The sequence below is a fragment of the Aliiglaciecola litoralis genome (assembly GCF_039523355.1).
Taxonomy (GTDB): domain Bacteria; phylum Pseudomonadota; class Gammaproteobacteria; order Enterobacterales; family Alteromonadaceae; genus Aliiglaciecola; species Aliiglaciecola litoralis.
The window spans coordinates 461,372-519,042 of sequence record NZ_BAAAFD010000002.1 but is presented as its reverse complement, the minus strand read 5'-3'; the positions used below and the strand labels follow the sequence as shown (position 1 = coordinate 519,042).

45 protein-coding genes (2 of these 45 running past the window's edge) are annotated in these 57,671 nt (G+C 43.9%); 28 read left to right on the top strand and 17 right to left on the bottom strand.

The annotated features are described in order from the left end of the window. A protein-coding gene (locus tag ABD036_RS05985; RefSeq protein ID WP_343857536.1) for a GGDEF domain-containing response regulator crosses the window boundary here: on the top strand, positions 1-531 show its 3' portion. 1,164 nt of this gene lie to the left of the window's left edge; the window shows 531 of its 1,695 coding nt (coding positions 1,165-1,695); the start codon falls outside the window, past its left edge; it ends in the stop codon at positions 529-531. Positions 532-667: 136 nt separating this feature from the next. Here the strand turns inward: ABD036_RS05985 and ABD036_RS05980 are convergent, their stop codons facing one another. Beyond that, positions 668-2,476 (bottom strand): protein-disulfide reductase DsbD, encoded by a 1,809-nt coding sequence (locus ABD036_RS05980; RefSeq protein ID WP_343857533.1) that lies wholly within the window; start codon positions 2,474-2,476, stop codon positions 668-670. After that, positions 2,473-2,793 carry a divalent-cation tolerance protein CutA gene (cutA, locus tag ABD036_RS05975; RefSeq protein ID WP_343857530.1) on the bottom strand — a complete coding sequence of 107 codons (321 nt, stop codon included), beginning with the start codon at positions 2,791-2,793 and terminating at the stop codon, positions 2,473-2,475. The genes ABD036_RS05980 and cutA overlap by 4 nt, the downstream gene beginning before the upstream one ends. Positions 2,794-2,974: 181 nt before the next feature. On the opposite strand from cutA, the gene ABD036_RS05970 reads away from it, so the two are divergent. Both ABD036_RS05970 and ABD036_RS05965 read left to right on the top strand, forming a co-directional pair. After that, positions 2,975-3,487, top strand: coding sequence for an FxsA family protein (locus tag ABD036_RS05970; protein WP_343857527.1), 513 nt, complete (start codon positions 2,975-2,977; stop codon positions 3,485-3,487). A 51-nt stretch (positions 3,488-3,538) separates the two neighbouring features. Continuing rightward, complete coding sequence (locus tag ABD036_RS05965) at positions 3,539-4,240, top strand: phosphatase PAP2 family protein (RefSeq protein ID WP_343857525.1); 702 nt, start codon at positions 3,539-3,541, stop codon at positions 4,238-4,240. A gap of 241 nt (positions 4,241-4,481) precedes the next feature. Here the strand turns inward: ABD036_RS05965 and ABD036_RS05960 are convergent, their stop codons facing one another. Then, positions 4,482-5,960 (bottom strand): polysaccharide lyase family 7 protein, encoded by a 1,479-nt coding sequence (locus tag ABD036_RS05960; protein ID WP_343857523.1) that lies wholly within the window; start codon positions 5,958-5,960, stop codon positions 4,482-4,484. Positions 5,961-6,464: 504 nt separating this feature from the next. Between ABD036_RS05960 and ABD036_RS05955 the strand changes: the two genes are divergently transcribed. The 3 genes from ABD036_RS05955 (at position 6,465) to ABD036_RS05945 (ending at position 14,670) form a co-directional block, all read left to right on the top strand. Beyond that, the gene (locus ABD036_RS05955) at positions 6,465-7,475 is read left to right on the top strand and encodes a polysaccharide lyase family 7 protein (RefSeq protein WP_343857520.1); all 1,011 of its coding nucleotides are present in this window, start codon (positions 6,465-6,467) and stop codon (positions 7,473-7,475) included. Between the two features lie 315 nt (positions 7,476-7,790). After that, complete coding sequence (locus tag ABD036_RS05950) at positions 7,791-10,823, top strand: TonB-dependent receptor (protein ID WP_343857517.1); 3,033 nt, start codon at positions 7,791-7,793, stop codon at positions 10,821-10,823. A gap of 181 nt (positions 10,824-11,004) precedes the next feature. Next, on the top strand, positions 11,005-14,670 hold the full coding sequence (locus tag ABD036_RS05945; RefSeq protein WP_343857514.1) for a VCBS domain-containing protein: 3,666 nt from the start codon (positions 11,005-11,007) through the stop codon (positions 14,668-14,670). Positions 14,671-15,075: 405 nt separating this feature from the next. Here the strand turns inward: ABD036_RS05945 and ABD036_RS05940 are convergent, their stop codons facing one another. Further along, a complete protein-coding gene (locus ABD036_RS05940; RefSeq protein WP_343857512.1) occupies positions 15,076-15,270 on the bottom strand; it encodes a CsbD family protein in 195 nt (64 codons plus the stop codon). A 451-nt stretch (positions 15,271-15,721) separates the two neighbouring features. Here ABD036_RS05940 and ABD036_RS05935 point away from each other — a divergent pair, with 451 nt between their 5' ends. Together ABD036_RS05935 and ABD036_RS05930 are read left to right on the top strand one after the other, a co-directional pair. Beyond that, positions 15,722-16,738: a mechanosensitive ion channel family protein gene (locus ABD036_RS05935; protein ID WP_343857509.1), complete on the top strand. Its 1,017-nt coding sequence runs from the start codon at positions 15,722-15,724 to the stop codon at positions 16,736-16,738. Between the two features lie 253 nt (positions 16,739-16,991). Continuing rightward, on the top strand, positions 16,992-17,618 hold the full coding sequence (locus ABD036_RS05930) for a DNA alkylation repair protein (protein ID WP_343857507.1): 627 nt from the start codon (positions 16,992-16,994) through the stop codon (positions 17,616-17,618). A gap of 149 nt (positions 17,619-17,767) precedes the next feature. Here ABD036_RS05930 and ABD036_RS05925 read toward each other — a convergent pair whose 3' ends face one another. Beyond that, the gene (locus ABD036_RS05925) at positions 17,768-18,337 is read right to left on the bottom strand and encodes a DUF502 domain-containing protein (protein ID WP_343857504.1); all 570 of its coding nucleotides are present in this window, start codon (positions 18,335-18,337) and stop codon (positions 17,768-17,770) included. A gap of 83 nt (positions 18,338-18,420) precedes the next feature. Here ABD036_RS05925 and ABD036_RS05920 point away from each other — a divergent pair, with 83 nt between their 5' ends. From ABD036_RS05920 to groL, 3 genes are all read left to right on the top strand, one after another. Then, positions 18,421-18,696, top strand: coding sequence for a peptidylprolyl isomerase (locus ABD036_RS05920; protein WP_343857501.1), 276 nt, complete (start codon positions 18,421-18,423; stop codon positions 18,694-18,696). Between the two features lie 203 nt (positions 18,697-18,899). Further along, positions 18,900-19,190 (top strand): co-chaperone GroES, encoded by a 291-nt coding sequence (locus tag ABD036_RS05915; RefSeq protein ID WP_343857499.1) that lies wholly within the window; start codon positions 18,900-18,902, stop codon positions 19,188-19,190. A gap of 41 nt (positions 19,191-19,231) precedes the next feature. Continuing rightward, positions 19,232-20,884: a chaperonin GroEL gene (gene groL / locus ABD036_RS05910; protein WP_343857497.1), complete on the top strand. Its 1,653-nt coding sequence runs from the start codon at positions 19,232-19,234 to the stop codon at positions 20,882-20,884. 95 nt (positions 20,885-20,979) lie between these two features. Here the strand turns inward: groL and ABD036_RS05905 are convergent, their stop codons facing one another. From ABD036_RS05905 to ABD036_RS05880, 6 genes are all read right to left on the bottom strand, one after another. Then, positions 20,980-21,885 (bottom strand): cation diffusion facilitator family transporter, encoded by a 906-nt coding sequence (locus ABD036_RS05905; protein WP_343857495.1) that lies wholly within the window; start codon positions 21,883-21,885, stop codon positions 20,980-20,982. 182 nt (positions 21,886-22,067) lie between these two features. Further along, positions 22,068-22,349 carry a hypothetical protein gene (locus ABD036_RS05900; protein ID WP_343857493.1) on the bottom strand — a complete coding sequence of 94 codons (282 nt, stop codon included), beginning with the start codon at positions 22,347-22,349 and terminating at the stop codon, positions 22,068-22,070. Further along, entirely contained in the window at positions 22,342-22,779 is a 438-nt protein-coding gene (locus ABD036_RS05895) for a hypothetical protein (RefSeq protein WP_343857490.1), read from the bottom strand. Before ABD036_RS05895 ends, ABD036_RS05900 begins: the two co-directional genes overlap by 8 nt. A 7-nt stretch (positions 22,780-22,786) precedes the next feature. Continuing rightward, on the bottom strand, positions 22,787-23,131 hold the full coding sequence (locus ABD036_RS05890; RefSeq protein WP_343857488.1) for a DUF883 domain-containing protein: 345 nt from the start codon (positions 23,129-23,131) through the stop codon (positions 22,787-22,789). 262 nt (positions 23,132-23,393) lie between these two features. Continuing rightward, positions 23,394-23,813 carry a hypothetical protein gene (locus ABD036_RS05885; RefSeq protein ID WP_343857486.1) on the bottom strand — a complete coding sequence of 140 codons (420 nt, stop codon included), beginning with the start codon at positions 23,811-23,813 and terminating at the stop codon, positions 23,394-23,396. A gap of 99 nt (positions 23,814-23,912) precedes the next feature. After that, positions 23,913-25,517 (bottom strand): HNH endonuclease signature motif containing protein, encoded by a 1,605-nt coding sequence (locus ABD036_RS05880; RefSeq protein WP_343857483.1) that lies wholly within the window; start codon positions 25,515-25,517, stop codon positions 23,913-23,915. Between the two features lie 898 nt (positions 25,518-26,415). Between ABD036_RS05880 and ABD036_RS05875 the strand changes: the two genes are divergently transcribed. The 9 genes from ABD036_RS05875 (at position 26,416) to ABD036_RS05835 (ending at position 39,974) form a co-directional block, all read left to right on the top strand. Beyond that, a complete protein-coding gene (locus ABD036_RS05875) occupies positions 26,416-27,294 on the top strand; it encodes an NAD(P)-dependent oxidoreductase (RefSeq protein ID WP_343857481.1) in 879 nt (292 codons plus the stop codon). 194 nt (positions 27,295-27,488) lie between these two features. Then, positions 27,489-29,750 carry a polysaccharide lyase 6 family protein gene (locus tag ABD036_RS05870; protein ID WP_343857477.1) on the top strand — a complete coding sequence of 754 codons (2,262 nt, stop codon included), beginning with the start codon at positions 27,489-27,491 and terminating at the stop codon, positions 29,748-29,750. 7 nt (positions 29,751-29,757) lie between these two features. Beyond that, positions 29,758-31,971: a heparinase II/III domain-containing protein gene (locus ABD036_RS05865; protein WP_343857475.1), complete on the top strand. Its 2,214-nt coding sequence runs from the start codon at positions 29,758-29,760 to the stop codon at positions 31,969-31,971. An 11-nt stretch (positions 31,972-31,982) separates the two neighbouring features. Further along, positions 31,983-32,327, top strand: a complete 345-nt coding sequence (locus ABD036_RS05860; RefSeq protein ID WP_343857473.1) for a cupin domain-containing protein — start codon at positions 31,983-31,985, stop codon at positions 32,325-32,327. Positions 32,328-32,331: 4 nt separating this feature from the next. Further along, positions 32,332-33,636 carry an MFS transporter gene (locus ABD036_RS05855; RefSeq protein WP_343857471.1) on the top strand — a complete coding sequence of 435 codons (1,305 nt, stop codon included), beginning with the start codon at positions 32,332-32,334 and terminating at the stop codon, positions 33,634-33,636. Positions 33,637-33,716: 80 nt separating this feature from the next. Next, positions 33,717-34,649, top strand: a complete 933-nt coding sequence (locus ABD036_RS05850; protein ID WP_343857470.1) for a sugar kinase — start codon at positions 33,717-33,719, stop codon at positions 34,647-34,649. 84 nt (positions 34,650-34,733) lie between these two features. Next, on the top strand, positions 34,734-35,351 hold the full coding sequence (eda, locus tag ABD036_RS05845; RefSeq protein ID WP_343857467.1) for a bifunctional 4-hydroxy-2-oxoglutarate aldolase/2-dehydro-3-deoxy-phosphogluconate aldolase: 618 nt from the start codon (positions 34,734-34,736) through the stop codon (positions 35,349-35,351). A gap of 499 nt (positions 35,352-35,850) precedes the next feature. Next, on the top strand, positions 35,851-38,793 hold the full coding sequence (locus ABD036_RS05840) for a TonB-dependent receptor (protein WP_343857465.1): 2,943 nt from the start codon (positions 35,851-35,853) through the stop codon (positions 38,791-38,793). Positions 38,794-39,236: 443 nt separating this feature from the next. Continuing rightward, positions 39,237-39,974 (top strand): FadR/GntR family transcriptional regulator, encoded by a 738-nt coding sequence (locus ABD036_RS05835; protein WP_343857463.1) that lies wholly within the window; start codon positions 39,237-39,239, stop codon positions 39,972-39,974. A gap of 92 nt (positions 39,975-40,066) precedes the next feature. Here the strand turns inward: ABD036_RS05835 and ABD036_RS05830 are convergent, their stop codons facing one another. Both ABD036_RS05830 and ABD036_RS05825 read right to left on the bottom strand, forming a co-directional pair. Continuing rightward, entirely contained in the window at positions 40,067-40,777 is a 711-nt protein-coding gene (locus ABD036_RS05830) for a PEP-CTERM sorting domain-containing protein (protein ID WP_343857460.1), read from the bottom strand. A gap of 485 nt (positions 40,778-41,262) precedes the next feature. Continuing rightward, a complete protein-coding gene (locus ABD036_RS05825; protein ID WP_343857457.1) occupies positions 41,263-43,707 on the bottom strand; it encodes an endonuclease in 2,445 nt (814 codons plus the stop codon). 627 nt (positions 43,708-44,334) lie between these two features. On the opposite strand from ABD036_RS05825, the gene ABD036_RS05820 reads away from it, so the two are divergent. Continuing rightward, positions 44,335-45,315 (top strand): alpha/beta hydrolase, encoded by a 981-nt coding sequence (locus tag ABD036_RS05820; RefSeq protein WP_343857455.1) that lies wholly within the window; start codon positions 44,335-44,337, stop codon positions 45,313-45,315. Between the two features lie 166 nt (positions 45,316-45,481). Here ABD036_RS05820 and ABD036_RS05815 read toward each other — a convergent pair whose 3' ends face one another. Continuing rightward, entirely contained in the window at positions 45,482-45,877 is a 396-nt protein-coding gene (locus ABD036_RS05815) for a DUF3718 domain-containing protein (protein ID WP_343857453.1), read from the bottom strand. A 384-nt stretch (positions 45,878-46,261) separates the two neighbouring features. On the opposite strand from ABD036_RS05815, the gene ABD036_RS05810 reads away from it, so the two are divergent. Then, positions 46,262-46,393 (top strand): hypothetical protein, encoded by a 132-nt coding sequence (locus ABD036_RS05810; RefSeq protein WP_343857451.1) that lies wholly within the window; start codon positions 46,262-46,264, stop codon positions 46,391-46,393. Here ABD036_RS05810 and ABD036_RS05805 read toward each other — a convergent pair. Continuing rightward, a complete protein-coding gene (locus tag ABD036_RS05805; protein ID WP_343857450.1) occupies positions 46,388-49,258 on the bottom strand; it encodes a M14 family metallopeptidase in 2,871 nt (956 codons plus the stop codon). The genes ABD036_RS05810 and ABD036_RS05805 overlap by 6 nt on opposite strands. A gap of 285 nt (positions 49,259-49,543) precedes the next feature. On the opposite strand from ABD036_RS05805, the gene ABD036_RS05800 reads away from it, so the two are divergent. Next, positions 49,544-50,548 carry a bifunctional helix-turn-helix transcriptional regulator/GNAT family N-acetyltransferase gene (locus ABD036_RS05800; protein WP_343857449.1) on the top strand — a complete coding sequence of 335 codons (1,005 nt, stop codon included), beginning with the start codon at positions 49,544-49,546 and terminating at the stop codon, positions 50,546-50,548. On the opposite strand, the gene ABD036_RS05795 is transcribed toward ABD036_RS05800, so the two are convergent. Next, entirely contained in the window at positions 50,545-51,300 is a 756-nt protein-coding gene (locus tag ABD036_RS05795) for a phosphatase (RefSeq protein WP_343857446.1), read from the bottom strand. The two genes, ABD036_RS05800 and ABD036_RS05795, sit on opposite strands and share 4 nt — an antisense overlap. A gap of 319 nt (positions 51,301-51,619) precedes the next feature. Between ABD036_RS05795 and ABD036_RS05790 the strand changes: the two genes are divergently transcribed. The 4 genes from ABD036_RS05790 to speA all read left to right on the top strand — a co-directional run bounded on the left by ABD036_RS05790 (position 51,620) and on the right by speA (position 54,914). Then, positions 51,620-52,060 (top strand): nucleoside deaminase, encoded by a 441-nt coding sequence (locus tag ABD036_RS05790; protein ID WP_343857443.1) that lies wholly within the window; start codon positions 51,620-51,622, stop codon positions 52,058-52,060. Between the two features lie 108 nt (positions 52,061-52,168). Further along, a complete protein-coding gene (locus ABD036_RS05785; RefSeq protein ID WP_343857440.1) occupies positions 52,169-52,639 on the top strand; it encodes a hypothetical protein in 471 nt (156 codons plus the stop codon). Further along, the gene (locus ABD036_RS05780; protein ID WP_343857438.1) at positions 52,639-52,857 is read left to right on the top strand and encodes a helix-turn-helix transcriptional regulator; all 219 of its coding nucleotides are present in this window, start codon (positions 52,639-52,641) and stop codon (positions 52,855-52,857) included. Before ABD036_RS05785 ends, ABD036_RS05780 begins: the two co-directional genes overlap by 1 nt. Before the next feature lie 137 nt (positions 52,858-52,994). After that, entirely contained in the window at positions 52,995-54,914 is a 1,920-nt protein-coding gene (speA, locus tag ABD036_RS05775; RefSeq protein ID WP_343857436.1) for a biosynthetic arginine decarboxylase, read from the top strand. A gap of 118 nt (positions 54,915-55,032) precedes the next feature. On the opposite strand, the gene ABD036_RS05770 is transcribed toward speA, so the two are convergent. Next, the gene (locus ABD036_RS05770; protein ID WP_343857434.1) at positions 55,033-56,205 is read right to left on the bottom strand and encodes a serine hydrolase domain-containing protein; all 1,173 of its coding nucleotides are present in this window, start codon (positions 56,203-56,205) and stop codon (positions 55,033-55,035) included. Between the two features lie 138 nt (positions 56,206-56,343). On the opposite strand from ABD036_RS05770, the gene ABD036_RS05765 reads away from it, so the two are divergent. Further along, on the top strand, positions 56,344-57,671 hold the 5' portion of the coding sequence (locus tag ABD036_RS05765; protein ID WP_343858008.1) for a DNA-3-methyladenine glycosylase 2 family protein. It continues 52 nt past the right edge of the window; only the first 1,328 of its 1,380 coding nucleotides appear in the window; the start codon lies at positions 56,344-56,346; the stop codon falls past the right edge of the window.

Sequence of the window (57,671 nt, the reverse complement as noted above, 5' to 3'; positions counted from 1 at the left end):
CAGATAGACAGTCGTATAGTGCGGGGCCAAAAAGTGCGTTATCTAGCCTCACGAGATAGTCTCACAGGGGTATTAAATCATGGCCAAATTATGGAGGCTGCTGGTCAAGTACACCGATTAGCTCGTCGCAATAAGAAACCAATGAATATCGCCATGATTGATATCGATTTGTTTAAAAGGGTCAACGACATACACGGCCACTCCGGTGGTGATAAGGTACTGATCGCCTTGGGCCAACTGTTAATGCAATCAGTGCGTGATACGGATTATGTTGGTCGCTACGGCGGTGAGGAGTTCATGTTAGTCTTTGGTGACAGTGATACTGCTGCTATTGAGGACAGGCTCAACATGATGCGTGAGGCCTTTAATCAAATTATGTTTAACGTTAACGAAGTTTCTTTTAACTGCAGTTTTAGCGCTGGGTTAGCCAGCTCTGAGCATCATGACAAAGTCAGTGATCTCATTGCCAGTGCCGACAAAGCCCTCTATGTAGCCAAAGATCAGGGTCGTAATAAGGTCTGTGTAGATTAGGTGTCGTGTACCACCTGATTCGCTAGCGGCTATGGCGACAAAAATTTACTGTAAGGTCAATAGGTTGAATGGCGAAGTGTTGCAGAAAAGGCGCTCAACCTACCGATAGATAATGAAGTTGAGCGACCGTCTTAGATCAAAAAATAGCATTCACATGGTTAGCAAAAGGCTCCGCACGCATAAATCCAGTCACACGCGCTGACGACAATTCATTACCATCGGTATCAAAAAACATAATGGTCGGTAACCCTAAGATTGCAAAGGCTTCTTGGAACTCAATGTTTGTTGGGGTGTTATCGGTTAAATCGATTTGCATCCAGACAGTATCACTAAGCGCTTGTCTTACTTCAGGATCGGGGAAAGTGTACTTTTCAAACTCTTTACAAGCGACACACCAATCCGCGTATAAGTCGACCATCACGGTTTTTCCTTGGGCATTGGCAGCTGCCAGTTTGGTTTCAAAGTCAGCTAGATTTTTAACCACTAAAAACTCGGGATGTGCCAATTGTTGTTGTGTCGTACCGCCCACACTCGTAGGTGCATAAGCTTGTGTATATTGGTGATAGCCATACAATGCTGACGCGAATAACCCGACAAATATCACCAAGCTACGCACTCCTTTCCAAAGTGTCGTCGGGCTATTTAGGTTCATCACATAGAAATAGGTAAAGGTTGCTAAGCCTAAAGCCACCCATGCCAGCTCCGTCCAAATATTCACAACCATGCGCTCTACAAAGGTTAACGCCACAACCAACATCATGAATCCAAAGGTAACTTTAACGATATTCATCCAGTTACCGGCCTTGGGCAGCAATTTCCCACCTGTGACACCGAACAAAATAAGTGGAATGCCCATCCCGATGCTTAGCGCATATAAAGCGGAGAAGCCCAACCACATATTGCCTTGCTCGGCCAGATATAACAGGATTGCGGTTAACGGAGCTGTGGTACAAGGAGACGCCACTAAACCGGCAATGACACCCATAACAAACACGCCAATGTAACTACCGGCTTTTTGCTGATTGCTCAGGCCGTTTAACTTTTCTTGCCACTTCGATGGCAGTTGTAACTCATATGCGCCGAACATGACTAGTGCGAGTAATACAAACAGCACGATCATCACGCTGAGCACGATAGGATCTTGCAAGTAGGCGGTGAATTGGGCTCCTGCTGAAGCGATAACTAAACCCAAAATGGAGTAGGTGATGGCCATGCCTTGCACAAAGATGAAAGACAAACTGAAGGCTTTGGAGGTGCTGATCGATTTACCTTGACCGATCACAATGCTGGACAATATCGGGTACATGGGGAACACACAAGGAGTGAACGCAAGACCAATACCTATGACTAGAAAAATAAGTAGTTTGAACGCCAAGGCATCATCGCCAGTGAGTTTATCCAACAGCACGAATTGTTCTGACTTGGACGCTGGTGACGGATTGTTGGTGTTCGCCTCGTTTTTAGTGACGGCGCCTTGTACCGCACCTGCTAATACTTCATCCAAATAGATGACATGGGTAGTAGGGGGATAACACAAGCCCGCCTCAGCACAACCTTGGAACTGTAACTTAACCACACCATCCTGTTTGGACCACAAAATTGGATAGGAAAATTCAACTTCATGATAATAGACGGGCTGTGGCTCGTCGAAAAACTCATCTTCTTTAAGCTTGGCTTGCGGGTATTTGGGCGCGCCTATTTCGGCATTTTTAACCGCCGTTTTGAATTGATTTTGATACAGGTAATAATCATCGGCAACGGTAAAGCGAATGATCAACTGATCGTCTTGTTGATCAAAATCAAACTGAAAGGCTTGCTCTACTGGCAAAAACTCCACTTCATCAGCAAATAAATCCGCTAAGGGATCGTTACTTTGTGCCATGCAAGACCATGGAAACGCAATACATACTACAAATAAAAACAATATTAGGTTTTTAAACTTCATTTCAGGCTACTTTTAATCCAATCTAAATAGGTATCGCTACTGGAAACATTATCCAGCACTATCCATTGTGGCACATCATACGGATGTAAACTTAACGCTAACTTATGGGCTAGGTCTAATTTACTTTTTAAGGTTTTAATTGTGAGCTGTATTTCCGCATCAGTTACAACTTCATCATCCCAATGATACACCGAGGTGATGGGTTGAGATATCTGTACGCAGGCCGCCAACTTTAAGTTTACTAACTCGGCCGCAATTTTCTCTGCTTGCTTCTTGGTGGGGCAAGTGGTTAATACGATACATAGTTCTGAAATCATTAATGCGCCTTAATATGCTCTAGCCTTACTTGACCTATATAATAAGAGAAGTCTTTCAAAAAAACGTGTTTTAATCTTTTTTACCAGTATGGATTTCGATACTTGGTGACTCGTAACGCCGATTTGTCTATTGAGTTTTCGCTGATAAGCCCCACAATAGACTTTTAGTAGGGAGCTTATTGTGTTCGGAAAATTATTTATCTTGTTTGCCATTCTACCCATTATTGAAATTGCAATATTGGTGAATGTTGGCGAGCAAATTGGCGGTTGGAATACCGTGGCCATTGTGATCTTAACTGCCTTCATAGGTGCCTTTTTAGTCCGCAGAGAAGGTATTGCAACTTTGATGCAAGCGCAACAAAAAATGCAAACCGGACAGATGCCGGGTCAAGAAATGGCGGAAGGCTTGCTGCTCGTTATTGCTGGTGTGTTGTTGGTCACTCCGGGATTTGTCACTGATGCTATTGGTTTGCTTTTAAGCTTTCCGCTAACACGCCCTTTGATTGCCAAGAGCCTAATGAAACAAATGAACGTGAAAGTTGTTAGCGGACAAAGTCCGTTTCAGCAAGGTGGTTTTGGTTATCAACAGGATGCTCGCGATCGCGCCGATAACGACGATGTGATTGAAGGTGAATATGTCGATAAAGATAAAGAAAAACCGCATTCGCATCGCATTGATGACAAGCCAGATTAGCCATAAATCGTATTTGCAATAATCATACAATCAGTTAAAAAGAACTAAGTTATGGATATCAAACTTTCAAAATTTTTCAACGCCAACTTCATTCGCATGGCATTGTTGTTTACGCTGTTAGTGATTTCCGCTAATGCGTTAGAGGAAGTGATTGACGATGTATTCTTCGATCCCATTGAAGGGGATTATGAATTTGAACAATTTGATTCAAAGGTGTCTGATTTTGTAAGGCAAATAGAGAGCGATAACGTTACGGCTGTTATGAGAGACCTGACCTCGTTAGGCTCCATTAGTGTCGCGACTATTATGGCCCTTGTAGCTGGGTTAATGCTGTTTATTTTCCGTCGGTACTTAAATTTACTATATTTGCTGATTGTTTGTGGAGCAACACCGCTAATTGTCACGACGCTAAAGCTCTTTTTTGGCAGAGAGCGCCCGCCAGAAACAAATTGGTTACTGGATTATATGCCTGGACTCTCTTTTCCGAGTGGGCATTCGTTTACATCCGCCGCCATATATCTTGCAATTGCCTACATTTTAACAGTTGAAGTCAAACGCTGGCCGTTCGAGTTGCTAATATATTCAGTTATGTTGATGGTTATTTTTTTGGTCGGCGTTTCACGCATATATTTGGGTGTGCATTATGCTACCGATGTGATTGCAGGCATATCTTCAGGAATTATATGGGTGATGTTGGTCACGATGGCGTTCGAGTACTACAGCAAGTTTCACAAAGCTGGAAAGCACAATTAACGTTACGCACATCATTTCTGATTGAAACGTCAGTGCAAGGAATGCGAAACTTTGACAGCCCAACAAGTACCAAGCGTCATGACAATTGGTTAGCTGAGAGCGTCGGCAAATGGCACAAACTTACCACTCACTCCCGTTCTTACTGCTAGTAAAAACAACCCCTATCTTCCAATCTTATTGCAACAATATGGTCCAGTTTTAGAGGCGCCAGAATTGCTGTTAAATTGCGCTGGTCATAACGCTATTCACTAGCGCTATAACCGGTGTGACCATTTTTTATTGAATAGAAGGTAGCTTGCGCGAATTCACTAGGGGCACTGGAATTATTCACGTTGTACACACCCACTTTAAAATAGTGATACTGACCATCCTGATCATACCGACTGTCAGACATATCATAATTTGCGACTATGTCCGCTTTGCCTTCACGACTGATGGTGACGGTAAGTAAATTAACGTTAACACTGATGTGATAACTGAATTTTTCATCTAACGAAATACCATCTTCAGGGTTGCTAGCACTATTGCTTCTAGAGCCAATCATCTCTACGTAGGTTTCGATGTTATCGCCATCGCTATCCTTTACTCGGCTTTCATGGGCAAAATAGATAGCGCCTTTACTGTTTCCCGGCAATTTACGGTAGTACAGACGCACCGGTTCGTCGTCATTGGCATGTATTTGACCAATGATAACGCGCCCAATTTGATAATTTTCCCCCGTTGTAGTGACCTGATTGACGGCCAGAGTTACGCGCAGATCACCATCTACACCGCCTGCTTGAGCTTGACTCTGCGCTGACGCACTGGCAAAAACCCAGTTGTTTTTATTCACCCCCTGAGTGCTGAGTGACGTGTCTGCGCGCCTTAACATCTCCCGCAATTCAACCCGCACGTAATTAGTATTGGGCGAAGTTTTAAAACCGTAGCTAGGTGAACGCATAACAATTCCGTTATCCGCTGAAGTAAAAAAGTATTCAGAATTAGTATAACCATCGGCAAGGCTGCGCTCTGAAATTGAGTCTGAGCGCCCGTTATTGTCTTCGTCGGTGGGGACACTTAGATACCAATCAATTAGCTCAATTCCTAGTTCATTGGGGAAGGTATCAGTAAATTCGCCACTTGCAGTGGCACAACTATGCGCTTTCACTTCAACAATGCCGTTGTTGCTATCTAAGTTATTACCAAAGCCTAGAATTTTAATATAACGTGCTTGAGACTCATCCAAACTAACCAATTCAAAGCCGCTATGCTTACCGCTTGACTGTGTCTGCGACAATGCGTCAAGCCAATTAATATTATCGAGCGACGTTTGAACTGCAAAAAGCGCCACTCGCTTTGCTCCTTTAAACCATTTAATGGTCAGTGCCGCTATCGTTTGCGGACTCCCCAGATCCAACGTTAGAAACGTGTTGGTACCATCACTAGACCAACGCGATGACGACGCCGTGTTGTTGTCTGTCGCGTAATCCGGAGCGAAGTCGGCTTCATAGCTGCCATCATCGATCACTGATACGATCGGGTAGACTTGATTGCTGCATTCAGCAGGTGCAGGTGTTTTAGGAGGAGCGATAACCACAGGAGGGGGATTCGAAGCGGGTGCGCTACTACTGCCACCACCACATGCATTGAGCAATAATAGACAAAGCAGCACCATCGCAACTTTGGTGTATCCAAACCGCATAAGGCGACACAGATCACTTGGCATCAATTCTCGGACCAAAGCCGTTCTCCTAAAAAATAAAGATGAAAACGTTCATGAGTATATGCTTGTGCCTAGTCTATTCCAACCACTTTGTATTACCAATTTTTAAGTTCTAGTCATATCAACCACCTTTTTCGAGTGTTCGTTGACTCATAATTGTCGATTTCTGGCTGCGATTCACTTCCTGTTTTGCCCGGTTTATCACTATGAGTGTCACCCAGCCTGCTATACATGTACACACGCGGCCACAACTAAAGCTAAATAATTGGTTGACAGTTTGGCAATGCAATAATACTGTTTCATATCTTTTTTGGTTAGTGCTTAACAAGGTACTGTCCAGATTATCTTGATACGGGTTTAACATAACGCTCGGTATCTGTGACTTTTATGGATTACCGGCGACACACCTCATCGAATCTAAGGTGCACAGAGAATGCCTTACTTAGATAAGTGGGAAGCAATCATTCCAGGATTGATTCATTGGTCTCGTACTTAGTAAATTCGACGGATAGGAATACATTAATGAATATCAAGACGGCCCCCAAATTGCTCATAAGTATTGTTAGTTTAATCGGTGCCTTTACTTCGCCTTTGGCTAGAAGCACTAATGGTGATGATGTGAGGATTGTAATTCCGGAATCACACAGTCAATTGGCTTCGGGCGCATTATTGGGGAATTGGGATTCGCTTGACCCCACTAAAAAACCCGGTGAGAATTTTGATTTGCTCGACTGGAGCTTAACCTTACCAACCGATCTAAATAAGGATCGCAAAGCCGATACTATTTATGAAAAATCTTTGGCCGATGGATTTCAATTAAACCCTTTTTTCTACACGGCTCAAGACGGTGGATTAGTGTTCGCCTGTCCAAATGTAGGCGCTAAGACTTCAAAAAACACTAAATATGCCAGAACGGAATTGCGCGAAATGTTGCGAAGAGGAAATACGCGAATTAAAACTCGCGGCATCACTGAGAATAACTGGGTGTTCGGCGGGGCGCATGGCTCAATGAAACGCAGAGCGGGTGGCATTGAAGGTAGTTTGGAAGCGACTTTGGCCGTCAATCGAGTGTCTACCACCGGTGATGAAAAAATGGTTGGACGGGTTATCGTCGGCCAAATTCATGCAACGGACGATGAACCTATACGTCTGTACTATAGAAAGCTACCTGAGAACACTAAGGGCTCTATTTATTTTGCTCATGAAATAAATGACGGCGATGATATATGGATAAATATGCTTGGCTCTCGTTCTCATACTTTGTCAGATCCTGAAGACGGTATAGCGTTGAACGAAAAGTTCTCCTATAAAATTACGGTGGAAAACGACGTATTGTTCGTCACTCTGATCAGAGAAGGGAAGCCGAATATTACCAAGCACTACGATATGAAAGACAGTGGTTATAGTGCTGGTAATCAATATATGTATTTCAAAGCCGGCGTGTACAACCAAAATAATGGCGGTGCCGAAGGTGATTATGTGCAAGCCACCTTCTATCATATTGTTAACAGTCACAAAGGTTATAAGTTCTAGCGCTTACTACTCGCAGCGTCACAGCAACAAGTCAACGTCCGTTTGAACGTCAGCACTCCCATACAACTCGCGTTTGCCATAGTGTAAAAGCATCTCCCCTACACTTTTTTCACATATTCTACCCCTGAAAAATTGGTTATACGGCTTGGTCAGAACTACCGTTAATGCCAATTGGTAAGAAGGTTGGTAATAAAATAATCAATAATTGGTTGATGTATTGGTTTTGATTGCGTATATTCAACTTACAAACTCGTAACACAAATATAACATGGCATTCGCAATCACATGCTCGCTCAAAACAACGGAGAACTCGATATGTCGTTGATATCAGGGAAACATAGAAACTCATGCAATCAGGAAGAACACTTCAGGCTGACACCTGTGGCAAAATTGGTAAAAGCTGCAGTTATTGTCTCTTTAGCTAGCTCATTTGCATTTTCTGCGACTGCGCAGGAAGTCAGTACTGACAATGTCAACGACGCTATGAACGATGTTGAAGTGATTGACGTTGTTGGTACGCGCAAGACGATCCAAGATCAAATTGCGATAAAACGCGAAGCCACCACGGTCGTTGACGGTTTATCGGCTGAAGATATAGGTGACTTACCTGCACTTTCTATCGGTGAGGCCTTAGAATCCATTACCGGTGCGGCGTCTCATCGCGAAAACGGTGGTGCTACTGAAATTACTATTCGTGGTTTAGGACCTTTTTTAAGTGCAACCCACATTAATGGTCGTGAAGCCACAAATGGCAGTGGTGACCGCTCCGTTAACTTCTCGCAGTTCCCCTCGGAGCTGATGAAAAAGGTGGCAATTTACAAGACTCAAGATGCTTCCATGATCGAAGGTGGTGTTGCGGGTGTCATTACCCTTGAAACGCTTAAGCCATTAGATTTTGGGAAGCAACGTTTTCAAAGTGAACTAAAACTTAACTACAACCCTGATCAAACCAATATTGATAATTCACTGCAAGGGGATTTAGGCTACCGTGGCACTATCAGTTATGTTGATCAATTTGAATTTAGTAACGGTAAAGCGCTTGGTGTGACAGTAGGTGTGCAGCGTCAAGATATCAGCCAGCCTGAAGCCGAGTACCGCAGTTCTAGTCCATCAGGCTCATCTCTTTGGGCATGTTTGAATGACCCAACAAACAGCAATGAAGGTTTTTTCCGTAGTTCAGCTGGCGACTGTGAAGACCAAGTTAACGGTAGTAATAACCAAGGTTACAATACTAGTATCGACCCAGTTACGGGGCGCGCTGAAGATGCAGGTACGCCATACGCGTGGACTGGCTCAAGTCGCAGTTTTCGCCAAAATGAGACCTCTGATGAACGAGATTCTTTGTTCATCGGTTTACAATTTCAGCCATCTGATGCATGGGATATTAATTTTGATGCGCAAATTTCGGATCGTACCCAAGCTGAATCTCGTCATGATTTAGTCTTCTTACAAAAACGTGTGACACCGGGCATCACAGGTGAGAATCTTATTACCAATAACGTGGGTGGTATTCTGCATTGGGAGGGCGAAGAACGAGTTGAATCTGCCGGCGAGCAGTTTTCTCGAGAAGAAAATTATCGAGGCTATGGCTTGAATTTTGAGCACTACGTCAATGACAAACTCACCATCAATGCTGATTTCGGATACTCGCAAACGAAACGTGAAGAATTGCAGATTTCTAACCGAGGCAGAACAGCAAGCCGTCCATTTATCTCTTGGGATATGGGCGAAAACATACCGCACTTTACTGTTACTGATTTCGACGTCACCGATATTTCTAACTTTACGGACAGCCTGCGCACTCGTCTGGATCGGGAAAATAGCCGCGAAAATGAAGTTGTTTCTGCGCGACTCGACTTTGATTATGCATTAAACCACGAACACTTCTCTAGCGTTCAAGGCGGCGTCCGTTTCTCTGAACTGACGTTCCTGCAGTTTGGTGGAAACCAAGGCAATGGTTCACGAAATCAATTTACCTTGAACGAAGCTAATGCCTCTGCAATCGATATATTACAGGGGTGTCAAATTGACTTCCCAGAGACTGATTTTTTATCAAGTGTTTCAGATGGCAACATTATCACGCAGGTTGACAGTGCGGGTACTGTTGTTGCCGGTGGCACCGGCTCTTCTTGGGCAACTTACGACAACGTGTGTTTCTCTCAGGCAGTCGTGGCCTCGCAAAACGGTGAGTTTGGTTATCCAGATGTTGAATATGAGAACCCAGGTACGATAGATGTCACCGAAAAAACCACCGCAGCCTATGTCATGGCGAATTACGACACAGAGATGGGAGGCAAAATTGTTCGAGGTAACTTTGGTTTGCGCGTTGTCGATACCGAGGTGACTTCCGTTGGCTTTAGACAAGGTTTCAATGTGGTTACTAACGAATTAGGCGTCCTTTCATTGGTGCCAAGCGGTACGACTGATCGTCTGGTCAGTGGCGGTGATTACACAGAAATACTACCCAGCTTCAACTTGGTTGTTGACTATAGCGATGACATTCTTTTAAGAGCCGGTATTTATCGTGGCATGTCTCGCGCAGACCCAGGTGACTTGGGATACAGTCGTGACTTCGATGTGGGCGACGATGATGCGCCAATGTCTGTAACGGAGCTACTGGCGGTTAACGGTTCTGGTAACCCAGATACTCAGCCGTTGATGTCTTGGAACTATGACGTTGCCTTTGAGTGGTATCCCAATGAAGACTCAATCGTGGCTGTAAGTCTATATTACAAACAGTTCAACGGTGGCTTCCAGCAACAAACCGTATTAGAGAACTTCACCATTGATGGTGTTGACTATGCCTTGCCGATTACCAATTCAGTTACCACGAATGAAGAAAGCGACATCGTAGGCTTAGAAGCGTCATTAGCTTATCGTTGGGATAGCGGGATTGGCGTTAAAATTGGTTACAACTATGCCGATACGGGTTTCGAATTCGAAGACAGTTTGTATGGTGATACTTTCGTCACTGACTTAGATGGCACAACCACCCAGCTTACCGAAGGCATTATTGAACCTGGTGCAGTACCAGGATTCTCCGAGCACGTATTCAGTGGTCAGCTCTATTACCAAGTAGGCGATTTTGACACTGCACTTATCTACAAGTATCGCAGCGAATATTTCCAACCTTACACAAGTAATGGCACAAGGCTGCGTTTTGTTGACGAAGTGGGTGTTTGGGAAGCGCGTGCTTCTTACAAGATCAACAGCAACATCCGTGTGAAAGTGGAAGCGATAAATCTGTTTAGTGCACCTAAATCACAAGATTTCTTCGTAGAGGGCAATTTGGGTGAAGTCAATGACTACGGCCCCCGTTTGTTTGCGGGTATTAGCCTTAAATACTAACTGAGCCGAGAGCCCAGTAAGTACAGGCAATAAAAGTTACAAAGCCGGCATACGTAAGTTAGCGGTTTTGCATGGAACACATTTTATGGTGCCAAACGTGAGTTTATAAAATAACGCATCTAGCACTCACGTTCGGTAACTAGATAACGAATTAAAAGTGAAACTTTCAGGAGTAGAAAGCATGTTTAGAAAATCACTTATACCCGTCTTCATCGCAACAGCGCTAGTAGGTTGTGGAGATGATGATAAGGCTGAGTTAGAAGGTAATACTCGCGGCAGCGTCCAAATCATCGGTAGCGATTTTGTTGCTGGCGCTTCGCTCTCCGCGATGATTACTGACGCAGACGGCATTGTGGCAGACACGGTTAGCTACGCTTGGTCAACAGGTACGACAGGCTCTACTTACACCATTACTGAAGCTGATGAAGGTACTGTTATTACGGTTTCTGCTAGATATACTGACGAAGCTGGGTTCACCGAAGGGGTGGGTGATGAGACACCTGTTATACGCCCAACGTTGAATGTCTCTGCCAACGTTGTGAAAGGACCCGTCAGCGGTGCAAGCTGTGACTTATCTGAAGTGAATGACAGCGGCGCAGCAATTACTCCTGCACAAGCTACGGCGATTTCTAGCGATACCGGTGCCCTTGCTTTTACCGATGTTCATTTCGAAGGTGTTGGTTTAATCTCTTGTACAGGCGGCACTTACGCTGACGAGTCAACCGGTGAGGTGCTCAGTGCTCCTTTGTTGCGATCGGTGATAAATGTAGTTGAAAATATCACTGATGAGAACGGTGAAGTACAACCGCCACCGACCTATGTCGTCTCTCCTTTAACCGAGATGGCAGTGCAAGCTGCAGGCGCCAATTTGAATGCTTCTGTTGAAATGGCACTGGCTATCAACGCCCGTTTTGGCATTCGTTTCGATACAACACAAGTTCAACCAACGGCAGTAGGTGAGGTTGCTCTTGGCGCGCAAGACGCTGAAAATGCAGACAGATATGGCTCTGTATTAGCACTTTTATCTCAGCTAGATGCTGATGATGCAGACAAAGATATGGCTGCGATTATTGCGGATGTCGCTACTGATTTAACCGATGGATCGTTTTCTGAGGCTAATTTAGCCGTATTTGAAACGGCACAAACTAATTTACAAACAACTTCAAGCGTTGCGGGCGATGTCGACGAATCCTTGCTCGACGTGATTGGCTCGGCGATTGGTTATAACAACGATCCCGTGGCTGCAATTATCGAAGGCACATTAAGCGGTACGATACAAAATACGTCGATTGATCCACTCACAGGCACAGTGACTGTGCTAGATCCAAACTTTGAAGAAGATGCCATTGTTGCTCAAACCGACGTTGCATTAGACTACGGGACTTTTAGTATCAGCGCAGCCGGTAACTGGTCTTATACGGTTGACGTAGACAATGAAACCGTTGCTAATCTTGAGGTGGGCAATTCAGTCAACGATATCATTACTATCACATCAATCGATGGCACCACGGCAGACATTACTATCCGAGTGGCAGCACTGACTCAAGTCGTCAAGATTTCCGATCTCGGCAATGACACTGGTGAGATCAGGTTTAGCGTAAATAATTTGCGCCAAGGTAAGCTGAGTGCTTCATTCCTCAAAGAACAGACGCTCGGTAGCGACGGCAACTTTAAAGATGCTTACATTACGTTATACGGTTCATCTGGCAGCTCGAGTGAATCACTTATCGATTTGCGCATCCAAGGCTCGCAGACAGATGGAGATGGTAATGCAATCGCACCGCGTTTCTTCGTAAGAAATACCGATAGTGACGCCTACCCAGGTATTATGGTGACAGCGCCATTTGTCGAAGATCAATTCTATCAAGTCGAAATTACGTGGGACTTGGACCAGGCCGAACAACTCACCGTTACTATTAATGGAGAAGTCATTGGCGGTGGATCTTTTTCCACAGCAGCCGTTGTTGACTCTGATTTCACAGACTTAGACCAATGGTTCGCCGATGGTATTAGAGCGATTCAGTTTAGATTAGGTGACAATGATAGAACGATTCCTTTTGGCTCTTACTTTGTTGATAACATTGCGGTGTATTCAGACACGGCCGGCACAACAAGCGTATTTGAAGATGATTTCGAGAGTTATAATCTAGGTGACACTCTCACGGGTGACACAAGTCCTTACAGTCTATCCATCTATTCTGAAGTGGTTGTTTTTGATGTGGGTGATGGTACTGAAGAGCCTACACCGGCAGTTTTCTTTGATTTAACTGGCACTCTTCCAAGTGATTCCACCGAGCCATTAATCGGTATGGTGAGTGTGATTGACCCAGATGAGGGCGAAGCTTTTATCATTGAATCTAGCGTTGATAGCACCTTTGGAAGCTTCTCAATTACTGAAGACGGCGCTTGGACGTATACACTCGATACCACTAATTCCGTTATTGCTGCCCTTATCAATGGCGAGCGTGAAACCGATACCATTACCATAGAATCCTTAGACGGTACCACTGCTGAGGTTGTGATCACGATCACCGGTGTTGGCGGCGATACTGGTGGCGCCAACAAAGTAGCGGTAATCATAGACACGGATCCAGGCGATACAGGTGAATTACGCTACGCATTGGGTGATGATGGTCCTCTTGCTGCAGGTAGAATCGAAGTGGCAATTAAGCGACTAGATGACAGCCTCGGTGATGGCGATGCGTTTATCACGCTGTTCAACTCTGCGACAAATAATGATGGTGCGATCTTGGATTTGCGTATCAAAGACAATAGTTTTGGTGTTCGCAGTCCAGGAGATGTTGATACTTCTGCCGCTACTGTGTTACTCGATCAATTCATGAATGTGGTGATCACTTGGGAATACCCGGGCGGTAACTTAGAGGTAACGCCGCTAGTCACTGTTGAAGTCGATGGTGTGCATTTTACAGCGCAAGGATTTGCGCCTGATAACAACGCCACCGGCGGTGTGACTCATGTCGCATTTAGATTTGGTGATAACAGTGGCGTGAGAGACGCGACGGGTAAATTTACGGTTGATGACTTGTTCATATACTCTGATACCGCGGGTACGGCTTTGGTCTTCTCTGATGACTTTGAGTCCTATGCTGATGGCGATTCGCTCGATACAGACAATCCGGCATCTCCATACAACTCAAGTACCTCTGAAGCAACGGTTGAGACTATCGGTGATGTGGGCGGTCCCGGCACGGAAGGCAACAAAATTGCAGAAATTCGTGATACTGATCCTGGTGATACTGGAGAGCTTCGCTATGCGCTGGGTGATGCTGGTCCACTAGCACAAGGTCGCTTCGAAGTAGCGATAAAGCGTTTGGATGACGACTTTGGTGATGGTGATGCCTTTATTACCCTGTTTAACTCCGCGACCAATAACGATGGTGCGCTGTTAGATCTTCGGATCAGAGATAGTAGCTTCGGTATTCGAAGCCCTAGTGATATTGATACCTCTGCAGCAACGGTGGTACTCGACCAATTCATGAACGTGGTGGTGACGTGGGAATACCCTGGTGGTGATCTAACCGTTAATCCGCTAATCACGGTTGAAGTTGATGGGGTTCGACTTACCAGCGATGGTTTCACGCCCGACAATAATTCAATTGGTGGTCTGACCCACGTTGCGGTTAGGTTTGGTGATAACAGTGGAACTCGAGCTGATACAGGCGTTGTTTCTGTCGATAACTTCGTTATCTATTCTGATACGGCCGGCACAACAGTGGTATTTTCTGATGACTTTGAGTCTTACGCAGAAGCGGACTCGCTTGATACCGATAATTCGGCTTCGCCCTATAATTCATCGACATCTGAGGCTATCGTGGGTGTTGAATAACCCACCTTTGCCCTATCTGTGAATCGCAATAACATCACAGATAATGCAATGCTCCATGTAGCGTAAAACGCAAGCCTACATACCCAAAAAGCCCCCCGAGTTACAAAACTCGGGGGGCTTTCTTTATCGGTTTATCCTCACATTGACAGTCATTGTTCTAGTCTACAGCGTTGAAAGAATCCGCTGCTCGTACAGTTAGTCGCAACTGACTTCTTTTGCTTACATTCACCACATACTAAAACCGACTTTATGCTCATCTCATAAACTTCTGGTGATAAGGTTGTAACGCAGAGTCTATTTGTATGAAAGTCAGCTTTTGTAAACAATGTGAGAGGAAATAGCGCCGAAAAAAGGCCTGAAAAATCAGGCCTTATTTTAACTTCTAACGTTAACGAATCGGCTAGACTAATTGCGAGAGAATTCGTCGACTTCTTTCTCAGCTTCTTCTTTAGATTTGCCGTAAGCTTGTTGAATTTTACCAACGAGCTCGGTTTTACGACCTTCAATTTGGTCTAAATCATCATCAGTAAGTTTGCCCCATTTCTGCTGCGCCTTACCTTTCATTTCTTTCCAGTTACCTTCTAAAGTATCACTATTCATAAGCTTCTCCTTTATTGATTAACGAATTTACGTTCTGTTCACTTAGAACTATTTGTTATTCAGCAAAGTTCACACCATTTTGTTGGAACTATCTTAATTTTGAAATTACCTTTATATAAGTCGCTGATTTTATTTGATTATTTTTTAATGGTTGCTTTGCTAACTAAGGCGTCGAAGCTTTGGGAGACAAAGGCTTTACTGAGTTTGTAGTTGTAATATTTACAATGATTATGTTGATTATCTAAACATTCTACATGTCCTTTTAGCGAACGATAATTATGTAATGGCAATGTAATTCAATAAAACCAAGGTCGTAACCTATATTAGAAAAATGGCAAGTTACTTGCACTCTACTTTGTGAAGCTAACTTTTCTTGTTGTAACAATTAGGCCCTGACTCAAAGGCAGTCTCAACATTGTTTTCAGCAAAATTAAGAAAGAAGGAACAAATCATGCAAAGTGCTAGTGGTGACAACAAGGGGGGAGTTGTAGAAGATGCTCCTCAGCAAATCGATCTTGATCCTGGGATGCTTGTTGAGAAATTAGACTCATGGATTGACGGAGCAGTCAGGTTGATACCCAATATTATCACTGCAATATTGGTGTTAATAGTTTTCTACTTTCTGGCGAGATTTCTTGGCCGCATAGTTCGCAAAAGTGCCGTTAAGCGTTCTAGGGACAATTTAGGCGAGGTATTAGGCGGACTGGTCAAATGGATGCTAATGATCATTGGCTTTTTATTCGCTGCAACCATTGTCATCCCCACATTGAAGCCTGCAGATTTGATCGCTGGACTAGGAGTTAGTTCCGTCGCCATCGGCTTCGCATTCAAAGACATTTTACAAAACTGGCTTGCTGGGCTACTTATCTTACTACGTCAACCGTTTGAAATAGATGATCAAATTGAGGTTAATGGTTTCGAAGGAACCGTGAAAAGAATTGAGACCCGAGCAACCATTATCAAGACTTATGACGGTCAACGAATCGTCATACCAAATAGCGATATATACACTAATTCAGTGTTGGTCAAAACCGCCCATGAATTTCGCAGAAGTCAGTATGATATTGGGATCGGTTACGGTGATGGCATTGACGACGCATGCAGCATCATACTCGATGCAGTTAAAAGTGTTGATGAGATCGTAACTGAACCTGCACCCGAGGCATTACCATGGGACCTTGCGGCTAGCTGGGTAACTATCCGTGCACGCTGGTGGACTGACAGCAGCAGGAGCGACGTTGTGCATGTGCACTCAAAGGTGATTAAGGCTGTGAAAACGGCATTAGATGATGCTGGCATAGACATGCCTTATGAAACCTATCAGCAATTGTTGCATGACCAAACAGATACGTTTGATGGTGATCGAACCAAGCAAAGAGAAGGTTGGCCGGCTGAAAAGGATAAAGACTTAAAGCCACGATGGAAAGCCCAACTTGAAGCTGAAAAAAGCTCCGAAAATAAGCAGTAGTAAGTAACGAACAGCTAGATGACGCTACTGACCATTCACTCATAATAGGCCTCTAACATGGGGCCTATGCGCTAATTGATTGTCCAAGAAGCCGTCACCACTTCCCATTCGGCTAGCTTAAATTGCCGAATCTATCCTCATGGCGTATGTTTAAGTAATGAGCACCTAATGAATTGTATTTATGATTTTGGCAGACGTTTTAGCATTAGTTTGAGAGCATCAAAATGAACGCGGTATTTCTCATTGGTCGAAAATGGAAAATACCTGTGGTCTAAAAAGCTACGGCTTGGGCCTCACTCAATTACGTAAACTGGCTAAGACAATTGGACGTAATCATCAACTAGCACTCGAATGCTGGCAGTCCGACTATTATGATTTGAGGGTCATTGGTTTATTAATTGATGAACCGAAGAAAATAACTGTGGAACAAGCAGAAAACCAAGTTGAAAGCTTGAGTGCTGGAATGTTAACCCATGTTTTCAGCTTCTGCGATGCGACCTTAGCAAAATCTGCAATCGCCTTTGATATGGCTGTGAGATGGCAAAATAGTGACAGCCTTCCACGAAAAATCTCAGCCTATGGGTTGTTATATGAACTTTCTAAGAACAAACGTGATAGTCGTCTAAATGATGAGTTCTTTTTGACCACAATCTCGCAAATTAATCAGACAATAGATAACGAACCTAAGGCTGTAAGACTCTCGATGGGCACAGCATTAATGGGAATTGGTAAGCGCAATCTAACATTGAATAAAGCAGCCATTGATGTCGCTAAGCGCATTGGTGCAATCGACTTTAATGAAGGTGGTAGCAAGTGCGAACCATTTGATATTTTAAAGCACCTGACCAGTGACTACCTGAAACAGAAATTTGCAAGCTAAGCAGAATCCATAGTTTTGAAAGTCTGGATTTCTAAAAAACGCCGCTTTATTAACTGTCCTACAATTCTATCTGGAAAAAAACAGCGGTTCCTAATCAAGTTGGGGGTGACGTATTATGGCCTGCCCCCCTCCCAGTTCTTGTCAAAATGTTAGGTGTTTTTTGCTTTGACTCCGCCAGTCAGCGCAATACGCATCGCCTCTTCAACCCCGATGTCCAATTTGGTGACTTGATCACGGTTCACATACAAGGTGTAACCGCCTATTTGGAAGCTCAGTGGAACATAAACGCCTATCTTTTTGTCATCGTTAAACAATTCCTTGCCTACTAGATCAGCGGTGACAAAGCCGATTAAATGCATATCGGGTTTTATCTCCACCGAGACGACGGCTTTACTACTGTCTTTCTCGCTTATTTTAAATACGGTTAAGGTGTCACGGATGGCACCAAATATCGATTTAACCAAGGGAATTTTTTCAACTTGGCGATTTGCTGTCGATACAATCCAGCTGACAAAAAATACATTAACCAATAAGCCCACTACCAAAATGATTGCGCAGGCCATGATGATCCCTAAACCGGGAAAGTAATATTGAGTTGGCACGTAAGGCGTTAATAAACGCTCAGTACCGGTCATAAACCAGTATATAAAATACAATGTCAGGGTAAGGGGCAAAATTGCCGCCAAACCTTGGAAAGAAAGAGAAATGATTTTTCTCATGAATTTGCTGCCCGATGGTGAATCTAATCAGTCTATAATGACAGTGACCTAGGGTAACAATCAATGGATTTAGTGAGGAGTAAATGAAAGCAGGGGTTTGCCATATATTGGTAAAAGAAAAAGCATTGGCTGACCAACTTAAACAGCAATTGGACAATGGCGGTCATTTCCAACAGCTCGCCAAAAAACACAGTATTTGTCCTTCCGGAAAACGCGGCGGCGATTTAGGCGAAATACACCCCGGGCAAATGGTCAAGGCGTTTGAAAATGTCGCCTTTAAAAAGCCATTGTTGACGGTTCATGGCCCGCTAAAAACCAAATTTGGTTACCACCTCATCAAGACGCTTTATCGCAGTTAATCTATTTAACTCCTGACTAAACCCCACTTTTGTCAAAAAATGGGTGTTTTTTTCGGTTTTTTTTAATCAAAGCCCTTGAAGTCACTACGGCTATCCCCATCTTTGCACGCAGACCCTATTTCGAGTGTGGTCATAGTGGCCGCCTCAAACCCCGACTATTCGGGCACATTAACTTTAAATTGGAATTTTCAGGAGATTTGAAAATGGCAATCCGTCCTTTACATGATCGCGTTATCGTTAAGCGCAAAGAGCAAGAAAGCAAATCTGCTGGTGGCATTGTGCTAACTGGTTCTGCGGCTGAAAAGTCAACACGCGGCGAAATCATCGCGGTTGGCAATGGTCGTGTTTTAGATAACGGCGACGTCAAGGCACTCGATGTCAAAATCGGCGACGTAGTAATTTTTAATGATGGTTATGGCGTTAAAACCGAAAAATTGGATGGCGAAGAAGTGCTCATCATGAGCGAAGGCGACATCCTAGCGGTTGTAGAATAATAGCAATAATCACCTAGAAAGAAATTAAGAGGAAATTAAATATGTCAGCTAAAGAAGTACGTTTTTCTGATGACGCTCGCAACAAAATGTTGGCCGGCGTTAACGTTCTTGCAAACGCAGTAAAAGTTACCCTGGGCCCTAAAGGTCGTCACGTTATTTTAGACAAGTCGTTTGGTGCGCCTACTATCACCAAAGACGGTGTATCTGTAGCCAAAGAGATCGAACTTGAAGATAAGTTTGAAAACATGGGTGCACAACTAGTTAAAGATGTTGCGTCTAAAGCTAATGACGAAGCCGGTGACGGTACTACTACAGCAACTGTACTTGCCCAAGCCATTGTTACCGAAGGTTTGAAGTCAGTAGCAGCGGGCATGAATCCAATGGATCTTAAGCGCGGTATCGATAAGGCCGTTGTTGAAGCGGTTGCGGCACTGAAAAGCTTATCTGTGCCTTGCGCAGACAGCAAAGCGATTGCCCAAGTCGGTACTATCTCTGCAAACTCTGACTCTGAAGTGGGTGACCTAATCGCAGAAGCCATGGACAAAGTTGGCAAAGAAGGCGTTATCACTGTTGAAGAAGGCCAAGCACTGCAAAACGAACTTGAAGTGGTTGAAGGTATGCAGTTTGACCGTGGTTACTTGTCTCCTTACTTCATGAACAACCAAGAAAATGGCACTGTTGAACTAGACAGCCCGTATATCCTTTTGGTTGACAAGAAGATTGCTAACATTCGTGAGCTATTACCTACTCTAGAGGCAGTAGCAAAAGCATCTAAGCCTTTGCTTATCATTGCTGAAGATGTTGAAGGCGAAGCGCTTGCAACACTAGTGGTAAACAATATGCGCGGCATCGTTAAAGTTGCTGCGGTTAAAGCGCCTGGTTTTGGTGACCGTCGTAAAGCTATGCTACAAGACATCGCTACTCTAACTGGCGGTACTGTTATCTCTGAAGAAATCGGTTTGGAACTTGAAAAAGTACAACTTGAAGACTTAGGTACAGCTAAGCGTGTGGTAATTAACAAAGACACCACTGTCGTTGTTGACGGTGCCGGTGATGAAGAAGCTATCCAAGGCCGTTGTGCACAAATCAAAGCACAAATTGAAGAGTCTACTTCTGACTACGACAAAGAAAAACTGCAAGAACGCCTAGCTAAACTAGCTGGTGGTGTTGCGGTAATCAAAGTTGGCGCAGCGACTGAAGTTGAAATGAAAGAGAAGAAAGCTCGTGTAGAAGATGCACTTCACGCAACACGTGCCGCGGTAGAAGAAGGTGTTGTAGCTGGTGGTGGTGTTGCACTAGTGCGCGCTGCGGCTATCGTTGGCGATCTGAAAGGCGACAACGAAGAGCAAACGCTAGGTATCAAATTGCTACTTCGCGCGATGGAAGCACCAATGCGTCAAATCGCGTCTAACGCAGGTGCAGAAGCATCAGTTGTTACCAATGAAGTGAAAAATGGTTCTGGCAACTACGGTTACAATGCTGGTAACGATACGTATGGCGACATGATCGAAATGGGTATCCTTGACCCAACTAAAGTGACTCGTTCAGCACTTCAGTTTGCAGCCTCTGTTGCAAGTCTAATGATCACCACTGAAGCGATGATCGCTGATGCACCAGCCGATGACGCCGCAGGCGGCATGCCTGATATGGGCGGCATGGGCGGCGGTATGGGTGGCATGGGCGGCATGATGTAATCATCCCCTCATAACACAGCATTCATTTGCTCAAAAACCCACAAGCCTCACGGTTTGTGGGTTTTCTTTTTTTCAGTGTTCCCTACAGATATTAACTAGTGTTTATCTAACTCATCTCGGCAGGGCTCGTTGGCAAATTCAATTTCAATTGTGGTGTGAATGAAGTCAAACCGAGCTAAGCCTTCACGTAATTTTTCTTTTAACATGGTCACTTGCGACAAGGTTACATCTTGCTGCAATTCTAAGTGTACCGTCATCACATTATGTTCGCCGTCTAACGACCAAATATGAAAATGATGAATTGCATTAATTTCATCACTGTCTAATAGAATTTTTCGGACATCGTCCATTTGATTTTTATCGGGAGTAGCTTGCAAAAATAGCAGAATTGTTTGCTTTAAATTGCGCATCACGTTGAACAGAATAAAGAATGTGAAGCCGATGGAAAGTATCGGATCTAAAATAGCCCAAGGCTTAAACATGAGCACCACAGATACAATAAGAACAGCAACCCAACCGAGCACGTCTTCTAGTAAATGCCAGTTCAATACTTTCTCGTTTAAGGTGCTACCGCCACTGAGCTTATAGGCAGCAAATCCATTCACCGCAATGCCAAATATCGACAACAATAACATGCCTTCGACTTGCGGCATTTCTGGTGCGGCAAGCCTAGGGATTGCTTCATATAAGATCCACGCTGAGCCGGTGAGAAGCACCACTCCGTTGACTAGCGCACCTAACAGCGAGAAACGCTTGTAGCCATACGAAAATCTATTATTTGCTTGTCGGTCGCTTAGCTTATTCAAACCCCAAGCTGTGCCAATCGACAAACTATCGCCCAGATCGTGCACCGCATCGGCCATAATTGCAGTGCTATTGGTTAGCCAGCCTCCGATAAATTCAATCAGGGTGAAGACAACGTTTAACAAAAATGCCCAGCCAATACGGTTTGATGCTGCGTCGCTGCTATGGGCATGGGAATGATGGTGACTACTGTGCATGAATTAACTAACCCTCAACAGCATGAATTCGCGTCTCAAGGGAGGACACCAATGGGAAAGTTGCCCCTCTATTCGCCTATATTAGGCTACAAAGCGGTCAAGTAGAAGGGCTTTAGAACCGGAGCTAAAAATCAGGGCTTTACGAAGGCGAGTGAAGTAAGCAAGGTTGAGGTATCCATTGCTTACACAAATCGAGTCAAAATGGTAACAATCTGCGGATACGAAAAACCCAGTATTGTCGTTTGGCTATGTTCATCTGATTTGGTTGTGAGCACTTCCTTTGCAACCCCAGCACCAAAAATCCCGGCCAGTACACTCGGCTTTGCCAGCAACGCTTTGACGTGATTTAGCAATATATTCTTTCGCTTTGAAGCCACATAGGCTTCAACTTCGTAGTGACCAAAAAGACGTTCAAGCTCTTTTTTTTGACTTCCTAGAAGCGCGTTTTCCAATAATTTACTCATCGTTTTGATCCTCCGAATCTAACGAGTTTTCGCCTTTAACCATCGCCCAACTTTTGCTCATACTAACGTGGCTCACCACTCGCATGGTCGTGGTAGCAAGCACTGCCACCAAACCCACATTGGCACTGATTAAGATGAGGGCTATTAACCAGCCTGGCAGCGCAAAGTGAATCAACAGATAAAGCGCAGCACCATTTAGTACAATAAGTAGACTAGAAAGAGCGGCTATCATGCAAAGTGCCAAAACCAGTGTAATAGTTAAAGCACGTTTGGTAAGGTTCCACTCTGCCGACGCTAAGTGCTTCCCTGCACTCAATTTGCGTTTATAGGCAAGCCACCACTCCTCAGAGAGTGGTGCCAATGCTTTTATCTCGTCGATAGTAGAGTCCGAAACAGCGGATTGCTGCTCTGTCGTTGCTTGAGATTCCATGGGGATCTTAGTTACGGCTTAGGAATTTACCGAACAAAGCGCCCGCCACAAATGACATACCTGCAGTTGCTACTGGATTTTCAACAGCGAATTTGCGCACTGAAGATGCTTCCCAACTTTGCTGGATTTGCTGCTGCTTCTCATTCAATACTTCAGATGAATTTGCGGCACCTGATCGTAAGGTTTTTTCTGCATCACCCGCTTTTTCAGCAAGTGCATCTACGGTTTCGTGAAGTGATTTCTTTAACTTTTCCGCTACTGGTGCGTTAGCTTCTGAAGCCTCAGGATCAACCGGTTTGTTAACACCATTAGCGGTTTTATTTGGTTTGGTCTTGTTTGCTTGCGTATTCATGATTTCTCCTTAAAAGTAAAATTCACTACAACTGAGCATATACAAAGTAAACAATGCTCAATCTCTCTTTCTAAAAAGCAAGAGCGATGCCAAACTTTAAGTTGTTGAATATTATGTGATTTTATTTTTTTGAGGGTTGCGAGTCAAAATGTGAAAGTAATAATTACCTGTTTGTTATAGGAATTACAAAGCCTTCTACGATATTTACTCTAACGAAGTAGTTGATGATTTAGGTACTCTCTAGTTTTTTCAATCGACGTAATTAGTAAAAATAAGCGACATATGCACCGACACTACAAAGAATGCCATGAGGGACCAATACGGTTGGGGTTAATGAATTTTTAAGATACTCAAGGACTAGTTTCACACCACTCGGTCGGGTTGCTAACCAGTCGCAATGAAACTGCATCGCCCCAGCGCTTTGCTGTTGCGCTATGGCATGCTCAATCTTTATCAACCGGACTGAAATTCTACTTTGGAAGGTTTTCCATATGCTTTCTATTAACCAACAAAGGGCAAGCAACACCACGAATAGATAATCTAGTTTGTGATGAAATAAAAGTGAGGCGCACAACGCAACACTCAACAGCTTAATGACCAGCGCATATTTTTCATAACTGTCATATTGATTTTGTAACGTTATCCATTCTGACTCGAATGCGGCAGTGGGTGAGTTTTGCATGAATTCTGGATTTCCTGATGTTTGCTGAACTTTGAAGTATTGCAGACAAAAAAACGGCCCGCAATGGAGCCGTTTGATTATGTTATGACTGCAACGACATTAATTGCCCCAAATGTCACTTACCAACTCAGGATGATCAATAAATGGGTTGCGATTTCCTTGGTGAGTATAAGCAGCTTCATTACGATCCACTTCTTTTTGACTAACCGGATCTTGTTGATGCCAGGATTTAAGCAATGCTAAGAACCATGCTTCAAAAACCTGATTGCTGGTGCCATTTAGCACTGCATCACTATAAGTACTGTTATTTTGCCAGTTGCCGATGACATTTTCATAACGAGTCGCCATATAAAAATAAGCGCGTGCAATGTCTCCTTTAAACTCATCAATGGGCTCAAAAACGGTACCTGAATAGCCTGTTCCAGCACTTGCAGAGCCTAATAATGAGCCATTTTGAGAGCTGTAAGAAGCATTGCTAACTTCACCATACGGATAACTACTGCGCACGGAATTCACTTTTCCGTCAGTGGCAAATATATGATGAACGTCAGAGTTCATCGGTTCAATCGCTCCACCAAACCAGCTGCGTGGGAATGAGTGCTCTCGGTTATAACAATCACCTTCCCCCGAGTATGAGCCGCATTGGTTGCTAACGGGTGCATAAACATAAGGGTCATTCGCACTGGGTCGCTCAGAGTAGATGTCTAGTATGGAGCCATCATTTTCGTAGTAGATGTCAGTTTCATAACTACTATAGAAGCCCCACAATGCGCCGTATCCTTGCACTGAGTGATCTTTAATAATGTTGTAAAGTGCGGTTTTAAGTTGGTAGCCAGTGAGTCCATCAGCATCCGCGTAATAGCCGTTTAAACCGGACGAGCCGCCTCCACCACCTAGGGTAAAGCTGGTGGTTTCCACATAACCAAAGCTTCCGCCACTGGCAACTGTATTGCCGTTAAGCACGAGATTGTATGAGCCACTGCCATATTGACAACAGATGCCGTCGCCATAAGTGTCATTAATGGTTAAGGTATAGTCGCCGTCGGCTAGGCAGAGCGCCTCTTCATAGCTTTGATTGCTGGCAAACCCTGAACCAGAAGCGATGGTAACCGATTGGTTGTTTTCTAATTGCCAACTGGTTTCCGAACCATAATTGTCGGTGTTGAGGGTAAATAGCCCTGCATTAGTTTGGCATCCTGAGCCGCCTCCCACGCCTGAGTTTGGCGCATAGTTATCAATGTAAACGACCTCTGAACCATCAAACCCAGCAACATCGTAAAAGCGCAGTCCAACTTCTATTGTGCCATTGGCGCTAGCGGTATAGTTGTAGGATATTTGCTGCCATTGATTGGTGATCGTATTGTCAGAATAGCCTCTGTATCCATCCACATAGAGTCTCGCTTTGACTCCCCCTTCTGTGTGATAAACCCAAGTGCTAAATTCTAAGTTTTGTCCTGCTGTGACACTGATGCTCTGGCGAAAATCAGTGGATCCTTGCGTTGTGGTGTTAACGGTGATGGCCGCTGAGCTGGTGCCACTGTTTACTATGCTAGTGGATTGACTTACTGAGATCCCACTGTCAATTAATGTCCAGTCTTGCGGGACGCCGCCGTTCCAATTCTCAAATTCTCCATTTGCCACATCAGCCAACACCATTTGGCTGATGAGTAGTGTGCTCCATAAAAAGGTCGTTAGTTTATTCATTTTTGTTCCCGATTATTATAGTTATTCACATAGTGTGTAGGGTCTAAAAACCTGCCTTGGTGTGCCATTTATGTATGGATAACAAGCTATTAGGCTTTTTAAATGGCATTGGGGGTAGTTTAATAACTGTACAGCTTAATAAAGTCAATAAAAGGTTGGTTGAAAGTGAGCACTGAGGACTATTCTTTAGCGAGATGGTATGTAAACGGAGTTTAGTTGGTTGGGCAAAAAACCAATCTGTATTTGTCCCGCAGTCAAGTCGCTGCAAAAAACGGTATTGGACCCACGCTTAAGGTGCTTTCTCGATGCGTTCTAATCAATGGTAGATTTAATCATTGTAAGTTTACATAGGTTGACATTACCAAAATTGACGTTTTGTTATTACCATTTAAGTTGTGCTTAGTTTGAAATTCAAATATTTCAGCTTTATAAAACAACAGTTCCGCTAGTAATTTCTTCTAAATAATTAATATTATTAATAAAAATTTAACAGTCAGCTGTTGTGCTAGACGCTAACCTCAGCCCAGATGATAAGGTTACCGGTCTTACATTTGAATAGTAATGAGTATCCATTAACCGCGTATTTGTTAACAGCTGTAACAACTTTTAAATTATTGGTTGACAAACTGGTAATACAATAATACTGTTTGTCTATGCTGATTGGTTGGGAGGCGGTAAGTTTCTAAAGCGATATCGGTATAATATGAGAGTTATGCTTGGCATTAGTTGAATACGTAATTAGTTAAGAATTAGTGAAATCAATTACCTTGTCAGAAGTAAATATGCGCATCGAATAACTCTGTTTAATTGAAAACGAGCGACGTCGTCCGTTAATTGAAGATGAATGGCAATTACTCATAGCCAGATAAGAATGCACAAAACTATTTAGGAGTTATTCATGTCAAAACCTGTCATCGGTTTTATCGGCCTTGGCCTAATGGGCAGCAATATGGTCGAAAACTTACAAAACAAAGGTTACCCGTTAATCGTAATGGATCTGAATAAAGATGCCGTTACCGCATGTGTTAAAAGAGGCGCGGCTTCAGTAGGTACTGCTAAAGAGCTCGCTGAAGCAGCGGATATTGTCATGCTGTGCCTGACTACGTCGGCAATAGTGGAAAAGGTGGTGTATGCACCAGATGGCGTTCTAGCCGGGATCAAAGCCGGCTCAGTGTTGGTTGATTTTGGTACTTCAATTCCAGCCTCTACACGCAAAATTGGCGCTGACCTAGCTAAAAAAGGCGCAGGCATGATTGACGCACCTCTAGGTCGCACTCCGGCGCATGCTAAAGATGGATTGCTTAACATCATGGCTGCTGGTGATATTGAGACTTTCAATAAAGTAAAACCGGTGTTGCAAGACCAAGGCGAAAATGTATTTCATTTAGGCGCCCTTGGAGCAGGACACACAACCAAATTGATCAATAACTTTATGGGTATGACAACAGTCTGCGCCATGTCTCAAGCATTTGCGGTAGCAGAGCGGGCAGGTGTCGACCGTCAGCAACTTTTCGACATAATGTCTACTGGCCCGTCTAACTCTCCCTTTATGCAATTTTGTAAAAACTATGCTGTTGATAATGTGAGTGATCTTGGGTTCTCCATTGCTAATGCAAACAAAGATCTTGGCTACTTCTTACAAATGGTCGAAGATTTAGGCACCGAATCGAAAATAGCTGAGGGTTCTTCGGCTAATCTTCAAGCGGCATTTGATGCTGGTATGGGAAGTGGCAATGTGCCTGAGATTTTTGATTACTACCGTAAGTTAGAAAAGTAGTTCACTTAGAATTTGGCGCTTTGCTTAACTATGATTACTCGGTCGAGTATGACTTCAACAGGTTAATTATAGGCGCCCAAAAACACTTTCAATGTCGACAGACTAGAGCTGTTAAATGCGCCGCAACGATCAACTAAGTTGAGATAAAGGTCAAGTTGGTAGCCAACATCTAGTCACAACTAAAAGAGCTAATGATGCGTCTATTTAATCTTTACTCAATACAAGTTTGTTTGCTGTCGTTAGCTTTATTTACCGCTCAGCTAACGGCCAAGGAATACTTGGTGGAAAGTATTCAGGCTTATAATGAGATTTCGCCAAACTTGGTGGCTGGCGACACAGTTGTCCTTAAAAATGGCATTTGGACGGATTTTGAAATTTTGCTACAAGGACGTGGTGCAGCCGATGCGCCCATTACGTTAACGGCAGAAACTAAGGGTGAAGTTGTCCTATCGGGACAGTCTAATTTAAGACTTGCTGGTCAGTACTTAGTGGTGTCTGGTTTAGTATTTAAAAATGGCTATACACCTAGCAGCGCTGTTATTGAATATCGTCGAGATAAACAGCATTTAGCCTTTCATTCTCGAGTCACAGAAGTGGTTATCGATAATTACAACAACCCTGACAAACTTGAATCCGATTACTGGGTTGCTTTGTATGGTCAACACAATCGATTTGATCATAGTCACTTGGTTGGTAAGCGCAACAAAGGCGTGACAGTTGCAGTGCGGCTAAATAGTGAAAAAAGCCAACAAAATCACCACAAAATTGATCATAACTATTTTGGCTATCGTCCCACCTTTGGCTCAAACGGCGGTGAGACGTTACGCATCGGCACCAGTCATTACTCCCTGACTAACTCTTATACCTTAGTGGAAAATAATTACTTCGAACACACCAATGGCGAAGTAGAGATTATTTCGGTTAAATCGGGTGAGAATACGCTGCGCGGAAACCTATTTTATGAAGCTCGCGGCACCCTTACCTTACGTCACGGCAACGGCAATATCATTGAGCAGAATGTGTTCATTGGTAATGGCGTCGATCATACCGGTGGTATTCGCGTAATCAATAAAGACCAGATAATTCGCAATAATTATCTTGAAGGGCTCACCGGATATCGCTTCGGTAGCGGTTTTACGGTCATGAACGGCGTCCCTAATTCTTCTATTAATCGTTATCACCAAGTTGAAAACGCAACCGTTGAAAACAACACTTTTGTGAATGTGAAACATATACAGCTAGCGGCCGGTAGTGATGCAGAGCGCAGTGCGGTGCCCATTAACAGCAGCATTAAGAACAATCTGATCATCAATGACGATCAACAGCAACCCTTTTCCGCTTTTGATGACGTCAGTGGCATTGAATTTAGCCAAAATATTGCCAATACCCAGGTGTTAGCAGAATTAGCTTATGGTGTTGAAAAACGTGATTTTTCTTACTCTCGATTGGACAACGGATTGATTTATCCAGAGTCTAATGAAATTACTGTCGGGGTGAAGCGTGATTTGAAAGTCTTAGCTAAACAAGATACTGGGGTAAGTTGGTATCCTAAAACCCCCGCGTTTGTGGCATTTGATTCTGGAAAAAGCCGCAACGTCAGCGCCACCCCCGAGGCACTGCTAACGGCAATCAATCAGGCCAAATCAGGCGATATTCTGGTGTTAGCCTCGGGTCAGTACGATATGCCTAAATTGATTAAGGTCGATAAAACCTTGACCATTAGAGCCCTCGACAAAGGACAAGCAAAACTCACCTTTGAACGCTCAGCGTTATTTGAAATTCATGATGGTGGCAACTTAAAGTTAGATGGATTAACGATTTCAGGTGAAAACAGTCCTGATGCTGCGGGCAATAGCGTTGTGCGTACGCAAAAGTGGGGCATGGTGGATAATTACCGCTTTGACGTATCTAACTCGAACATAGTGGATTTAGATATTAACCATTCTTTTCACTTTTTTGTCACTGGTAAAGGGGCTTTTGCTGACCAAATTTCGATAACGGATACAAGCTTTAATCAGGTGACGGGCGATATTCTTCGTTTGAATAGTGAAATTGAAGATCTCGGTATCTATAACGCTGAATACGTCACATTGACTGGCAACTCCTTCGTTGATGTTGATGGCGCAGTGGTGCAACTTTATCGAGGCGGTACTGACGAAAGTACCTTCGGCCCGCATTTATTAATGACGAATAATGAGCTACATAATGTTGGCCATGGCAAACGTAACAAAAGTAACGCCAGCGTCTATCTTCATGGCGTTCAGGTCACAAAATACGAGCATAACGACATGCTCAAGTCTGCGCCTATTGTTGTCGAGCATACAGTCGGTGAACCACGCACAGTGATTTCCGACAATACCTTTGATTCAACCATGGCCCCTAGCGTTAAAGAGCTTCACGTCAAAGGTCCTCACACAGCGCAAATTCAAAATAATAAAAATAACAAGGTGAGGTAGGTTACTGATGCATTGTTTAGCCCATTTAATAAACCCCAAATTACTACTTACTTCATTGTTTGCTGTCTTGTTGTCTTGCAGTGTCCATGCTGCTCATCCTAATTTGGTGATCACCGATAATGATGTACAAAGCATGCGCCAAGCCATTGACGTTCAAGGACGGTTTTCAAGTGCATATCATGGGTTGAAAAAGCAGGTCGATCAGCAAATAGCACAGCCAATAACAGTGCCTATTCCAAAAGATGGTGGTGGCGGCTATACCCATGAACGGCATAAAAAAAACTATCAGCTGATGTACAACGCAGGCATTATTTATCAACTGAGCCAAGATAAGCAGTATGCGCACTTTGTACGGGATATGCTGTTGCAATATGCTGAAATGTATCCTGAGTTAGATGTGCACCCCAAGCGCAAGGTGAAGTCTCAGAATCCAGGGAAATTGTTTTGGCAAAGTCTCAACGAGGCTGTGTGGTTGGTTTACACCATTCAAGCCTATGATCTGATCCATGACGCTCTGAGCGCTTCTGAGGTTGAACAAATTGAACAACAATTGTTGCGACCCTTTGCGCTGTTTTTGTCAGAGGGACAACCTTCCACCTTTAACAAAGTACATAATCACGGTACTTGGGCGACCGCGGGCGTCGGGATGGCGGGTTATGTACTGAACGAGCCAGAATGGGTTGAAAAAGCACTATACGATTTAGACAAATCCGGTAAAGGCGGTTTTTTAAAGCAACTAGACGAATTGTTTTCCCCTCAAGGCTATTATAACGAAGGCCCCTATTATCAGCGCTACGCGCTTATGCCGTTTGTCACCTTTGGCAAAGCCATAAACAACAATGAGCCTCAACGAAACATCTTTGAATATCGTGACGGGGTGTTGTTGAAAGCCATTGATACGACTATTCAACTAAGTTACAACGGTTTGTTCTTCCCCATCAACGATGCCATAAAAAGTAAGGGTATCGATACGATTGAATTGGTTCATGGTGTCACAGTGGCATATGGATTAACCGGCGATCCTGGTTATTTAGATATTGCCCAGAAACAAGATCAAATTATTCTATCTGGCGATGGTTTAAAAGTCGCTCAAGCGTTAGACAAAAACGCAGCTCAGCCATATCAATTTAAATCGGTTGCATTTGGTGATGGCAATGATGGAAAGCAAGGGGCACTGGTTATTATGCGTAGCCAAGTGGGCGGCGACCAAGCTTTATTATTTAAGCCCGCTGGACAAGGTCTAGGTCATGGACATTTTGATAAATTGACTTGGCAATATTACGACCACGGCAATGAGATCGTATCCGATTATGGTGCCGCTCGTTTTCTCAATGTGGAAGCAAAGTATGGAGGTCGTTATTTACCTGAGAATGGTAGTTATGCAAAACAAACGGTAGCGCATAATACGGTGGTAGTTGATGAAATTAGCCATTTCGATGGAAACGTCGACCTTGGTAATGCCAATGCACCAACCTTGAACTACTTCGAAACTAATCAGTACGGCACAGTAGCCAGTGGCGAAATTCATACTGCTTATCAAGGTGTTGAGCTGAAACGCATGCTAGCGCTGGTAAATCTGCCTGAACTTGAATCAACTATTGCACTGGATGTATTCGATATCCGTGCAGATCGTCAACATCAACTCGACTTACCGCTGCATTATCAAGGCCAATTAATTGAAACAAACTTTGCATTAATGGCCAACACTAAACAGCTTTCTGCGTTAGGCGAAAAAAACGGTTATCAACACCTATGGCTGAAAGGTCAAGGTAAACCAGAACAAGAACTAGCAAAAGTTTCTTGGCTAAATGACAACGGTCGCTTCTACACTCAAACCAGTTTAGTCAATGGCAATGAGACCTTTTTGTTTACGCAAATAGGCGCTAATGATCCGAACTTCAATTTGCGTAATGAGCAGGGCTTTATTCGACGAGTTGCGAATAAAAAGCATCATCAGTTTATTTCCGTCCTAGAGCCTCATGGTGAATACAATCCAAGTAAAGAATATACCTTGGACGCTAGCAGCAAAGTAACGGGCATTGAATATAGTGAGCAAGGTGACTTAGCCCTCATCAGACTCGTAATTGCCGACCGGGAATTTCTGATTGCAATAAATCAGTTGCCAGATGCAGAAAGTCTGCAAAGTCGGACATTTAACTATCAAAACAAAACATTAACACTAAATGGTCGATTGGCCGTTTATGTGCTGAATAACCAATAGGGGTTAATCTGATGCAAAAACAAAGTGCGCACTTTTTATTCGGCAACGAAACTGAAATAGAAGATCTTGGTAATGGCTTAAAACGGCAAATGCTTGGATACAATCACGAGCTTATGGCTGTGAAAGTCTGGTTTGCCAAAGGCGCCGAAGGTTATGTACATAAACATCGCCATTCACAGGTTACTTACGTAGAAAGCGGTGAGTTTCACTTTAACATCGGTGGCGAAGTCAAGATTTTGAAAGCGGGAGATAGCTGTTTAATACCTCCGCATGTAGAGCATGGTGCAATCTGCCCAACTGGCGGTATTTTGATCGATACCTTTAGCCCAGCACGTGAAGATTTTATAGAGGAATAATATTGTGAAATTAAACGGATTACGTTGGTGGGTTATCGCATTGATCGCCTTAGCTACCATTATCAATTACATCGACCGCCAAGCGCTAAGCGTACTTTGGCCGGATATTGTCGAAGAACTATTTCCCGATGAGTCGGCGCTAGAACGAAAACAAATATACGCAAATATCTCAATCGTGTTTGTTTTTGCTTATGCCTTTGGTCAAGCCATCTTTGGTAAAGTGTTTGACTGGGTGGGCACTCGCATCGGTTTCGTGTTGTCCATCGGCGTTTGGTCATTGGCCACTGTTGCTCATGCATTTGCTCAAGGGGTGCTGAGCTTCAGTGTGTTTCGCGCTATTTTGGGGGTTGCTGAGGCTGGAAACTGGCCTGGTGCAGCAAAAGGCAATGCCGAATGGTTCCCAATCAAAGAGCGTGCTCTGGCGCAGGGTATTTTTAACTCTGGGGCAGCTATTGGTGGCATCATTGCCATTCCGCTTATCGCTTTTTTAACGATCTATTTTAGCTGGAAAATGATTTTTGTGGTGGTGGGCTTGATAGGTTTACTGTGGCTTATACCTTGGTTGATTGTCGTAAAAGCACCGCCAGGTTCGCATCCTTGGATTTCCGAAGAAGAACGCGAATACATTGTCACTGGTCAAAGACGCGGTGATAACGTCGAAGACAATGGCTCTCCTGAAGAAGACTATAATCCATCAACAGCTGAGCTGCTTTCTCGCAAGCAAAGCTGGGGTGTGATTATCGCGTCTGCCGCCATCGATCCTATCTGGTGGTTATTTGTATTTTGGATCCCAATCTACTTAAACGAAGTCTACGGAATGGATGTCAAATCTATCGGGATTTACGGCTGGGTACCTTATGTTGGTGCAATGATTGGCGCATGGTTTGGTGGTCTACTTGCGCAAAATAGGCTCAAAGCCGGTTGGAGTATCGACAAGACCCGTAAACTCACCATTACCTTGGGTTGTCTGATCATGTTACCCGCGCTATTAGCGATGGCTAATCCTGGTGCGCCTGTGATCGCGGTACTCATCATGGCGGTCATATTATTTGGTTTTCAAACTGCCATTGGCAATGTGCAAACGCTACCGAGCGATCTGCTAGGTAAAAAAGCGGTAGGTACCTTGGCTGGCTTCTCAGGAATGGCTGCAAAGCTCGGGGCAGTAGGGCTCACATCATTGGTGCCTTTTTTAACCGCAGATGGAAACTACACGCCGGCCTTTGTTATTGGTGCTTCACTGGCGATTATCGCTATGGCTGCAGTGTGGATCTTAATTCCGAAAATAGAGCCGCTGAAAAAGCTCGACTAGTTTTACAGCAGTAGCCACCCAATGGCGACGGTTTAGTTGGCCATTGGTTTATTAATTAATTAGCGTGAATAAGTCTCAATATGAAAAGTATTTATTTTTTGGGCGAATGCATGGTTGAACTCAGAGTACTTGATGGTGCAACTATGGGGCAGTCTTATGCTGGAGATGTTTACAATTCAGCAGTGTATTTGAAGCGCTGCTTTACTGATATTGCCACTTCAATTGTGACTGCCATTGGGCAAGATAAGTTAAGTGACAAAATGCTCAGTTGTTTCAAAAACGAAAACATAAATACTCAGTTTGTTTTCAGGCACAACAGCAAAGTGCCAGGATTGTATCTCATTGATACAGACGCTCAGGGTGAACGAAGTTTTACCTATTGGAGAAGCGACGCCGCTGCTCGCAAAATTGTCGATTTTCTCGATGATGACGTCATTACCCAGCTTGGAGCCGGAGATATGTTATTTTTCTCCGGTATCTCACTGGCAGTCATTGAAGAAAGCGCGCGAGAGCAGTTTTGGATACGACTGGAGCAGCTAAAAGCTGCTGGCGTGAAAGTGGTCTTTGATCCGAACTATCGAGCACGCTTGTGGCAAAGTGAAGACCAAGCTAAACAGCAATTTGAAAGAGCACTGCGGTTTTCAGATGTGACGCTACCCGGTGTAGAAGATCTCACCGTACTTTATGGAATTGATTCTGCTCAACAGGTTATCGACTTTTGTCAGTCCTTCGGCATTGCCGAAATTGTCGTGAAAAATGGTCCAGAGTCGGTTATCACTTTTGTGCAAGGTCAGCTAACAGCTCATCACATTACACCGGTGACCAATGTGGTCGACACCACTTCAGCCGGCGATGCATTTAATGGTGTTTATTTAGGAGCGCGCCTGTCGGGCCGCTCTATTTCCGATGCGGTGCAATTGGCCGCAACGGCCGCGGGTACCGTCATTCAACATCCTGGTGCTATTGCGCCACGTGACGAGTTTAAAAAGGTCATGTTAGCAGCGGGCATATAACGCGTCTTTAGATACCGCAAATTAGCGATAAACAAAGTGGCCGTTTGTAGGCCTATCCACAATCAAACTACGAGAATGAAAAAAATGAATCGTTTTTCTGAATTAATGTCAGGTCAGACATTATTACCAATTATTCAAGCCAACACCCCACAGCAAGGAGTGCAAATTGCCCGGGCTATGGCTAACGCAGGATTGAGCCTAGTGGAAGTGGTGTTGCGCACAGACGCTTCTTTAGAAGCGCTAAAGGCGATAAAGAAAGAGGTTCCTGAGCTAATAGTCGGGGCCGGAACGATAATTAATTCGGAAATATTGCAACAGGCATTGGATGCAGGCTCAGACTTTATCGTCACTCCAGCCGTCTCGGAAAAGTTACTTTCGGAATTAGTTGACTGCCAAGTACCGGTTTTGCCTGGTGTGTCCAACACCGGTGATATTCTGCTGGCCTATGAATTTGGTTATGATGAACAAAAGCTATTTCCTGCGTCACTCTCCGGTGGTGTGCCATTTTTGTCCTCATTATCTTCTGTTTTTCAGTCGGTCAGGTTTTGTCCAACCGGTGGTGTAAATCAACAAAATAGACGGGACTATTTGTCATTGAATAATGTTTTTGCCGTGGGAGGTACTTGGGTTGCAGCAAAGCAATGGGTGGAACAAGAAGATTGGCAGGCCATCACAAATGCGTGCCGTGAAGCTCTGAGTTAGCTAAATTGGATAGGCTAAAAATATCGTTATGAAACAGATAAATTGAAATTATCTGACGACACCATCACAAGGATGTGAGGTCATTTCCGCTCGCCTCACTATCTAAAGTTCAGGTTAACTTACAATTTATCTGACATTTTCTCGAATGCACCTCCTCTACTAGCACCTTATTCAGTGTTAGTACGCTCAAAAAACGTAAAATACTTTTCTACCTATCTAACGCCGTTATTTCTAACTAAGCGGAAGCTTGCGTAATAAAAAAACAATGGTTAACAATCAGTTAACATCGCCCGTTGCGTTGTTAACCATTTTTGACCGTCCAGCCTCTTGTTTTGGTAATAACATTCTTGAGGATTAATTTTATTAAATGGTTACCAAAAGGTTGACCTTTTGGTATTTAATTGTAAGTATGTGGTAAGTTCTTTGTAAATTGTAAGTTTGTTGTTGCAAGGAATTAACGTAACCGAAAATGCAAAAGTAAACACGCAGGAACAAAATCATGGGACACAAACTTTCAAAAATAACCTTAGCGGTGCTCGCGGCTACATCGCTAAATTATGTATCAGTGATAAATGCACAAGAGTCACAAACAGAAGCTGATGATACTGAAGTTATTCTAGTTTCTGGAATAAGGCAGTCGCTCACCAATGCGCTCGCCGAAAAACGAGATAAAGCCAACTTAGTTGAGATCATTCAAGCAGAAGATATCGGTAAGCTGCCTGACCAAAACCTAGCTGAAGTACTTGAAAATGTGACAGGGGTTCAAATTACCAGAACGGCCGGTGTAGGAACCGGAGTACAGATCCGGGGTACTAACGCGAACCGAACTGAAATTAATGGTGTATCAACCGTAGGCTCGGGCTCAGGTCGCAGCGGCATAAATTTTGAAGATGTGTCTGCAGCCATTATTTCCGCTGTTGAAGTAACAAAGGCACCATCTGCAAAAACCATCGAAGGTTCTGTAGGCGGCACCGTAAATTTACGTACCATTCGACCTCTTCAACTTTCTGAAACCTTAGCGGCTATCAGAGTGCAAGGTGAAAACAGTAGTCTTTCTACAGATAGTAGCTTCACACCGAGGGTATCAGGCACTTATGGGGACAAGTGGGATACAGACTCAGGTGAATTTGGTGCTGTCTTTAGCCTTAGTTATGCAGAGCAAGATGTCAGTGCGTTTCGACCTCGCGCTGATCGCGACAATTCCGTTGCAGCCGATAGCGGTGCAGCCAGTGCGCAAAGTTTCGACTTTCTACCGATTCAATTCTTCGTACAAGACTATGATAACTATGAATATGAAACGGTGAATTTTGCGGCCTCGTTAGAGTGGGCGCCGACTAGCGACATGAAAATGTTTTTTGATGTCGTTATTAACGATCAAGAGCGCAGGCAGGAAAGCTCAAGAATTCAGGCGTCAGGCGTCAGCGATCTTAGAAATATTTCGATTCCAACCGAGTTTGAAACTGTCAATTTTGGCTCATTGGATGGATTAGATCTTGGCAGTATTCAAGCTGCTGTAAAAGGTGTAATACCGGTTGAAGAAGGCGATAGAGATCCAAATCTACGCTACTCAGGAGATACCAATTCACGTTTAACGAGAAGTGAGATTTTTAGATTAGGTGGTGAGTGGACAGGTGAGAAGCTCAAGGTCACAGTAGAGTTGGCTTCTTCTAGTTCCGATACCACCACGCCTAGTTTCAACACGACGCTTAACTTTATCAATCCTAATGTAGAAACTAACTCTTCAAATGAAAATGGTACGCCTTTTGTGTACGATCTAACGGGTAACTCGCTGACATTCGGCATCGCAACGGGAGAGGCAAATGCGCCAACTTCTGCGCAATTGCTTGATCCTGCCAATGTGGTGTTGCGTGATGTAAACATTGGACGTAATAGAGCTGAGAACAGTGAGGACGCGTTTCGTACCGATTTTACCTACTATTTAGACACGCTAGTGACCTCGGTTGATTTCGGTTACCGTTATAGTAAGACCTCCAGTCTTCGTGATCAGGTTAGCTCTAGCGTTGGTTTGAGAAATATGTCAGATAGTCCATCCGGTGACCTCTTCTCAGATATCCTCGTTGCCGGACCATCTAACTTCAATGAGGCTGATGGTAGAGCGTTATATGTTCGCGACTTCCTTTTAATTGACCAAGAGCTTGTTGCATCTGATCCAGACCGTGTTTTAGCCACTCTACAAAGCGCCATTGACACACACGGTGGCTCTCGATCGCTAAATGCACCAACGTCTAGCTCAGCAGGCTTCTTCGATATTGAAGAAGAAACCAATGCGCTGTATGCACAAGGAAATTTTGAGCACGGGATCTTTCGCGGTAATTTTGGCCTTCGCTACTTAAAAACTGACGTAACCTCTGTAGGTAATTCGATTACCGAAGATGCTAATGGTAACGAATTAGTCACCCAGGTAACCACTACTGCAGATTATGATTTTGTATTACCGCGAATTAATGTCGTCGCAGACGTGCACGATGATGTAGTGGTTCGAGCTGGTTGGGGGAAAGATATCAGAAGACCCGATTTTGATGATCTGTCAACGTCGGTGACATTTTCTACAAGTCCTAACCCTCCTGTAGCAATTGGTAACCCTGGATTAGTGCCTGAAGAGGTAACTTCATTCGACTTATCCGCTGAATGGTATTTCGCGGAAGCGAGTGTGTTAAGCGTTGGTATTTTCCACAAGAAACGCGGTGACTTGTTTGTACAACAACAATCCAACCCGTTTGAAGATCCAAACACCGGATATCGTGATTTGACCGATCCGTGTGAAGGGGGCGGTATCTTTAATCCCATTGCCGATGTGAATGTTTTCGGGCCTAACGCTGGGGTCGGTGTGTGTGTACCTACGTCAACCAAAGTTAACGATACCGGTGAAACTACTCAAAAAGGAATAGAATTCGCCGTTCAATATGATCTTTCGAGCTTCGAGGACGAGTTAGGTTGGGCATCAGGTTTTGGCGTAGTCGCCAACTATACCAAGCAAGAGTTTTCGGGTGGTGAAGCGGTTAATGGTGCAACAAGTCGTGCTAACGCCGTATTTGCTCTAACAACCGGTATAGATGATATCGATGTAACTGCGGTTCAGGGGCTGATTGATCTGTCGGAAAACGCTTACAACTTCACGCTTTACTATGAAAAGTTTGGTCTGTCGGCTCGCATGCGTTACACCTGGCGTGAAGCATATCGTTCCACTGACTTTGGCAGCACCTCTAGCTTACCTTGGGGATTCCCAGTAGTTCAAGAAGATAGAGGGCAACTCAATGCCAGTATCAGTTACGATGTAAACGAACAACTAAACGTTGGGCTTGAAGCCGTCAACATCACTGAGTCCGAAGTGGAACAACGATGCATCAATGAAGGGGCTTTGCTGTGCTACCAAGGTCTTACAGATCGTCGTATAACTCTGGGGGCCAGCTACCGTTTTTAATCAATCTGATAACAATACCATCGACAGGGAAGTCAATTAAGCGTGGTGAAACATTAGTAGCGTTAACCTAATGGTTCAGAAATGGAAGCAAACCATTTGGGTTTGCTATTTGCTCACCACCACTAAATCATGTTGATTCTTAGTGTGGTTTTTTAAGAGGTTACTAAGTATTTCGACATATCGTAACACGAGAAATAGTAGACGATTTAATTGTTGACCAACCACACGTTTAGAACGTGACCAAATCAGGGCGTATTGGTAACGACACGTGGGGCTTTCAATTAGCCGGATTAGGTGTTATTTTCACACGGTTATTGGCGTATGAAACGGCCTAGCGTGTGTTTATAGTCTACTAATTTTGTTTTCAAGTAAGAGTTCAATTCGACAAAAAGTCGCATCAATTCTTGGTTGACCAGTATTACTTTGTTAGAAAGGGTTCCATAATGAAAAGCCGTCGAATGTTTTGGCAGATAGCAGAAAAAATTGAATCACTGATTAAATCTGGAATGTACCCACCAGGCAGTCGATTACCGCCTGAGCGTGAGTTGGCTGAAACCTTTGATGTAAGTCGTCCGACGATACGTGAAGCCATTATTGCTCTGGAAGTGATGCAACTTGTCGAAGTGAAAACTAGCTCTGGTGTTTACGTACTTGAAAATACCACAGATAAAAATCTAAAAGACGATGATAATATCAGTGCATTTGAGCTCACCCAAGCTCGAGCATTAGTTGAAGGTGAGGCTGCTGCTTTGGCTGCTGTTTCGATAACTGATGAAGAACTTGAGGCGCTAAAATCGACGCTCGACGCTATGGAATCTGGCATTGGGGCGGAAAAAGCGGATCGTGAATTTCATCTCATTATTTCTAAAGCAACAAGAAATAAAGCCATCTTAATGTCAGTCAAGAAATTTTGGGCGCTTCGAGATACACAACCGCAAATTAAGACCGCTTATGCCAGTGTATGTAGCCAATCTGATAAAGACAGAATGGAAGAGCACAAAGCTATATACCAAGCGCTAAAAGATAAGAATACCCAAGCCGCGAGATCGGCCATGCATGCGCATTTCAATCGTTTGATTAACGCACTATTTGAAGTTACTGAAGCTAAAGCGCTGGAAGAAGTGCGTAAAAATACCAGTCAAACTCGTGATTTGTATTCACTAAGCCATCTTGTAAACTGAAAAAATTTTAGATTTCTCTTAGAACACGAAAAAGGCGATACCGTTCAACGGTATCGCCTTTTTTATGTGTGGCATAAAAACAGCTTGGTAGATTAAGCCTTGCGACGAGCGCGAAGTCCCAATAAACCCAAGCCCAACAGCGCGATGCTAGTCGGCTCTGGGATTTGCCCAAATATTTCAAATTCACCTAGTTGATGCATGCTGTTATTAACCACTGAGTAGGCTTCGTATCGAAAGATACTGTACGCCATATTCTGCTCAGCAAAATCGCCCATGTCAGAAGAAAATGCCACCACTTGGTAGCGTGCGTTCCAAATTGCAGTGCCATTGTTGTCGTATTCAAAAATAGTGTTGTAATTAATACCGTCATTAGAACCTAAAATGCGCCACTGATCTGCATCACGGCCAGGCACGTCATTAGCAGAAGCTAGGGTAAAGGTATTAAGAACATAACGCTTATCGTCAAAGTTTGCTTCTACCCACACACTGCGAAGGTTACCACCAGATAAATCTTGTGCAGCAGTGCCTGGACCATTACAGCACCATTTGCCGTTGCGAGGAGACAATATATTATCAAAAACGTTGAATGCACCTTCACCGCCGCCAAAGAAAGGTTCGTGGCTAGAGTTGAAAGAGGCGTTGTAGTTTACATTTGCATCTGCTGCGCCGTCGTTTTCTGGGTCGGTTAAGTCGCCGCCGATCAAAGCGCCTGTACCGGTACCCAATACTAGGCTTGCATGACTAGATAAGGTAGTGAATGCCAATCCTGACATTAAAAGAATTGCGAAACGTTGCAATTTCATAACTGCTCCTGAGTAAAAACATCCAATGTGGACACTTATTATGTTGAAATTAAATTCCTGAATCAAAATCAATGCAAAAATTAAGCCATTAATAATTATTCATTAAATACAATAAGTTATACGTCTCTCGTGGTGGTGTGAATTCGTTGTTGTAAAAGTATCGGACAGCTTGATGCATTAAAAATGGTATATGTGATTTTTATTTTTGACATGCATGTGAACAAATATAACGTGATAATGTCTCTGCGATTATCAATTCTATGCCAACGGTATATGCTAATAGCCTTAATGCTATTATGGTTTGCAGCTATTGGCCTAAGGCTGAATTAATAACGTAATTTTGTTGAGTATTCTGGCGTTATTTTTAACGTGCCAAATTAGCTCCGTGATTCGACTAAATAACCTGCTAATAGATTTAAGGCGATAATATAAAACCGACTCCTGATGGAGCCGGTTTAGTCTTGAGGTTACTCCAAAGTGATAGCTTAGAAACTTTGTCCTGAATTAATGCTGCCTTTAGAGTTAGATTTAGGGGCCTGCCAATTAAAGTCAGCCGCCTCTGAACCGCTGCCGATTAACTGAATTGAACGTCCTGATTTGGTCGAAGACGTTTCACTGACGCCCACATCTGTCGATGTCATACCATTGGCGGCACCATCCGTTGCGGTAAAGGTGCCTTCATAACTAATCAACTGAATGACAGTACCAGTGTCATCGATTAGCGCAATGCCATCAGGGGAGCCATTTTGCAGGCCGACCATGTCGAATGCCAACACGCCGTAACCATTTTGTTGATTTGGCAAAACACCGTTAAGCGTCACTGTCTTGTACTGAGTTCCGTCGCTACCATTGTATGCGACTAGCGTCCATCCACTTATATCAGTTCCGGCGGGACCGGCTATTTCGACAAACTCATTTCGATCATTTCCTTTGTTATCATAATGAAATTCGTTGATCCAAGGGTCAATGAGTGGCCGAACGACAGACACGATAGTACTTACCGAATCTGCTGCGCCTTGATCGTCAGTGACGGTTAGGGTGACAGTGAAACTACCGTCCGTTGCATAGGAATGCGATGGGTTGATACCTGTGCCACTGCTGCTATCACCAAAGGTCCAATCGTAGCTGACGATGGTGCCATCATCAGAACTCGCAGCGGCGTCGAACGTGCAACTTAGCAAAGTGCAGCTCTCAGAAAACACCGCTATAGGGGCTTGATTGACAGGTCCAGAACCAGAGAAGGTTTGATTAGTATTGGCTTGGCCCGCGGTATTATTCGCAGCTGATTGCCAAACAAATTCACTGTAACTGGCACCTGTGCCGGCTAATTGCAGTGAGAAGCCAACTGGTGTAGTCGAAGTTTCTGATACCCCAACATTAGTCGATGTCATACCCATTGCAGCGCCGTCTGTGGCAGCGAAACTGCCTTCATAACTGAGGAACTGCACGACGCTACCCGTATTATCAACCAGCGCAAAGCCGTCCGGAGCACCATTTTGCAAACCGCTGATACTAAAGCTTAAGGTACCAAATCCACTTTGTTGATTGGCAATAGTACCGCTTAGGTTAGTGGTTTTGTATACTACACCGCCGCTACCGTTGTAAGCCAATATCTGCCAGCCAGTTAAATCCGTCCCAGCACTGCCTGCTATTTCAACAAATTCTCCCGTGTCGCTGCCATCATTGTCATAATGGAATTCGTTTATCCAAGCACTACCAGTAGAAGGCGGAGTTCCCGCTTCAGTTGTGGCGAACACTTCAGCACTTTGTGTGGATTCGTTACTAGAGGTATCCACTGCTGTAATTTTATAGAAGTAGGTCGTGTCAGCCGCTACTGCAGAATCTGTATAAGCACTAGTGTTAACCAAAGCGCCGTTGATTTGCGAGAAAGTGCCGCCCGATGTTGTGGCTCGGTAAACATTATACCCCGCCAAATCGGATTCAGTATTGGCACTCCAGGCTAATTCAACAAATCCATTGCCACCGGTTGCACTAATACCTGCCGGTGTGACCGGAGCCGTCGTGTCGCCCGGTGTGCCGCCATTGCAGATACTTTCAAAGATACATTCAGCGTATTCGGGATGATCGATAAACGGATTGCGATTTCCCTGATGGCTGTAGACCACATCGTTGCGATGAGTTTCGAACGCATCTACTGGGTCTTCTTTATGCCATTGTAGTAGGACGGATTTTAACCCCATGTAAGCTACACTAATATTCGCCCCTTGATTAGAAGCGTCAATCTGAGCGCGATCATCGGTCAATATCAGATCCGGTTCGGCAAAACCCGTGACGCCATGGGTACCGCCTTCATAACGCACTGCCATATACATGAGCGCACGTGCGACATCGCCGCGTCGGCCCATCCACGTTTCCCAACTACCGGCTGAGAATGATCCCTCAGTCCAATTGGAGTCATTGGGCTGACCGCCTCGGTTATTATTAAAATCGGTTGGTTTTTCGCTACATCCTCCACCGCAATTAGCATAAGGCTTATTACTGCGACTGGAATTGTAACCACTGTTGGCGATAAACAAGTGATGAGCATCCGTATAGGCAGAATTATCACTGCCATCAGACGGGAAGCCGTACGACTTTGGCCAACTGTGTTCGCGATTGTAGTTGGTGTTGCCGCCGCCGACTTTGGCATAGCTCGCGTTTTTATATATATCGATAACATTATTTGGATTATCGGGATCTTGATCTGCGGCTTCAAGAATATCCCAAGTGTCGGTTGCTGAGGAGGTATAAGGGAATCGCTGGTGGTCGTCGATAATTTGGTGGAGCGTGTTACGTAAGGTTTGCGGAGTTGATGTGTTGGCAGTGTCATAATATCCAGCTGGCACTGCGGCAAGGGTTTGGTTCAGCATTAAAGCTGATGCAAGCACAAATAATCCCTTTGCGCCCACTTTCAGGGTCAAGTTTTTCACTTTGTTATCACCTAATTTAGTGGTTTAGTAGGGTTGCTTTTAAATGGTAAAAAACGGGGCTAGTCTAAGGGTTTATCGCGAAGGTTTCATTACATTTTGTTACATTTCTTTTACATTCTTGGGTTTTTTTTTATTTCCTTCGTAACTTTTTGATATTAAGAGTTAAAAACACTTAAAGTACAGGGTGGAATTTTTACACTTTTAATTGAAAAGTGGCCTTTGGAAAAACATCTTTCTTCCTTAGTTTGGGCCATTTTTACTACTCTTAATTAATATATTCGCGTCTTTTAATCAATTTTCTTCCCATAAGCATGGTATCGATTAGTTTAGCGATTCAGACTTTGAATTCATAATCAGCTAGTCGACTCTCAAATCCGACCTTATAAGCTTTTCCGTCATTTTTCAGACCGCAAGAAGCCTTTAACCGCGCTATGCATACGTATTCTATTGTTGCTTAAAATGTCGCCTTCTATACTGGTCAAGTTTTGTTAATTAATTGTAAAGATTGGAAGGTCGTCAATGAAAGTATTTTGTTCAACCGTTTTAATTCTATTATCACTGTTACTCCATTGTAATGTTCAAGCTACCAACATTATTGTTCATTATGATGTGGGTTGGGGAAATAACATGACACTGCGAGGTGATGGTGCTGGCTTAAATTGGCAGTCAGGTATAACAGCAACCTACCAGTCAGAAGATGGTCAGTCGACTTGGGTTGTTTCCGTGAATGATAACGGCCAAACGTTTCAGTTCAAGCCACTGATTAATGATTCAGCTTGGTCGTTGGGTGATAACTATATTGTTGATGGGAGTTTGGACGAATATCACATCTATCCAAAGTTCTATTCAGCCAATTTATCGCAGGGCAGGGTTACACCAATCCCCGATGCCTACTCCAATATTCTGGGCTATAGTCATTCCGTGGATGTGTACTTACCGCCCAGTTATGGTAGTTCGGCGAATAAACATTATCCCGTTATCTATATGATGGATGGTCAAAATTTATTTGGCCATGGTTGGAATGTTGATTCCACGATGGACTCACTGATCAATAATGAAAATGTTCGAGAAGCGATTGTCATCGGTATTCACAACACCGGAGTTGGACGCATGTGGGAATACACGCCTAGCTATTGGTCATATTATGGTGACGGCGGCGGAGCTGATCAGTTCTTAGATTTTGTGGAAAGTGAGCTAATGCCATCGGTGAATGCGAGATTTAGAACGCTGACAGATAAAAACAACACCTATATTATGGGCTCTTCATTGGGCGGTTTGGTCAGCTTTTATGCAGGTTGGACGCGTCCTTCAAGGTATTCATTTGCAGCTGGATTATCAAGCACCTTTGCTTGGGATGATGAATCGATGAAAGCCATGGTGCAAAATTACTCTGGACCTCAAATTGCGACGACCTTCTATATTGATACGGGGAATTATGAGATCCAGTATGGCGGCGGTTGGGCGACGCAAAACCTCAATTCTACGTTACAGCAAAAAGGCCATGACCCGTACTTTTACATAGCAAGCTCACCCTATGATACTCACAATGAAACCTCATGGAGCATGCGGGTAGACAAGCCTCTTCGCATTATGTTGGGATACGAATAGTCGATTAGATTAACCGATTGCTAGGTTGTTACGTCAGAACACAGATGATGTGTTGACAAAATTTGATTTTTTATTCGATAACCTAGCTGATACAAACAAAAAACGGCCCGTCATGGGCCGTTTTTCAGTGCAGGTTGTGAACCTGCTTAATAAACATTTTATTCGTTTAGATACGCTCGTTTAGCACTGTTGCTAAAGGAGTGTCCATTAGGCCTTGTTCAGAAACCCAAGCGCGAAGTGTTTGGCCGTCTTCTTCTGGGGAATTTAATTGGCTCTTTGGCATTTTCTTAACTAAAAGTGTACCTGCTTCTATTGCGTTGGCTTTAAACGCCGTGCGGATCAGGCTATCACCACCACAGCTTACGCCTGTGTAATAGTCTTGTAATTTCAACTTATAGTCGCTTTCAACACGCTTCATTTTTTTGCGTAGCTCGCCCTTATCATCTGCTTTAACGATGGTGCAGATGTTCTGTAGTGCTTCGTTTACGTCGGCTTGAGCGTGTCCAGCAGTCAATAAAGAAAGTGTAGCGATGGCGATTGAGGTTTTTACTAATTTCAACATGAGTGTTTCCTAAAAAATAATAATTTAACGTTGCGTTGGTCTCGATGGCGCGCATTAAACTTTAAACGCTGAATAAAGGAAATAATGATGAAAATACTAAGGTATGTATAGCCATACCAAACAATTGCGCATTTACTGTTCAATTTCGTTGCAAAGTCTGTTTAACATAATAAGCATTTTGCCAAGTCCATGTATTACATAGTAATTATGTCAATCCAAATTGGAATAAACGACATTTCTGGTATACGAGAAAAGAGCGTCTTTGTTCGAAACTTATTCGATTAGTTAATCAGAGTTTAGATTATTTAACCTGAACTCTGATTAAGATGTGTCGAGCAATCAAATCTATTGGATTTTCAGGATGGACTACGGAGTTTTATGAGGATGGCTACACGTTTAACTGAAACCAGTCAGTTGCGGAAACGTAATCAGCTAAAACACCCCAGAGTACACCCTGTATACGCTGGGGTTAGATTGCCATTGCAAGCCAACAAGGTAGCTTATGTAGACTTATAGTTGAATGGTCGGTTGCGCGCCTAAACCAGGCCCATAGACCACAGCGTTAAGTAACAGCCGATTGGTTCCTCGTGTTGAGCCTCGGTAGTTGGGTTGACCTGCAAAAAGAATAACTTGTCCGTTTTTCATTTTCTCACGAGTGAGATAGGCAGAATTAGCAATGCGTTGTGCTGCTTCTGGCCATAGCAAACCACTCATTCTAACTTGTATGGTGTGCGCTGGTGGTAATGTGTACCACGCGTTGGCAGTAGACTCTGCTTGCTTTTCTGTATCTTCATTCTCTGGCACTGCTTGGTAAACACCAACACGCACTACGGCTTCGCTCTTCTCGTCTGACATTAATACCGGCAAATTCCCGTATAGTAATGGCAGGGTTGGACCGACGCCAAAGGTTAACCAATGCAATTGGTCTGTTCGTCCGGCAACCATTGCGCCAGAGGGCATAAACAATTTTTGCCACTTTTCACGCTTCTTTAATTCGTCTTCTTTGAGGCGTTTAGGGGCGTCGCTCCAAGGATAGTTGAGATCTTGACTAAGTTGATTTTGCATGGTCACTATTGAGGGATCGAGATCTTGGGTCGCTAACCATTCACGACGCAGGGCAATATCAAAGTCTTCGGCTTCTGCTAGCGTGTTGTCTAAGGTTTTAACACTGCCAATGCCATCTTTGCCGGCCATCACAGCGGCTGAGCTTTGATGGGCTATTAAGGTTCCGCCTTGTTCAACCCAAACTTTCAGTGCGGTTTTTTGGGCATCGGTTAATTTCGCACCGGTTGGCATGATCAGCACATTATAACGACGTAGGTCGGTGCGAGTCAGCGCAGCTTTATCTATCTGGCTATGGCGAATGCCTAAGTGGTGGTCAAGGCTCCACCACGTTGCGCCTACGTCATAGCTGCGCAAATCATCATGACTGATAATAGCAACTTGGGGGCGCTCCAATCGTTTAAAGTGACGACCGCCCCAATCTGGTAAGTCACCTGCGCCTAACCCCATCGTCATAGTGCCAACCGCTAGATCCAGCTCTTTTGCAGTTTGGTTAACGTTGTTTAGCAACTGGGCATGCCCCACATTGTCGGTTGAGGTCACCACAACTGAGCCGCGCGGATACGCTTTGTCATTAAACTCAGCTGCTTTGTCTAACGCTCTAACCTGGATGCCTTGCTCCATCAAGCGAGCAGCAAATGCTACCGATCTATCATCGTTGCCATTAACCACCCAAGCGATGCCCGATGGATCAGCAGCAACAAATCCATTGGTGTTCTTTTGATAAGGTGTTAATGATCGCTTTAGGTTTTGCGGCACAGTTAAGGCATCCAAGCCATACATCATGGTCAGGTTCCACGCAGTTGTGTCATACATGATCGAGCGACTTTCGCGCAGAATACGTTGCCTTTCATCTTGCAAGGTCTGTGGCTTGATTTGCGCATCAAACTCCATAATCGCAGACAACAATCGTGCTTCAGGTTGTCGATTGGGGATCACAATACTGCCTTTGGGAATGGCAGCATCGGAGAGCGTCTGGCCTAGCTGATTAGTCGCCTTGTCCACTTCAAAGTCTTTGTCAGCGACAAACACTTCGATGTCTTGTGCCAACAGTAAATCGACTAGGGCTTGTGTACGGCCGATATTTTGATTGGCCAAAATTACGAAAGCTCGATCGGCGTATGGGCTTTCTTTGTCAATCACGAACTGACGATCCTGCCAATAATCGGTGTACATCTGCTTACTGTGTTTTGCCAATGTTTGCAGGTTTGCCATTGTGCTAACAAATTGATGATGTACGGACTCTTTATAGGTTTGTACTGTTCCTTCAGGTCGTCTGACACCATCCTCGGCCATATGTGATTGCTCGTACAAGATATGCATTGAACCGCGATATTCTGCATAGTTTGAATACCCTGGATACCAATTTTCAAACCACTCACCGGTGTAATAGCGCCAGTTACGTTGGTCAAATGCGGCGCCTTGATCCTGCGAGAAGGTTACTGCCCATTTTTGTAAACTAGGCGCAATATTAAAATTCAGCGGCTGACGAGGTGGCCCCATCAAATAGGTATCCTGCGAATTCATTTCGTGGCCATCGATCATCAATTGTGGTCTAAATCGGTTAATAAGCTGCACGCGACCGACCGTTTCTGGTTGCGTCAGATAAAAGAAGTCACGATTCAGATCAAAGAAATAATGATTGGTGCGCCCTGAAGGCCAATCACCACGATGCAATAACGATTGGTCGTCTACATTGGGTGCGGTTCCTCGATATTGCTCCAATGATTTAGCAAACCGGTCTCTACCATCAGGGTTCATCATCGGATCGATTACAACGATCACTTTGTTGAGCAAATCCACTACGTTTTGGTCGGTAGAGGCGCTCAAATGGTAGATCGCGGTCAAGGCTGCATCTGCTCCTGATGTTTCATTGCCGTGAATGGAATAGGCCATCCATGCTGTGGCTGGAAGTCGTTTGATGATTTTTTTAGCGGTTGCAGTATTGGTCTCACGGGGATCTGCCAAGGCCGCAATATCAGCTTGGATTTTATCTAAATTAGCCAGATTGTCAGGACTGGAAAGGTACACAGCGAACAGCGGTCTGTTTTCGTGCGTGCGCGCATACTCTACTACTTTTATTCGGTCACTTTGCCCTGCCCATGTTTGAATCGCCGTGGTGATTTGCGCAGGTGATGCCATACGTTGACCGATTTCAAACCCCAAGATTTTATCTGGGTGAGTGACTTGTGCATTATAATTGCCGTGCAATAGATGTCCGTCATAAATGAGATCGGGATCATTAGTTGGTTTCATCACCAAGCTGGCTTGAGAGGCGGATGCTATGAGCAATAAAAGCACACTAATATACTGTCGCATAGTGGTTCCTTTTCGTTTTTATTATATCCAATTTTACATTATTGCTGGATAGTTTCAGTTCAACCCGAAGGGTATGTTACCAAGATAGTTACTTAACTCGAAAGAATAGTATTTAGATTGCATTGTTGCCGACTATTTTTTGCCAAATCAGCGAGCGACATACGATTAACGACGATCATGAGTGAACACGCCACAGGTTAAAACAAGAATAGAGTAAAAATGTTTGCGTTTATATATAAGTGGTTATATAAATACTAATGATATCTATGGTTAAGTAACAAAATTATGTCAGAAGACTTTTTAAATGAGTTGGCAGAGCTAGCGCTGGGCAGCCGACTAAAGCGCATTAGTGAACGCATGCTTGCTGATGCAGCTCAGGTTTATAAGCATTTCAACATGAATATCAATCCTAAATGGTTCACATTGTTGGCATTGCTAGACCGCAAACAACAAGTGAGTGTTGTTGAGGCGTCTGATTACTTGGGGCTATCACAACCCGCATTAAGTCAGTTTTGTCGACAATTGGTTACTGAAGGACTTATACAGGTTGAGACTCAAAAAGCCGATACACGTAAAAAACTCATGAGCTTAACCATATTGGGACAACAAAGGGTGCATCAAATGCGTCCCGTTTGGGAAGCTGTTGATAAAGCCGCCCAAGCGATGTGCCAAGAGCATGATAATCAATTCTATCAGTCGCTATTGAAATTTGAACGTGCCCACGCAAAGCAGTCTTTGCTGCAGCGCACTATCGAACAGTATTCGCCAACTTCGGGAGATATCATGAATGATCAAACTGTCAGTATTGTAGAATTTAGCCCAGATTTGGCGTCGTTTTTTGAACAGATTAACCGTCAATGGATCGAGGATATGTTTGTACTGGAAGATGTCGATAAGCAGGTACTGCAACATCCGATCGAAAACATCATCAGTAAGGGCGGAAAAATATGGTTTGCCAAGCATCCTGAGCTAGGCATTGTTGGTACCTGTGCGCTACTTAACAAAGGCAATGGGGCGTTTGAGTTAACAAAAATGGGCGTACTGGCAAATGTACGAGGATTGAAAGTGGGGGAGATCTTGTTGCAACACGTCATAAAACAGGCCATTGAGATAGCCGACTGTCTGTTTTTGTTAACCAATGCTCAGTGCGAAGCAGCCATTCATTTGTACGAAAAAAATGGTTTTGTGCATGATAAGCAGATTATGCAAACCTATGGACAAAGTTATCAGCGCTGTAATGTCGCCATGCGCTTTGTTGGCGATAAAAGCAGTTCGCAGAATTCAGGTTAACTAAACTGCTCACTCCATTGGGCTAATTCGTTGGCGACACCTTTGCTATGCTCAGCTAAGAAGGCTAAAAAAGATTTTGCATCGCGATTTACAATGCGCTCGATGGGAAATTTGATGGCCTTTGCATGTTTGATACTTTGTGTGTATTCGCCTAAATGATACGCAATATGCGCATCACTTGAGAACACAACTTTCCAATCAAGCTGATCTACCAATTCCATTATACGGATACAATTTGGCTCACTGCCTTGCCTAGAGTGAGTGAGAGAACTGTTGTTAATCTCCAGCAACACATTGTTGTCTTTTGCTGCTCGTATCACTTCGGCATAATCTAGCGGGTAATTTGGGTTGCCTGGATGTCCCAAAATTTGGCAATCACCGTTCTCAAAGGTGTTAATGACCGCGCGCGTGTGAGCCTGTTTATTGGTAGGTTTGAACACGGGCTCATGTAAACTGGCGATGGTGAAATCTAAGTAGGATCGCATTCCATCGGGCACATCTAAGCCACCTGTTGGGGGTAATATATTCGCCTCTATGCCTCTCAAACAAGCAATATTATCAACCAATCGCGGGATGACATGGCGATTACCAAAATGCCACGGATGCGGAGAATCGGGCATTTTCGGACCGTGATCCGTTAACGCGAACATCTGCATTCCCTTGGTTTTCGCTTGTCTGAAATAATCATGTACGTTGCTATAGGCGTGAGTACTGGCTACCGTATGAGAATGGGTGTCGACAAGTATTTGCATAATGGCCCTCAATGCTGTTTATTTGTAGATTAATAGTGTCGATGTCACTTACAAGTTCAGTTGGTGCGTAAAATAATCAACAACGAATTAAGCTAATTGTGGTTAAGGACTATAGTTTCCCAGTAACAGTATAAATGACACTATACTCTAACGCATACACGCAGCTCAGATTTGACTATTGCTGATAACGCTATGCTGATGTAAGCGTTATATCAACAATAGCATCAGACATATTTTCGGCTTGTTTTTATCGATGACTGCGTGCTAACTATCAAAATCAAAAAATAGCGCTTTGATAATACTTACTTGGAGTAACAGCATGGATATTTTTATGCAAGCCGCAATTGACGAAGCAAAAAAGGGCAAAGCAGAGGGCGGCATACCCATTGGCTCGGTGATTGTTCATCAAGGCAAAATTATTGGACGCGGACATAATCGGCGAGTGCAATCGGGGAGCCCGATTTTACACGGCGAGATGGATGCCTTTGAAAATGCGGGGCGACAACCCGCCAAGGTGTATCGTGACAGTGTTATTTACACCACACTCTCTCCTTGTTCTATGTGTACGGGGGCTATTTTACTGTACGAAATTCCTAAAGTTGTGATTGGTGAAAACCACACGTTTCAAGGCCAAGAGCAACTGCTTAAAGACAATGGCGTAGAGGTGACTGTCGTTCAAGACCAACAATGTATTGGCTTGATGGAAGAGTTTATCCGTCTGCATCCTGAATTATGGCATGAGGATATTGGTACAGATTAGTTGTATTTATTTTACTTCTAGTTATGTAAATCTTACCTCGCGTTAAATATTTTTGACATGATGTTATTTTTAAATTACATTTATCCTATATAACTAGGAGAATGTGTCATGGAAATGTCTTATAAAGAAAAAGGCGCGTGGATCTCGCTGATCAGCACCTTATGTATTTTTGGTTATTACTTTTACAATATCGCGTTGTTGTTTGGCGCCCCCATTGAGTATGCCAAAGAACAAGCCAAAGACTTATTAGCTCAAGCCATTATTCTAAGTATCGTGGTAGAAGCAGCCTTTCATACCTTGCTCGCGGCAGCAAATTTCAAAGACGCAGATCGTGGCGGGGATGAGCGCGACAAGCTGTTCGAATACCGAGCCAATAATATCGCATATACGATTTTGGTCATTGGCGTTATAGCAACCTTGGGTCGGATCATTGGCATTGAGTACAATCCCGAATGGGGTGATCACCGTAGTTCTTTGCAGATCCCATTGCTTACAGCACATATTCTGATGTTTTCATTTATTTTGTCTGAGATAGTGCGCTTCGCAGGGCAAATATTTTATCACCGCAGGGGCTACTAATGGTGACGGCTTTTCGCATTGTTAATCGTGTCAAAGAAAAGCGTTTCTTTGCCGGCGAAATGACTCAGCAGCAGCTTGCAGATTGTGTGGGTGTTACCCGTCAGACCATCATGGCTATCGAAAAGGGTAAGTATTCTCCGTCCTTAGAAGTGGCGTTTAAAATAGCTGTGGTGTTTGGCTGTAAATTGGATGAAATCTTCACTTACGAGCTTGAGTAACAAAAGAGTACACTTTTAAGTACTCAGGGAAGTATAATAACGGCCTATTTTTTTAAACATGTTTTTACGTCACATATTTAGGGCAATCCAATGGTATTGCCCTATTTTATTGATAAGAAAAACATTGGAGCAATTTAATGAAGAAAAGCGATACCTGGTCAGTTGAAGACGCTGAAAAGTTATACGGCGTGACGCGTTGGGGCGGTGGCTATTTTGAAATTGGACCAAACGGAAATTTGCATGTGACGCCGGATGTGTCGAATGACAAAATGCGTATCGACTTCAACGATGTCATTGCTGAAATCAAAGAAGAAGGCATTCAGTTTCCAGTGGTATTGCGATTCCACGACATTTTGCGCTCGCAGGTTGCTCTGCTGAATGAAACCTTTATAAAAACCATTGAAGAAGCTAACTATCAAGGCAACTACCGTGGCGTCTATCCTGTTAAGGTGAATCAGATGCGTGAAGTGGTTGAGGAGATTGTTGATGCGGGTGAAAAGTACAACTATGGCCTAGAGGCTGGCTCAAAAGCGGAGCTACTTACAGTACTGGCGTACAACACTAACCACGATTCGTTGACTATCTTAAATGGCTACAAAGACGAAGAATTTATCCGCCTTTCGTTACTGGCTCGCAAGTTAGGTCGCAAAGTAGTGGTGGTTATTGAAAAGTTCTCCGAACTGTTGATGTTAATCAAATGGTCGAAGAAGTTAGATATTGAACCTATCATTGGCCTGCGTTCAAAAATGACCGTAAAAGGTCGCGGCAAGTGGGAAGGCTCGGCGGGCGATCGCGCCAAATTCGGATTAACGATAACCGAAATCATCAATGCCGCTCGTCTGCTAGAAGCCGAAGGTTTGGGCCACTGCTTCAAATTATTGCACTTTCATATTGGTAGTCAGTTAACCGATATCCGCGCAGTCAAAGATGCGATCAACGAAGGTGCGATGATCTATGCTGAACTTCATCATTTGGGCTTTAAGCTCGATTATGTTGATGTTGGCGGCGGCCTTGGTATTGACTACGACGGTAGCAAGTCGACCAATGATTCTTCGATGAATTACAATATCGAAGAATACGTGGCAGATGTGGTGTTTGGCATGAAAGAAGTGTGTGATTTGGAAAAAGTACCACACCCCACCTTGGTAAGTGAAAGTGGCAGAGCTATCACGGCTCACCATAGTTGCGTAGTAGCTGAAATCGTTGGTGAAATCCGCTCAAATAGCGCCACTATGGATACCAGTTATCTAGCGGACGAGCACATTCTGGTCACTAATATGCGCTTGCTGGTAACGGCAATTGATAACCAAGAAAACTTACAAGAAATATTCAATGACGCCTCACAGTACAAAGAGCAGGCAGCAGCGGCCTTTAAGCTTCGTGTTATTAGTCTTGAAGAGCTAGCCAAAATTGAAACTCTGTACTGGCAAATTATGGAAAGTCTGCAAGCTAAAATGCAGAGTCAGAAATTTGTTCCTGAAGATATGCAAGAATTGGACTTCAGTTTGTCTTCACAGTATTTGTGTAATTTCTCTGTGTTCCAGTCAGCTGCTGATACGTGGGCGATCGATCAGGTGTTACCCATAGTGCCGCTTACCCGTATGAACGAGCGACCTAACGTAAACTGTTCTTTGGTTGATATAACCTGTGACAGTGACGGTAAAATTGATCAGTTCGTGTTAGGCAAAGGTATTTCCAACGTGTTACCGATGCACAAGCTCAACAAAGGTGAAGAGTATCACTTAGGCATGTTCTTAACGGGGGCTTACCAAGATGTGATGGGAGACATGCACAACTTGTTTGGGCGACTCAACGAAGTGCACATTTTTAGTCACGATGATGATCCACTCGACTTTTACATCGAAGAAGTTGTTACGGGATCATCGGTAGATGATGTACTCACGATCATGCAATATCACCCTAAGGCAATGGCGCAATCTGTTAAAAAGTTAATTGATGGGCAGATTGCCAAAGGCACAATCAAACCCAGAGAAGGGGTGAAATGGACAGACTTCTACGAAGACTGTCTAAAGGGCTATACCTACTTAAAAACCTAATAAACCTGAACTCTGGTTAATAAGTCGCGAGTGATTCTTCTTTGTCACTCGCTTTTTATTGCTAACCGTTAATGTGTTGTGAGCTTAAACGTAGCTCGCCATTGCTCTATTGCCAAGCTCAGTTACCCGCCTGTTTTGCAACCTCTTGTTTTCTTTGTTGTTCAACTGAATTGAAGTAAGCCTGCCAAAATTGCGCAGTAAAACTATTTATCAGGTTAGACTCGGCATTCATCAACATCGCATACCCCACTTGTTGATCAGGTGCAAAGGCAACATCGGCGCGATAACCTTCTACCCATCCGCCATGATAATTAAGCTTGTGACCGTTGAAATCATAGACTCGCCAACCAATTCCATAGTGAGCATCATTTAGAAATTTGCGCCATTTCCGTCTACGCATTTCTCGTTTTGTTTTAACTAAAGGCGTTGTGACTGTGTTAATCAGGTTTGGCGACACTACCTGCGGATATTCTCCTAACATGGCTCTCACCCATATCGCCATGTCTTCGATGCTGGCGTTCACACCAGCGGCAGGTCCATAACGATAATAATCGTCTTGAACGCTGGCTTTGCGCCACTTTTTACGGGTGATCGCTATGTGCGGTTTTGCCCATTGAGGCGATGCTACTAATCCTTGCTTCCCGGTGCTGGCATGGGGCATCCCTAAGGGTTTAAACAGTTGTTGGTCGATCACGCTAGCGTAACTACTTTGCTGATTAGCGTAATAGTCTTCAAGAACGCCAAACAGGGCATTTTGATAGGTGTAACACTTTCCAGGATCACACAAAGGTTCGAGCTTGGCCAACTGTGCTAATACACGTTTAAGAGAATAATTAGCTTCGATCAGGTTGTCGTAAGCATTGGGAATAAAACCACTGCTTTGGCTCATCAAATGGCCGAGTGTAATGGGATTGGGTTGCAAACGATTAAAACCGTATTCTGGCACTATATCCAAAATAGGGGTTTCCCAAGTCAACTCAGACTGCTCGACTGCCTTTGCCATTAATACACCTGCAAAGGTTTTCGAAACAGACGCTAATCGAAACACCGTGTTTCGATCGATCTTAGCACCATACTTTTCAGTTTTTCCGTAGGTGATCAGTTTTGCGGGCTGCCCTTTTCGCACAAAAATGAACACATATCCAGGTAGATTGTGACTCTGTGCTTGGGATTGAACCTCTGCGGCAAAGTCGTACAGCCAACCTTCATCACTTGCAAATGCAAGGTTTCCACTGATTAGCATGGAACAACAAGCGAATAGCGCCAGCTTGATTTTTATAAAATTCGTCATGCTACAAGAATACTACATGTGCAATGACCTACGCAAAGTCATCCCATAAATGTAATTACACAATCACTTCCGATTTCAGCGCGTTTTTCGGCCGACTTGGGTGTACACTTGGCCAATTCAAAAATCAAAGGTCATTTTATGGTGTCCCAACAACAACTATACCAACAAGCTAGAAAAGCGCGCGACGCACGCTTTGACGGACAGTTTTTTGTTGCCGTAAAAAGCACCGGTATATTTTGTCGACCCATTTGTCCGGCCCCTTCCCCTAAAGAAGAAAATGTTGAGTATTTTAGCTTGGCGCCTTTAGCGATGCAGGCCGGATATCGACCTTGTTTGCGATGTCGACCTGACAGTGCGCCCGGATCTTTTGCATGGAAAGGCGTCGACACCACAGTTGAAAGGGCGATAAAGCTACTGCGCATTCATCCTGGTTTAAAGGTTTGCGAAATTTGTGAAAAGTTAGGCGTTAGTGATCGCTATCTGCGCGCGTTGTTTACCCGTAAATTAGGTATCGCACCTAAGCAATTTAGAATCTTCGAGCAGTTATTATTTGCCAAACAATTGTTGCACCAAAGCAAATTGTCAGTTGAAGATGTCGCTCAAGCAAGCGGCTTTTCAAGTGCTAGGCGACTGCAAGATAACTTGAAGACTGGCTTGCAACTTACTCCCACACAAATTCGTAAAAACGCAATGACTCGTTCTGAGCCGCTAATCGGTTCTTCAGCAGGGACACTTCATATTCAACTGTCTTTTCGGGCGCCTTATGATTGGCAACGTTTACGTGGGTTTTTAGCAATGCGAGCTATTGCAGGTATTGAAGAGGTGAGTGAAACCTTTTACGCCAGACACTTTTCCCTTGATAAGGTGTCAGGTTATTTCAAAGCTACCTTTAACCAAGCCAAACAGTGCTTTGATGTGCAATTACAAATCGCTGAACTCTCACACATTCAAGCTGTTGTGCAGCATATTCGACGAGTGCTGGATTTAGATGCGGATCCACACGTGATCCATCAAGGATTATTATCTACTGGCTTAGATAGCAAGGCACTTGTCAGTGGTTTGCGTATTCCTGGTATCTGGAGCACCTTCGAGGCAGGTTGCCGTGCAATTTTAGGGCAACAGATATCAGTTAAAGCCGCAATTAACTTAGTTACTGCCTTGGCACATCAATTGGGCGAAAAACACCAAGGTAAATTAATTTTTCCAACGGCAGAAGCGGTCGCCGGATCCGACTTGGCATTCTTAAAAATGCCATCGAAACGTCGTGATAGTCTACGTGCGTTCGGCGCATATTGTGCGCAACATCCAGATGTGTCAACGTTGGATGACTGGTTATCAATAAAAGGAATTGGCCCTTGGACAGTTGCTTATGCAAAAATGCGCGGTCAGTCAGATCCTGACATTTGGCTTGATACCGATTTGGTCATTAAGAAACAAATCCAACAGAACCAACTTAATCCAGCTGC

Coding starts and splice junctions, on each gene's coding strand:
- ABD036_RS05980 (WP_343857533.1), bottom strand. CDS start 2,476: ATGAAGTTTAAAAACCTAATATTGTTTTTATTTGTAGTATGTATTGCG.
- cutA (WP_343857530.1), bottom strand. CDS start 2,793: ATGATTTCAGAACTATGTATCGTATTAACCACTTGCCCCACCAAGAAG.
- ABD036_RS05965 (WP_343857525.1), top strand. CDS start 3,539: ATGGATATCAAACTTTCAAAATTTTTCAACGCCAACTTCATTCGCATG.
- ABD036_RS05955 (WP_343857520.1), top strand. CDS start 6,465: ATGAATATCAAGACGGCCCCCAAATTGCTCATAAGTATTGTTAGTTTA.
- ABD036_RS05950 (WP_343857517.1), top strand. CDS start 7,791: ATGTCGTTGATATCAGGGAAACATAGAAACTCATGCAATCAGGAAGAA.
- ABD036_RS05945 (WP_343857514.1), top strand. CDS start 11,005: ATGTTTAGAAAATCACTTATACCCGTCTTCATCGCAACAGCGCTAGTA.
- ABD036_RS05940 (WP_343857512.1), bottom strand. CDS start 15,270: ATGAATAGTGATACTTTAGAAGGTAACTGGAAAGAAATGAAAGGTAAG.
- ABD036_RS05935 (WP_343857509.1), top strand. CDS start 15,722: ATGCAAAGTGCTAGTGGTGACAACAAGGGGGGAGTTGTAGAAGATGCT.
- ABD036_RS05930 (WP_343857507.1), top strand. CDS start 16,992: ATGGAAAATACCTGTGGTCTAAAAAGCTACGGCTTGGGCCTCACTCAA.
- ABD036_RS05925 (WP_343857504.1), bottom strand. CDS start 18,337: ATGAGAAAAATCATTTCTCTTTCTTTCCAAGGTTTGGCGGCAATTTTG.
- ABD036_RS05920 (WP_343857501.1), top strand. CDS start 18,421: ATGAAAGCAGGGGTTTGCCATATATTGGTAAAAGAAAAAGCATTGGCT.
- ABD036_RS05915 (WP_343857499.1), top strand. CDS start 18,900: ATGGCAATCCGTCCTTTACATGATCGCGTTATCGTTAAGCGCAAAGAG.
- groL (WP_343857497.1), top strand. CDS start 19,232: ATGTCAGCTAAAGAAGTACGTTTTTCTGATGACGCTCGCAACAAAATG.
- ABD036_RS05905 (WP_343857495.1), bottom strand. CDS start 21,885: ATGCACAGTAGTCACCATCATTCCCATGCCCATAGCAGCGACGCAGCA.
- ABD036_RS05900 (WP_343857493.1), bottom strand. CDS start 22,349: ATGAGTAAATTATTGGAAAACGCGCTTCTAGGAAGTCAAAAAAAAGAG.
- ABD036_RS05895 (WP_343857490.1), bottom strand. CDS start 22,779: ATGGAATCTCAAGCAACGACAGAGCAGCAATCCGCTGTTTCGGACTCT.
- ABD036_RS05890 (WP_343857488.1), bottom strand. CDS start 23,131: ATGAATACGCAAGCAAACAAGACCAAACCAAATAAAACCGCTAATGGT.
- ABD036_RS05885 (WP_343857486.1), bottom strand. CDS start 23,813: ATGCAAAACTCACCCACTGCCGCATTCGAGTCAGAATGGATAACGTTA.
- ABD036_RS05880 (WP_343857483.1), bottom strand. CDS start 25,517: ATGAATAAACTAACGACCTTTTTATGGAGCACACTACTCATCAGCCAA.
- ABD036_RS05875 (WP_343857481.1), top strand. CDS start 26,416: ATGTCAAAACCTGTCATCGGTTTTATCGGCCTTGGCCTAATGGGCAGC.
- ABD036_RS05870 (WP_343857477.1), top strand. CDS start 27,489: ATGCGTCTATTTAATCTTTACTCAATACAAGTTTGTTTGCTGTCGTTA.
- ABD036_RS05865 (WP_343857475.1), top strand. CDS start 29,758: ATGCATTGTTTAGCCCATTTAATAAACCCCAAATTACTACTTACTTCA.
- ABD036_RS05860 (WP_343857473.1), top strand. CDS start 31,983: ATGCAAAAACAAAGTGCGCACTTTTTATTCGGCAACGAAACTGAAATA.
- ABD036_RS05850 (WP_343857470.1), top strand. CDS start 33,717: ATGAAAAGTATTTATTTTTTGGGCGAATGCATGGTTGAACTCAGAGTA.
- eda (WP_343857467.1), top strand. CDS start 34,734: ATGAATCGTTTTTCTGAATTAATGTCAGGTCAGACATTATTACCAATT.
- ABD036_RS05840 (WP_343857465.1), top strand. CDS start 35,851: ATGGGACACAAACTTTCAAAAATAACCTTAGCGGTGCTCGCGGCTACA.
- ABD036_RS05835 (WP_343857463.1), top strand. CDS start 39,237: ATGAAAAGCCGTCGAATGTTTTGGCAGATAGCAGAAAAAATTGAATCA.
- ABD036_RS05830 (WP_343857460.1), bottom strand. CDS start 40,777: ATGAAATTGCAACGTTTCGCAATTCTTTTAATGTCAGGATTGGCATTC.
- ABD036_RS05820 (WP_343857455.1), top strand. CDS start 44,335: ATGACACTGCGAGGTGATGGTGCTGGCTTAAATTGGCAGTCAGGTATA.
- ABD036_RS05815 (WP_343857453.1), bottom strand. CDS start 45,877: ATGTTGAAATTAGTAAAAACCTCAATCGCCATCGCTACACTTTCTTTA.
- ABD036_RS05810 (WP_343857451.1), top strand. CDS start 46,262: ATGGCTACACGTTTAACTGAAACCAGTCAGTTGCGGAAACGTAATCAG.
- ABD036_RS05805 (WP_343857450.1), bottom strand. CDS start 49,258: ATGCGACAGTATATTAGTGTGCTTTTATTGCTCATAGCATCCGCCTCT.
- ABD036_RS05800 (WP_343857449.1), top strand. CDS start 49,544: ATGTCAGAAGACTTTTTAAATGAGTTGGCAGAGCTAGCGCTGGGCAGC.
- ABD036_RS05795 (WP_343857446.1), bottom strand. CDS start 51,300: ATGCAAATACTTGTCGACACCCATTCTCATACGGTAGCCAGTACTCAC.
- ABD036_RS05790 (WP_343857443.1), top strand. CDS start 51,620: ATGGATATTTTTATGCAAGCCGCAATTGACGAAGCAAAAAAGGGCAAA.
- ABD036_RS05785 (WP_343857440.1), top strand. CDS start 52,169: ATGGAAATGTCTTATAAAGAAAAAGGCGCGTGGATCTCGCTGATCAGC.
- ABD036_RS05780 (WP_343857438.1), top strand. CDS start 52,639: ATGGTGACGGCTTTTCGCATTGTTAATCGTGTCAAAGAAAAGCGTTTC.
- speA (WP_343857436.1), top strand. CDS start 52,995: ATGAAGAAAAGCGATACCTGGTCAGTTGAAGACGCTGAAAAGTTATAC.
- ABD036_RS05770 (WP_343857434.1), bottom strand. CDS start 56,205: ATGACGAATTTTATAAAAATCAAGCTGGCGCTATTCGCTTGTTGTTCC.